Genomic DNA, 55,617 nt, shown 5'->3' with positions numbered 1-55,617 from the left:
AACATGCGCAACATTCCCGAACTCGGCGGTGGAGCTCTGCCGGATATCGGCGTTTACCCGACCATCACGACCCGCTTCGTGACGGGCGCCGAGCCTGCGCGTGTGCAGGCCGTGACGAGACGGGATCCGGAGTTCGGCACCGACATCTATTCGAGCGTCAAGGCCGACTTCGGCTCGTTCGAAATGACTTTCTATATCGCGACCCAGATGGCCGGGCGCCAGGTCATGGTTTTCCATGGAACGGACGGTTATATCGAGGTGAAGTCCCCCTTCAACGCCGATCGCTGGGGCGCGGAAGAGATTGAACTCACCAATCAGAAGCACAATGTTTCCCAGATTTTCCGTTTCCAGGACAGCCGCCAGTATCGCCGGCAGGCGGAAGCGTTCGCGCGTGCCGTCAAGGGTGAGCCGGCTGAGGTGGTGACGCTCGAAAACTCGCTCCTGAACCAGCGTTTTATCGATGCTATCTACCGCGCGAGTGAGCACGACAGCTGGGAAAAGATCTGAGGCCGACTATTGGCGGAAGACGAAGCGCGAATAGCCGAAAAAGCTGTAGAGCATGGCGGCGAGCGATGCAAAAACGATCGCCACCACGGGCTGCAGGAAGGGTACACGATAGAGCAGCAGGGAATAGACGGCGTAGTTGAGAAGCGCCGAAGTGATCCCGACCGCCCAGTAACGGAAGCCTTCGACTGCCAGTGAATGGCGGGAGCGGCCGAACGTGCGGTTGCGGTTGATGAACCAGGTCCAGGCCATGGCCGCCATGATTGCCGGAACGCGGGCAGCAAAGGGGCTGAGCCCGAGGACGGTGATGAGGACCTGGGTAAGGGCGGCATCCACGAGAAACCCGCTGCCGCCGGCAACCACGAACCAGAAGAGCCGTTTCATGCCGCACTCTTGTCGGTTCTGGTGCGTGTATCGGAAAGCGTTTTCGGCTGCGGCTCAGACGAGATCCCGCGTTGTGGCAGGTTGATGTACTGGATGCGAAGCTGTTCAGCGCGGGCCCGCGAGACAGAATCGAGGATCAGTGCTGCGGTAAATATCAACAAGGACATCAGCATCAGCACCAGGGAGAAAACCCAGGTGGGCATCCGCTCGACGAGGCCGGTCTGAAAATAGGCGATGAGTACAGGCGCCATGAAGATCATGCTCGCCGCCATGAAGGCGCTACTGATGATGCCGAAGAAAGCGAATGGCCGCGTCTCCTTCATCAGCATGGCAAACATCCAGAGAATTCTGAAGCCGTCTCCGAATGTCGAAAGCTTGGAATGCGAGCCTTCAGGACGCCGACCATAATCGAGTTCGATCTCGCAGACCGGCAACTTGAGCCGGGAGGCATGAACCGACATCTCGGTCTCGATTTCGAAGCCCCCGGAAACGGCGGGGAAGCTTTTGACGAACCGCCGCGAGAAGGCACGGTAGCCGGAAAAGATGTCGGTGAAGTCGGATCCGAAGATCGTCCGGTAGAGGAGATTGAACAGCCTGTTGCCGACTGCATGGCCCTGGCGCCCGGCATCGGCATGTACGCCCCGGCGAGTGCCGACCACCATGTCGGCGCGTTCCGTCAGCAGTGTGCGGATCAGCTCTTCGGCATCCTGCGGCGCATAGGTGCCGTCGCCGTCGGCCATCACGTAGATATCGGCCTCGATATCGGCAAACATCCGCCGCACCACATGACCCTTGCCCTGCCGTCGTTCGCGCATCACCTCTGCGCCGGCGAGCATGGCCTGCAGCGCCGTGCCGTCGGTGGAGTTGTTGTCGTAGACATAGATGCGCGCACGCGGAAGCGTTTCCCGGAAACCGCGGACAACGGACGCGATCGTCGTTGCTTCATTGTAGCAGGGCAGCAGGATGGCAATATCCGGATGGCCTGTCAGCGCGTCGTTCATGATTTTCACTCGATACACGGAAAATCCGACGCAGGGACTGCCTGCGCCGTTGGCTTTACTATTTCTTGGGAAGGTTAAGGCTAGGTTTCTGCTACCTCAACAGATGAAACTTCCCGGATGATTATGGCGGAAAACACGACGGACAGACCCGGTGGAATTGCGGCGGATCGGTTGGTCGCGCCGTTGTTCTCCAGGTTGTTGCCCTCGGTCGCAGTTTATTGGCTGACGACTGCCGCAATGAGCCTTCTCATCTTTCTTCCAAGAAGCGAGGACTATATCGGCCGCGACAACGACGATGTCATGCGGCTCGTCGAGGTGCGCGATTTCCTGGCAGGCCAGAACTGGTTCGACCTGATGCAATACCGGCTCGGGCTTGCTGAAGGCACCCTGATGCATTGGTCGCGTCTGGTCGATCTGCCGATCGCGGCGCTGATCAGGCTGTTTTCGCTGGTTCTGGAGCCGTCTCAGGCGGAGGCTGTGGCGGCGACGCTCTGGCCGATCCTGCTGATGCCTTTCCTGCTTCTCCCGCTTGGCCTAGCCTGCCGGCGGCTCGGCGGCGCGCCCGCAATGCATATCGGGCTCGGGCTTGGTGCGATTTTCATTTTCACCTGCGTGCGCTTCTCCCCCGGGGCGCTCGATCATCACAACGTCCAGCTCGTCTTGTCGATGTGGATCGCCGCCATGCTGGTTGATCCGGACAAGAGGGTTCTAAGTTATGCGGCTGCGGCCTTCGCTGGCGGCCTGGCCATGGCCATCGGTGCCGAGACCACCCCGCTCGTGGCCGTTGCCTGCATTATCGTCGCGCTGCAGTGGCTGTGGCATGGAGAGGCATTCGCCCGTCCCGCGCGTGCCTTCGGCCTTTCTCTGACCTTGTCGATTTCAGCCTTTTTCTTCCTGACGGTGCCGCCACATTCTTATGGCGTCGTCACTTGCGACAATCTCTCTTTCGGCTTTTATACGCTCTCGGCGCTGGGGGGCGCGGCACTTTTCCTCATGGCGAGCCTGCCGAGAGCGCCCACGCGAACCGGGCGCTTGCTGTTGATCGCGATAACCGGCGGTCTTGTCCTTCTGGCTGCTTTCCTCGTCGCGCCGGCCTGCCTCGGGGATCCGCTCGGATCGCTGGATCCCATGCTTGTAGAGTTATGGCTGAAGGCCGTGACCGAGGCGCGGCCGTTCCTGGCAGAGATCGCCGCCGAACCCGGCGTCGCGGCCGGCTTCTACGCGGTGGGCTTCTTTGCCATCGTGATATGTCTCTGCCGCAGCCTTAGAGGTGAAGCGCCCGAACTCCATTTCATCCTTGCAGCCCTCATCGGCGTCTCGTGGGGCGTGGCGTTGTTGCAGGTGCGCGGTGCGTTCTTTGCCAATATGCTGAGCATTCTGCCGTTGTCGCTGTTGATCGCAGACCTCAGGCAGCGTGCGGCAGCCAAACCAAAACATATTGGCCTTGCGCTCGGTTATGCGAGCACGGTTTTGGCTTCCGTGCCGATCATGTGGGCTTTTGGTGGCGTGATCGTGATCAACGGCTGGAGAGACGGCTTCGACTTCTCCGCGCTTTCCCCGCCGGGAGAGACCCATGCCGAGACGGGCGAGTGCGGCAGCGCCGCAGACATGGTCGGTCTCAATGCACTCGACACCGGTGTGATCGCCGCCCCGTCGAACAGCGGAGCGGAAATCCTGCGCTGGACGCCGCACAGGGTCCTGTCTGCCCCCTACCATCGCAACCAGAGAGGCATGCTGACGGAACTGCATATCGGTCTCGCCCCGCCAGCGGAGGCCGAGGCTTTCCTCAGAGGGGCAGGTGTGACGATCGTGGCGTTTTGCAAGACGGACCCACAGACGCAGAGCCTGATCCGCCTGAAGGCAGATGGCCTTTATGCGGGACTCGCACGCGGCGAAGTGCCGGGCTATCTGCAGCCGGCAGAGGAAACCAGCAGCGAAGGTTTCCAGCTCTATCGGGTACTGCGGGCAGGCAATTGATCTGAAGAGCGGCCTTGGATCAGGCGGTACGCAGACGCCGTACGATCAGGAAGCCTGCAAGGAAATTGATAAGGCCTGCATTATAGCCGAGCATGGCGATCAGCAGATTGAGATAGGATGCTGGGCCGGGCGAGGTGATTGTCGCGAGCGCGAAAGTCAAGACGATCAGGAAGGCGACGAAGGCAATGGAGAAGGCAGACCGCATGATGCCGGCACAGATGCCTATCGATGCAGCGGTCAAGAAGAGCACCTTGAATCTCCGTTTTGCCCTGTGTTGCCGGAAGCATATGGAGCACCTCCTAAGAAATGTTTACCCGCTTCCGTTCAAAAATTCCCTGTTTCGGGCGGAATTGGCTCGATTTGACCCACAGCAGAATCGGAAAATCGGGCTGCGAACGCATCAGGCAAGACGTGCGGCCTCAATGCGTGCGGTACCTCTCCCCTCCAGACGAGGTTGATGTGGTAGCCCGACATGGCAGATGTCAGGGCAACCACTTCACCTTCGAATGCGGCTGTTTCGCCTGTGGTTTCATGGAGCGTGCCGTCGTTGGGAATGGCATCCTCGGGAATGCCGATCGCGCTCAGCACGGAAACCGCCTGTGGCCGGTCCTGGAAGCGAAGCAACAGACGTTCAGGCTGCATGATAGGCTATCTTCGTCGTCAGAGCAGCCCGGCGATCGCCCCTGCCGTTGTTCCGGTTGCAAAGACATGGGTGACCCGGAGCGGGAGCAGGCTTCCCGATGTGACGTTCGAAAGCGTCAGGGTTTCGCCAGAAAGCATCCGCATCGAAAGACTGCCGCCTGCTCCGATATAGAGCGCCCGCGTCGTCTCCGGCAGGGCGTTGACGTCGCTGGGTGAAATGGAAAAGCCGGACGAGGCTGGTCCGGAAAGAGAGGCTTCGGAATTGGCGAAACGGTCTGGCATGAGCGAAATCTCCTTGAATGTCGTTCGTTGCCATTGTCGCTCTCCTCTGCTCCCCGGGGAAATCGCAGGCGCGAGATATCGTGTGGTCCGGAAGTGGCAGGCCGTTCTCCAGGACAAGATGTAGCCGAGGCGAAAAAAGAAAAGGAGCGCCCTCAAGCAGTTGATAGGTCCTCGCACCGAGAACGACGTTGCCGAGGTGCCGCAGGAAGTTGCCTTCGAGGCGCGCTGGTTTGGGTTTGATCGTCCACGGTTCTGTGGCGACTGCGGTGATGAATTTGCCGGGCATATCCTCTAAAAGGAAGAAATGACCAGTCTCATCTCCAACGATTCGCCGACGAACCTGACCGAATTTTCAGTGTCGGAGCTTTCGGGCTCGATCAAGCGCACAGTCGAGACTGCATTCGACCATGTTCGGGTAAGGGGCGAGATTTCCGGATACCGCGGACAGCATTCGTCGGGACATGCCTATTTCTCCCTCAAGGACGACCGGGCGCGCATCGACGCGGTGATCTGGAAGGGCACCTTCCCGCGGATCAAGTTCCGCCCGGAGGAGGGCATGGAGGTGATTGCCACGGGCAAGGTCACCACCTTCCCTGGTTCGTCGAAATACCAGATCGTCATCGAGAATCTCGAGCCGGCAGGCGCAGGCGCCCTGATGGCGCTGCTGGACGAGCGGCGCCGTAGGCTTGGCGCCGAAGGGTTGTTCGACCAGAGCCGCAAGCGGCCCTTGCCGTTCCTGCCGCATGTCATCGGCGTCGTGACGTCCCCGACGGGAGCGGTTATCCGCGATATCCTGCACCGCATTTCGGATCGTTTCCCGGTGCATGTTATTGTCTGGCCGGTGAAGGTGCAGGGCGAGGGTTCCGGTGACGAGGTGGCCGCGGCCATCCGCGGCTTTAACGCGATCGAGCCGGACGGACCTGTAAGGCGGCCGGACGTGCTGATCGTCGCGCGTGGCGGCGGCAGTCTGGAGGATCTCTGGAGCTTCAATGACGAAGCGGTTGTTCGCGCGGCGGCCGATAGCCGGATTCCGCTGATTTCCGCCGTGGGCCATGAGACGGACTGGACGCTGATCGACCATGCGGCCGATGTTCGCGCCCCGACCCCGACCGGTGCGGCTGAAATGGCGGTGCCGGTGAAGGCCGATCTGGATGCTCAGCTAGCGAACCTGACGGCCCGGCTGCGCGGCTGCGCCAGCCGGCAGATGGATCACCGGCGGCAATCGGTGCGGGCGCTCGTTCGTGCGCTCCCTTCGCTCGACCAGTTGCTGGCTTTGCCACGTCGCCGGTTCGATGAGGCCGCTGCGGGCCTCGGCCGCGGACTGGAGCGCACCACGGTCGTCAAACGGCGCAGTTTCGAGCGCGTTTCCGCCGGTCTGAGGCTGGATCTGCTCACCAACAGGCTTACCCAGCAGCGGCAATTGCTGGCGGATCGGCTCACCCGCAGCGAGCGCTGTCTGGAGCGGCAATTGCTGAAAGAGCATAATCGGCTGTCGAAAGCGGGCGCTTCGCTGTCTGCCCTGCCGCCGCGGCTGCTCGGTCAACTGGCGCGCGAACATCAGCATCTGGTCTCGCTTGGCCGTCATGCGGATACCGCCATGTCGCATACGCTCCTCCGCAGCCGCTCGGCGATCGTGGCGCAGGATCGGGTGCTGCAGTCGCTTTCCCATAAGAACGTGTTGAAGCGCGGCTTTGCGGTGGTGCGTGGCGAGGATGACAAACCACTCACTCGGGCTGCCGGGATCGGCGAAGGGCTTGCGTTGTCATTGGAATTTGCCGATGGCCGGATCTCCGCCATCACGAGCGAGGAAGGCGAGGCTGCCGGCCCGCGCGCAGGCTCTGCCCCCCAGCCGAAGAAGCGGTCGGCCAAGGCCGAACCCACAGGCAACGCGCCGAAACAGGGCAGCCTTTTCTGATGCATGTGCTTCTGGTTCTGGCTCACCCCTTGCCGGAAAGTTTCGCCGCATCGGTCGCGCTCACTGTCCGGGAAACGCTGGAGGGGAATGGCCACACGGTCGATTTTCTCGATCTTTACGCCGAGAACTTCGATCCACGGCTCACGGAGAAGGAGAGGCGCGGTTATTTCGATGTGCCTTACGATACCTCCGATGTAGCCGGTCTGGTGAAGCGGCTGCGAGAGGCCGAGGCATTGATGCTGGTCTTCCCGCAATGGTGGTTCAATCTGCCGGCGGTGCTGAAAGGCTTCTTCGACCGCGTTTTCGCACCCGGCGTGGCATTCCGGCATGACAAGGACGGCGGCAGGATCGTACCGCTTCTTACCAATATCCGTCATTTCCGGGTTTTCACGACCACCGGTTCTCCATGGTGGGTCGTGAGATTCTACATGGGCGATCCGGTGCGGCGACAGCTCAAGCGCGGCATTGCCGTGTTCTGCAACCGGAAGGTCGATTTCCGCATGCTTGCACTGCACGACATGGATCGGGCAACAGACGGTAAGCGCAGGCGACATCTGGAGCGCGTAAAGGCCGCGCTCCAGGACCTCCGGTAGATCTCAGCGAATGCGCATGCCCGCCTTGTCGTCGAAATGCAGAGGTTTGTCGAACTTCTGTAGCGGCGCTTCCGGGACCGCCCCGACTGTCACGCCATATTGCCAATCCGGCGGGCAGATCGCGATGTAGCGGGCGTAACCGCCCACTCCGCCCCCAAATTTCGGATAACCGATGGCGACAAGCGCACCCGTCTCCGGCACTTTGTCGAGATTGGCGACGCCTTCGGCCTGTGCGAAGCCGTTATGCATCAGCCAGTGCTCGCCTTCCAGTGTCGGAGTTGTATCCGTATCCAGCGGCTCATGTCCGTGGAACAGGATCTTTCGCTCCAGGTGAAGGAACTTCAGCGCGTCGAGCGAAACGCCCGGGAAGGGCCGGGTTGTGGAGAGCGAAGGGTCCGGCCATTTCTTGTACCAGCCGGAGCGCACGAAGACGACGGAGCCCTCCGGTATGCGCCCGTGCTTTTCCTCAAAACCCGTAATGTCGGCGACCTGCAGGTGATAACCCGCATCGGTTTTCACCTTGTCTTCGATGTTGATGACCACGAGCGGCCGCACCGCATAGGTCGCAGGGATTTCATCGATGGCGGCATATTCGGGGGCCCAATGGGCCGGTGGATCGAGCTGCGTGCCGAGCTGGTCGGTCGCGAGGTCGTAGGTGGAGGCGTTGAAGCCGTGCTTTTCGTATGTGAACGTGTCGCCCTTCTTCGCAAAACCTTCGAGATCGGTGCCGGCTGCTGCCTGGCCGAAACGCGATTTGCCGAAGCCGGCCCAGACCGGGATGTTCGGTGTGATTGTATGGGTGAGGTCGACATATTTGGCGCCCTTGAGCGTCTCGTTATAGACTTTCCACAGCCCGGGGTCCTCGGCAAATGCGGTGGAGATCGGGGCAATACCAAGAAGCGCCGCAGCAATAGGCGCGGCCAGACGAACAAATGAGCAAAACATGGCGACTTTCCTCTTTGGCTTTTCGTCATCGTCTGCCGGAAGCTGAAATATGCCGGCATTCTCAATCTCCGGCCGCAACGGAGGAAAAGTCAACTTGGCTCGGAGCAGTTTCTTTCGCCGTCCGGGTCCGGCCTTCCCGAGGCAGGTTGTCCGGACATGCAACTGCAACAGAAGCGTATTACCTTCTGAGGGATACAACGGGAGGGACACATGAGGTTGGCGGCATTCAACGTGGAGAACCTGTTCGATCGCGCGAAGGCGATGAACCTCGATACCTGGGCCGAAGGAAGAAAGGTGCTGGAGCAGTTTGCCGAGCTGGACAAACTTCTGGGGCAGGTAAAGTATAGTCCCGCGGACAAGGCTCGGATGGCGGTACTGGTTGTCGAGCTTGGTATGGAGAAAAGCGACACCGGCCCTTTCGTCATCCTCCGGCGCAATAGAGGCAACCTCCTCAAGCGGCCGAGGACCGGTGGTGTCGTCATCACCGCCAACGGACGGATTGACTGGGTGGGATCACTCGAATTGCGTGAAGAGCCCGTGGACGAAGAGGCCATGCGCAACACCGCCCGCGTGATGCACGACATCGAGGCGGATGTTCTGGGAGTTGTCGAAGCGGAAAGCCGACCAGTCCTCTGGGCATTCAACAACCAGATTCTTCCGGCGGTCGAAGGCAGGCCCTATCGTCAGGTGATGGTCATCGACGGCAACGACGATCGCGGGATCGATGTCGGCATCATGACCCGCGAGAACTACGCCATCGACACGATGCGCAGCCATGTTGACGATCGCGGTACAAATGGGGATCCGATCTTTTCCCGCGATTGCCCGGAATACTACATCACCACCCCAAGGGGGACGAAGCTGGTGGTTCTGGTCAACCACTTCAAGAGCAAGGGTTTTGGCAGCGCTCAGTCGTCCGATGCGCGTCGCAAGGCCCAGGCGACCCGGGTTGCGGAAATCTACGAACAATTGTTGTCGGCCGGCTTCGAATACATCGCCGTCATCGGTGACTTGAACGACACGCCTGACAGCGCGCCTCTTGCGCCCTTGATGCAGACGTCGCTCAAGGACGCCTTTGTCCATCCGCAATTCGATGACGGAGGCCATCCGGGGACTTTCGGGCTCGGCAATGCCGACAACAAGATCGACTACCTTCTGCTCTCGCCCAAACTTTTCGAGACGGTCGAGCGGGGTGGGGTGTTCCGCAAGGGCGCCTGGCCCGGATCAAGGCCGAAGCGCTGGGAGACCTACCCGCAGATCATAAGCCCGAACCAGGCGGCGTCCGATCATGCCGCCATCTGGGTTGACCTCGATATCTGACGAATAATCTGGATGGGACCGGCGACGAGAGATCGCCGGTCCGGCGCCTCAGGCCCACTCACCCTTGCGCATGACCGGAACCTTGACGCCATCGGCTTTGATGCCGTCGATGTCGACCTGGTTGGAGCCGATCATCCAGTCGATATGAATGAGGCTGGAATTGCCGCCCTGCGCCTTGATCTGATCCTGGCTGAGTGACGCACCGTCCAGGAAGCATTTCGAATAGCATTGGCCGAGCGCGATGTGGCAGGAGGCGTTTTCGTCGAAAAGGGTATTGTAGAAAAGCACGCCGCTCTTCGAGATCGGCGAGGAGTGCGGCACGAGGGCCACCTCGCCGAGCCGCCGGGCGCCCTCGTCCGTGTCGAGCACCTTGTTCAGCACTTCCTCGCCCTTTGAAGCCTTGGCGTCGACGATACGGCCGCCTTCGAACCTCACCTGGATGTTGTCGATCAGCGTGCCCTGGTGTGACAGGGGCTTGGTGCTCGAGACGTAACCCTCGACCTTGAGCGCATGCGGCGTCGTGAAGACCTCTTCGGTCGGAATGTTCGGATTGCAGGTGATGCCGTTCTTGGCGGTGGACGCTCCGCCATGCCATTCATGGCCATCGGCAAGGCCCACCGTCAGATCGGTGCCGGGGCCGGTGAAGCGGAGTGCCGAGAACCGCTCGCCATTCAGCCAGGCCGAGCGTTTCCTGAGGTTGGTGTTGTGCTCCTCCCACGCCGCCACGGGATCGGCGACATCGACGCGCGAGGCCGCGAAAATCGCCTCCGCGAGCTTGCCGACGGCAACATCGTCGGGAACTCCCGGGAAGACCTGGCGCGCCCAGGAGGGATTGGGATAGGAGACGATGTTCCAGTTGATGTCGAAATTGGCGATCTTTTCGAGTGCCGGCTTGTAGGCCATGGAATTGGCCTTGTTGGCGCGAGCCACCTTGGCGGGGTCCTGAGCTGCGAGCAGCATCGGATTGTCTCCTGAGATCGCGAGCCGTGCCGCCCCGTTCGCATAAGCCTTGGCCATGCCCTCGTAGAGCCATTCGGAGGCTTTGTCGAAGCTGGCGTCCGGAGCGTGCTCGTAGCGGGCGAGCGTCGTTTCCTCGTCGGAATAGAACGTGGTGACGAGACCGGCACCGGCCTTGTAGGCATGTTTGGTGATGAGGCGCACGAGCGGCAGGGCGGGAAGCGGTGCCGTGATCACGAGATCCTGGCCCTTTTCGAGCCTGAGACCCACCTTGACGGCCACTTCCGCCAGCTTTTCGAGTTTCTGAGGATCAACGACGGTTTGAAAATTCGGCACGATTGTCATGGATGGCCCTCTGCTTTCTCTATCCGGGTGATGAGACTTAAAGAGCTTTGAGGCGAAAATGAAGACGCGAAGCCGACAAACCGGCACCAAAGAACCATGCTGAAGGTATCGCGGCCGCCGCTAAGCTTGCCTCAGCGCGGCTTCGACCGCCGCAATGTTGCTTGCATGAACTGCCTCATAGGGCGCGAAATAGATAACCGCGCCCGAGGCGATCTCTTCCGCGACGAAGGACCGAAGTAACGGCTCCACCGGTCTGCCGGCGGCGAAAGCGCCTGCCAGGCGCTGAAGATAGGCGCGGTTGGCGTCGATCAGGCTCGGTTCATATCCGCCGGAGGCGATACGGTCCGCATCGCCATGCGCCGGCAGCACTTTTCCGATCGACCAACTCCGCATGCGCGCAAGCTCGGCGATATGCGTCCCGATCTCGGCGGCTTCCGAAATATAGGTGACCGTGTCCTCGAGCGTATCGCCGGCAAACAGCAGCTTTTCATCGGGCAGCCATAGAACGTTGCCGTCGGCACTATGGATTGCGAAGTGGTGCAGTTCCACGTTGCGATGGCCGACCGTGAACTCGAGCCGTTCTTCGAAAATGGTTGTCGGCATGACCAGTGGCAGGATCGGCGGATTTGCCCTCTCTATCTTCTCGCGGTTCTGCGCGAGTTTCTCCGCAGTCAGCTGGAGGGCGATGATCTCGCAATCAGTGAATACGGCATTTCCGGCAATGTGGTCCTTGTGCCAGTGGCTCAGCACGACGCGAATCTTGGTGACGCCAAGATCTTGTAGGTGACGCCGGATCACCTTGGCGTGCTCGATGGAGATATGCGTGTCGTAGACCAGCGCCTCGCCTTGATTGACGACGGCATAGGAGGATACGCCGAGAGAATAGGCGCCGTCGTCCAACCAGTTTGCAGCTTCCGAATATAGCCGCTTGGCGGCCACACGGCCGTCGTAATAGGCGAAGATGCCCGGATAAGGTTGAAGGATGCGAAGCGTCTCGATCATCTCAAGCATGGGGAGCCTCACGCGACCAATGGGGCGGCAATCGCCTTCAGGACATCGCGAGCCGCTTTCGGATCAAGCCGGACCTGCAAGCCGCGTTGCCCACCATTGATATACACGTGCTGCTCGTCGAGTGCAGTGATTTCGATCGCCGTGGGTACCAACTTCTTTTGGCCGAAGGGACTGATGCCGCCGACGTGATAACCGGTGGCGCGCTCGGCTTCCGCCGGCTTCATCATGGCCGCCGACTTGCCGCCGAAGGCGGCAGCCAGCTTCTTCATCGACACCTCGCGATCGGACGGTACGACGACGCAGACCGGCTTGCCGTCGACCTCTGCCATGAGCGTCTTCAGAACCCGGCAAGGATCTTCGCCGATCGCTTCCGCCGCCTGCAGGCCGATCCGATCGGCATTCGGGTCGTAGTCATAGGTCACGACAGTAAAGGCGACGTCCGCCTTCTCCAGGGTCTGTGTGGCGCGAGTTGTCTTGGACATGCTCAGTTCCCGCCGAACGCCTCCTCGTAGATCTCGGGCTTGAAGCCGACGATCAGCTTGTCGTCGGCTTCAAGCACCGGGCGCTTGATCATCGAAGGTTGAGCGAGCATCAAATCGATCGCCTTCTGGCGGTCGAGGCCAACCTTGTCGGCTTCATCGAGTTTCTTGAAGGTCGTCCCGGCACGGTTGAGCACGATCTCCCAGCCGGCGCGGCTCGTCCACGCTTCCAGAAACGTGCGATCAATGCCGGCGACCTTGTAGTCATGAAAGTCATAGGTGACACCCCTGCGGTCCAGCCACTCGCGGGCTTTCTTCATCGTATCGCAGTTCCTGATGCCGTAGATCGTGATTGCCATCGAATACCCCTTGCCATGAGGGATCGATATCAAGAGGCACCCTCTCCATGCAAGTCGTTGATCTGGCTCAACTGGCGTTATGTGACAGTTGCATGGCTCCCTTGTTCTGTTGTGCGTTGCACAAAAGACGGTCCGACCTCATATTTCAGCAGAAGGAAAGAAAAGGAGAGAATATCATGACCGTACAGAAGAAGAACCGTGGTGCGTTTGGTCGCGCCTTTGCCGTCGTCAGCGCCGCAATTGCAGTTTCGGCTGCCGTAGAAAACCATCGTCGTCCGACGAGCCGTGATCTGAACACCCTCGGCATTGACCCCAACGCTTTCGACAAGCTCGTCTAAATTGCTTCCGGTGTAACAGCCGCGAGTGTAGAGGCTTCATCCTAAAGTATAGTTTCGCGCGCATTGCGCGCGGAAACTGTCCGTTAACCATAGCTATCCTATTGTCTCCTAATATTTGGGAGGTCGAGGTGAGCGTGAGCGGACAGGTCTTTAAAATAGCCGAGCGGCCGGATTCGGAGGCGCTCGATGCAGAAGTATTGAAGCATTCCGTCGTCAAGCTGGCGGGCGAGGCTTCGGCTCTTGGTCTCCACCTCGTCGATATTGCCGGGGCTGTCCAGGATACCGCCGCTCAGTCTTCACAGCATGCTGCACTTCTGGGGCGTCTGACGCAATCCGCCCAATCGATCGCCGAAGCCAACGGCCAGATCGCTCGCTCACTGCACGAATCCGATGAACTGACCGCGAGCGCCCGCCAGGTATTGGGCGCGCAGGCCGAGCAGCTTTCCGGTTCCGTCACCGCCATCGACCATATGGTCAATGCCTCGCAGGAGATCGGAGCGGAGATCAAGCTGTTTTCCGCCGCGCTGGGTGACGTCGGGCGGTTGGCCGACGCCATCGGCACGATTGCCCGGCAGACGAACCTTTTGGCGCTCAACGCGGCGATCGAGGCCGCGCGAGCAGGCGACGCGGGCAAGGGTTTTGCGGTGGTCGCAGCCGAGGTTCGGGCGCTGTCCCTGCAGACCTCTCAAACGACCAGTTCCATTCAGGCAACGCTCGACCAGCTGAACAGCCGTATCGACCGGCTTGTGGCGGCCGGCGAGGGTGCAAGCCGTTCCGCCGAAGGTGTAAAGACGACCGCGGTGAAAGTGCAGGGGTCCTTCAAGGGCGTCGAAGACGTCATGACACGGATTCTCGACAATGCATCCGCCCTAGCCGGCACCACCGAAACCGTCGACCGGCAGTGCGGTGAATTCGCTTCCTCGATTGCCTCCGCTGCCAGCGCCATCCTGAAATCCAACGATCAGCTTCAGCAGACCTCTGCTCGCGTCGGCGATATGGTGACGATTTCCGAGCGGATGATACAGGCGACGGCGAATGCCGGCGTGGAGACGCCGGACAGTCCCTACATCCGACAGGTGATAACGCTTGCCGCGGATGTCTCAGCCGCTTTCGAAGCGGGCGTCAAATCCGGCCGTATCGACATGGCCTCGCTCTTCGACCGGCAATATGCGGCGATCCCCGGCTCTGACCCCGTTCAGTACATGACCCGCTTTACCGAATTCACAGACACTGTCCTGCCGCCGATCCAGGAAGCGTCGCCGGAAAGCGACGAGCGTATCGCCTTCTGCGCGGCGGTGGACGAAAATGGCTACCTGCCGACCCATAACCGCAAATTCTCGCAGCGCCAGCGCCCCGGTGATCCGACCTGGAACACTGCCAATTGCCGCAATCGGCGCATCTTCAACGATCGCGTCGGGCTCGCCGCAGGCCGTAACACGGAACCCTTCCTTCTGCAGACCTATCGCCGCGACATGGGTGGCGGTCAGTTCGTGCTGATGAAGGATATTTCCGCCCCGATCACCGTCAACGGCCGCCATTGGGGTGGCCTGCGCCTGGCGATCCGGGTCTAGGCTCGCGCGGCTTCCAAGGTAGTACTTTCTTCATAGGCTGCATCCAGTGTGGCGATGTCGATCTTTTTCATCGACAGCATCGCCTCCATCACGCGGTTGGCCCGGAGAGCATCGCTGTCCGTCAGCATTTTCGGCAGCTTGGCGTAGTTGACCTGCCAGACGAGACCGAACCGATCCGTCAGCCAGCCGCAGGGCTGTTCCTGCCCGCCTTCGGCCAGCTTTTCATAATATCCGTCGATCTCCTTCTGCGTCTCGCAATGGATGAGGAACGAGACCGCGCCGTTGAATTTTGCCCACGGTCCTCCGTTGATCGCTGCAAAGCTCTGGCCTTCAAGCTCGAAGCCCATGGCCATTACCTGGCCCTTGGGGCCGGGTCCGACATCGCCATAACGGGAAACGTCGGTGATGCGCGAGTTTTTAAACACCGATATATAAAAATTGACGGCTTCTTCCGCATTGTTCTCGAACCAGAGATGCGGGACGATCTTGTGCTTCTGGATGGCCATTTTGCTCTCCTCTATCGTGTGACCGTTCTTAGAACGTGGCGGAGCCGACCGATCCGACATGGCTCCGAAAAATATTCCTTCATTCAGACCGCCAGCTTCAATTGTTCGAAATTCGACGGGTAGGGCACGGCCTTCGGATCGAAAGCCCATCGTCCAAGCTCTTCGTGGCGGGCTTGGCCGTGGTAGCTATAGACGAGCATGAATTCGCCGGAGATCCACGCGTAGTTGCGTGCGAGGGGCAGGGGCTCGATATCTCTGCAGTCGTAAGCCAGCGTCACATGCGGCATGAATGCATTCGCTTGAAAGCCCGGAAGATTGTTTTGAGCCAAGGCACGGCCAAGCATCCCCACGAACTGGTTCACCAACCCATTGCCCTTCGGACGATAGAGAGCAAGATGTCGGCTGTTGCCGAACAGGCCGGCGCTATCGAGGGTTATCGGAATTGGCCGCGCCTGTATTCCGGCTGCGATCGCTCTCGTTCTCTCGATGAGCCGCGTCGGAGGTTTGTCGAACTGGCCCATGCAAAGCAGGCTCATATGCAGCAGATGTGGCGGGTAGGCGTCCCGTCCGCGCTGAACTGCCAAATGAGTCGTGGCATCCTCATGCATCCGCAAGGCCACCGGATTTGTCGGTCGAAGAACGAACATCAGCTTGCTCTTGGGTCCGGTAACGGCAGTCGGCGTGGACGGCCATTCGTCCTTGTCGAACAGCAGGAGCTGGTCGGCAGCGACTTTCCGATTGGTCCCCCTGCTTCCCATCCCCGTGCTCCAATTTGTGTTGCGCGCAGAGTAATCGGATCGGCGCCGGGAGTAAAGAACAAAAGAGGAACATGCGCCTCGCCGGCCGGGCGACTTTTTGCGCGGTCCGGCGCCCCTGCGGCAAGAAACGGGTTGAATATCCTGGCAAGAAGCACGATTCTTGACACATCGACATGTGGAGGTTTGCCCATGGCTACGCATCAATATCTCGTCTTTGAAACGGCTGGCGGTTTCTGTGGAATTGCCTGGAACGACAAGGGGATCGCGCGTTTTCAGCTCCCTACCAAGGCCGCGGAGTCGACGGAACGGTTGCTTCTTCGCCGCCTGCCGACGGCCAGCCCGGGAATGCCGACCGCGAAAATTCAGGAAGCCGTCGAGGCGGTGAAGCGCTACTTTGCCGGCGAGCCGGTGGATTTTTCGGGCTTCCCGTTGGACCTCGATGATCAGGACGATTTCTTCAGGGAGATTTATTCTGCCGCTCGACAGGTTGGCTGGGGCCATACGACCACCTATGGCGCCATTGCCAAGGAGCTGGGTGCAGGTCCGCAGGCGGCCCGGGATGTCGGCCAGGCGATGGCAAAGAACCCCGTGGCGCTGCTCATTCCTTGTCATCGGGTACTTGCCGCCGGCGGCAAGCTGGGCGGCTTTTCGGCACCCGGCGGCGCCGTGTCCAAGGCCCGGATGCTCGAACTGGAAGGCGTCAGGCTCGACCCGCCGGAACCGGCGCAGCAATCGCTCGGCTTCTAGGCCGGGGACCCGTGTGGTGCTGAGATGGCAGGCCTGCCTGGCGTCACCTCCGCTTAGTTGCGCGGCGCGAAAAGGCCGCTTGGAGAAGAGCGACCTTTTCGTTTGGGGCCAATTCAGTCAATCCGTCGTGAAAAGTTTGAGTACCAATTCCATTCCCACGTTGTGCCTGCATCAGCGGAGAACGCACGGCTATAAATCGGTGTTTTCGGGTTGCGCTTGTCCCAGTGGAACTTCACGATAACGTCCTTGCCGGCGACGACCTCACGGCCGAAGAATTCGCCTTCGTCGCCATCGAACGAGCCCACCTTTCCGCTGTCGAGTTTGACCGTGCGGGTGTCGGCCCAGTAGATCGTCCACAGACGTGTCTGCGGATCGAACAACCGCACGGTGAGGCCCTCGAATGGCTTTCCGCCAAACTCCGTATGAAAAATATCGAAATTGCCCAAGCCCAGCAAGATCGGGCGGAACTCCTGGGTCGCGTCAAATTCCTCCCACTCGTCGTTGCCGACCAGCTGTTCTTTCAATGTACGATTTCTGATGTTCCAGTTGCCCACCAAATAGTCGAAATCATTTTTGGACGAGGTCTCGCTCGCCCTTATCGCAAGTTTCCCGTCCGATGAAAGAGAGAAGGCACTCATGTACTTTCCTTTGGAGCGGCGACGCCAGCACCCCATTGCCGCGGACATGGCGAGTGTATGGTCGTTTCTTCGACGACTGCGGCGCTTCGCATATTCCCGATCGCGGCAACAATTGGACTGGGCGCCTCGCGGCGCATTGTGATGCATGCACGCTCGCCGCCGTCTCTATCCTCCAAACGCGCGACCCGACGACCCGTTCCGGGTCGAAGCAATTCAAGGCAGATCAGCTAGAGACACCGTCGCATTAGTACGGCGGCGAAAAGGCCGATCCGACAACGCGGTTTCCCTCTACTCCCACTCGATTATTTCCTGCACCTACAACCAATTGATTTTGCTTGTCAAAAAAATTCTCGCGCGGCCCTATACCGTCAGGCACACCGTCGAAAAACCGGGCTTTTGAAATCATTGGATTTTTTCGCCGAAAGGCGAAAAGCGTGGTTTCGCCATCTATCGCGGAGCACGGCCGATCGCCTCCGCTTCGCGAACGAGTTTCGCCGCGTCAGGACCCACACAGCGAACGAGTGTGTCCTGATCGAGAGCGTATGCCGCTTCGACCGTCCCTACACCAGCCGCAAACAGTCCGAGATACTGCCCGCGAGACAGTGCAACAGGCAGATCGATCAGCTTGAGCGCGCCTTTCGGCAGCCCGAACTCGAGCCTTCGTAGCAATTCATCGAGGGCGTCCAAGAACGCTGGCTGGTCGGGAAATAGCGCCGACAGGATCTGATGCGCGGATCGTAGGTGGAAGCGCGCACCGTCAGCGATCCGAATGATATCCCCGTACCCAACCGCACCCTGGAACGGAGTGGTCGAATAGCGACGCTCCAGCTCATCAACCGATGTACCCTCGACCCAGTCGAACAGGATCGATGCACGCTTGCATCGTGCCCAGAACTCAAACTCGTCACGGCAGTACCTCTGAAGCCCTTGCGCCATCGCATGTCCGAAGCATTGTGCGACGTCACCTGCGCGCACGCTCTCGGACCGCCCGCGCTTCATCACCGGCGTGTAAATGCCGTCCATCTCGGCCAAGACCTGAATGGTGCCGAGCACCTGGACCGGATCGGTCTGCGCCACGTTGAGCTGCCGCATCAGTTCGATAAGGCGCAGGCTCGATTCAAAAGACAGCGACGAGGCGCCACAGGCTCTTCCAAGCAGCGTCAGATGCACCAGCTCGCCATCGAGTTCGGCAAGGCCGGCCTGCAGCAGTCGCGCCACCAGCGCTGACACGTCTCCTTCTACAATGCGGATCCATTGCGGATTGGCGCGAGAGGCAGAGTATCCGCCAAACGTATTCACAAGAAGGCCAGGGATTTCTTCGGGGCGCACCCCACGCACCTGGCTCAACAACCGCAGCGTCCACGTTGGCAGGTCGCGTTGCTGGAACGACGACCTCACGTCCTCCGGCGTTCCCAAGACATATTTCTGGAAGAGTTGGGCGCGCTCGATCGGCGTGTCAGCCAGGATAATCGCCTTCCCGATCTCATTGTAGCCGAGGCGACCCGCCCGGCCTGCCATGTTCTTGTATTCTGCAATGGTGAACGGCCGGCCATCCTCACCAACAAATTCGTTCTCCGCCAAAACGACGGTCGAGGCTGGCGTGTTGATTCCCGCAGCAAGCGTCGTCGTAGCCGCCAAGACGTGAATGCCTCCGTTGGCGTTGCGATAGCCTCGTTCGATCGCTTCGCGCTCTGCTCGAAGCAGGTTTGTGTTGTGGAAGGCCGTACCGCCCTGCAAGCATTCACGCAGGTCCTGCGAAGCCGCAGTCAGATCCAGAGTCGGCAAGGCGGCGATGACGCCCGTGGCAGGCGCGAGACCGAGTTCTCTCGAAAGATATCGGGCGCAGCCCTGAGCTGGGCCGCGCATGTTCCGAAAAACAAGAAGCTTCTCACCTTTGGCCACCAACTGCTTGGCTAGGGGAACAATGACGTCTTGCGACGACGGCTTGTCTCTGCGCTGCACGATTTGATGTGATGGCAGCAGCGCTTCCGTTTTGGTCGTCCCGTCGACATCGACAAACTGAAAGACGCCTCGCCGATCGAGGACGCCTTCGATCAGAGGGACTGGTCGTTCCCGCGAAGTCAGTAGCGGCAGGTCCAGCCAACGGTCGAAGCTGTTGAGATTGCCGATTACAGCCGACAATACGACGAGTTGGGGCTCGACGCCGCGCTCTCGAGCCCGAAGCAACAATGCAAAAATCAGCTCGACGGTGATGCCGCGCGTCGGGTCGGTAATGAACTGGCCTTCGTCAAGGACCACCAACCCAAGCTGATTCAAAAGACGCGGCGATGCGAGCGCCAGATTGAGGAACATCTCGTAAGTGAAGAAGGCGAGGTCATATCGGCCGCTCATGACCGGACCAACGCCATCCGACGCGTCGCCGCTGCATCGCATGACCCGCAGCCCGGCGGGCGCGAAGCGCGCACTGAAGTCCTCGAATTTCTCATTCACGAGGGCTCGGTACGGCAAAAGGAAGACGGCCTTCTTCCCCGCCGTGACCGCGCGGATCGCGGCCACTTCGCCGATCAGGGTCTTACCCGAACTGGTCGGCGCCACGACGAGCAACGACTTGCCCTCAAGAACGCCATGTTCATTGACGGCCTTGAGTTGCAGCGGATTCAACCCCTGCGGAAAATGCTCCTCCCACTGCTGGACAATCTCCTGCGGGAAGCCGTGTTCGGCCAATTCAGCGAAGGAGCCCGACATTTGCCGAACGGCGACCGTCGGGAATGCCGCCGCAAAATTGTCGCCGCGTTTGAGGACCGGAAAAACAAGGCCACCCTGAACGGTGCCGAGGAACACCGGCGTCTGGGTCACACAAATTTTCTCGGCTTCGACGCGGGCAAGGCGAATGATCTCGCCGGCCACCTCTGGGAAGCTGACCGTTTCGCCCGCAGCCTTGGTCAGGGCTTGGATGGTGGCGTAGGTCAGAAGGCCGTGTCCCGTCCCGGGCTGCTCCCATGCGGCTTCATTCGTCCCGCAGGCTGCAAGGAGGATGCGGCCTTCGCCGTAAACCTCCGCCAGGGCGAAGGCATTGCGTGGGCGGGCCTCTGTTTCGAGGACGCGCGCCGGCGCCTGGCCGCTGAAGCAGCAGTCCAAGATGCACAGCACCGCCCTGGCCTTGGTTCGCTTAAAGGCCTCCGCCAAGGAAGCCATCGGAAGCGCGGTCCCCGACAGGTCCGCAGCATCTGTGTCAAAGAGCACCAGGCTGCCATCCGGCGACCCATGGCCGGCGAAGCCTAAGATAACGACGTCGTCCTCTTGCGCCGAGTCAAGCGCGCCGAGGATGGCGCCAGATACATCCGCATGGGTCGCCCGCTCGTCGACAAGGAGATGTGCCGAAAGCCCCTCTATCGTGTCGGTGAACAGAGCCCAGAGAGCTGTGGCGTCCCGTCGCGCACCGCCGAGCTCTGGAATCGCAGGGTCCCGATGCTTGTTCACGCCGACAAAGATCGCTCTCGTCGCCATATCGCCTCTCAAGCCGATGCTGCGTGTGGGCTGATCGAAGATGAGGATTGGACGGACCACTCCACACCATCCTTGCCAAGCCCTAGCAAGTTCAACGTCGTGCAGGGGATGCGGCGCGAACGGAACTTGCGCTGCAGAAACTCGGCTTGGGCGACGTCATGGGTCGAGAGAAGAATTTGATATCCCTCCGCGCTGACCAGGTTGCCCATCAGATCTGCGAACGCCGCTGCATGAATCGAGTCATTGTGCTGTAAAGGATCGTCAAGAACGAGCGCCTTCCATCGCGACCAGGGGAAAGTCAGGCTTGCGGCGCACAGCATACTGACCGCAAGAGCAGCCATTTGACCTTCGCTGTGAACGAGCACCGGATCGATCTCTCCGACCGCCTTCGGAACTTCACCTCCCTTAACAGCGCTCTGCTCAATCTTCTTCTTTTTGACGTGCAGATCGATCCCAACACGTGGGTCACACAGAATCGCTTGGTTAATCCGCGACATCAAGAACCCAAGGGGCTTGATGTATTCCGAATTGAAGTCCTCCAATTCGGCGCTGATATCGGCGCTCGCACCCTTAGCAATCTCTTTGACTTGGCGGACTGCCTCGGCGTCAGCCTCTTTTCGGGCACGAAGCGATGTAGCGCTCGTTAGCAACTCGTCGCGTGTCCCGTTTGGCGGCCCATCAACCTGCTCCCGGATTTGCTCGAGCACGGCGCGATGGCTGAGCTGCCGGGCCCAAGCGAGACGCCCTTCGCGCAGACGCGAAAGTTGCGCCGTCGCTTCCTTGACCGCCAGTCTCGAGCTGGCAATGTGACGTTCGAGGGTCTGCACAGGTGCAAGATCCGGAGCGGAGCCGAACCTCTGCAGGGCGAGCCAGTCGTCACCGATCCTCCGCTGCGTCTGATCAAGATTGGTCTTTCGGGAATCGATTTCTACCAGACGCGCTCTCAAACCGGCCTGATCCGCTTCGAGCGCAGCGACAGCGGTGTCGGCGTCTGCTAGCGCCCGCGTTGCGGCAGCGGAGGCCTCCTCAGCACGGCGTGACGTTGCCTCTGCTTCCTGAAGCATCCGCGAGAGGTCATTGGGACCAATTTCGCGATCCAAGCTCACTGCGGAATTTGCGTTAGCCTCATCCATCCTCGCCCTTTCGAGAGCGGCTGCGAGGTCTGCGGACGTGCGGGTGGCGGCGTCCAGCGTCCGTTGCGCTGCGTCGCGTGTGCGGATGGCGCGCGAGTGTTCGACGTTCGATGCCTGACCACCCAAGGCTGGGTGTGTTTGCCAACGGGCCTTTCGGTGGCGTCTCGCGCTAATTGCGGCGATGGCATCAGCCAAACGCGCTCGTCTCGCGCTTAGGTCGGCGGGGCCGTCCGTTGGGTCACCTTCAAGGCGGGAGAGCAGTCGGACTCGTTGCTCTCGCTCAACGTCTAGCGCCGCCCGGGCTGAACGGATGGCCGACTGTACGCCTCGCAGTTGCTGGAGTTCGGCTGCACGGGCGTCACGAGCGGCCGACAGGGTCTTAAGCGTTTCCTCCTGGGCGACGAGGGCAGGTGCGAGGCGCTGTGCAGCGGTCGAAACCCGAGCCCGCAAAGCCGATGCACTGTCAAAGGGGGTCGCGCAGAGCGGGCAGTCGCATGCATCTGCGGGCAAGTGCGTCGCGATCGATGCGATTGCGTTAGACATCGTGTCGACGGTGTCGCGAAGGCCCTCGACAACTGCGGTCTGTGCGGTGACGCTGTCGGCCGCGGCCGTTGCGACTTCTTCGCCACTTTCCACGGCCCGATCGATGTTCGGATTGTCGGCTTCGAGTTGAGCAAGCCCGTTCGATTGGTCCAGAATGCGAGCCTCGCACGCGATCGCCTGATCGACCATCGTCACGCTGTCACGCAGGCCATCGATCTCCTGATCACATTGGCGAATTTCGCCGTTTAGTCGCTGTAAGATTTGCCGCCTGCGCTCGGCTAGCGTGACATCGCGCTCCGCTACGATCTTTGCCTGATCGGCAGCCGCCCTCGCAGCGGCACCCTCGCGATGTTCGGTCACCAGTCTAGCGACCAAAGCGCGCGCGTCGCGCAACTCCCGCAGACGCGAAACGGCCGTAGACGCGCCAACCGCTTCCTCCTGATGGGTCGCAACGTCCCTACGCCGACCACTCTGAAGCTTCTGAGCCTGCTCAAGCTCGCCGGCGAGCGCGTCCAGTCGCGTCTGTGTAGCGGTGCGCGACGCTCCCACTTCGGCGATGTCCGTTAGAACGCGCTGCCGTTCGCCGTGGAGACGCCGCGCGTCTCCCAATTGGGCTTCGGCGGAAAGACATTCGCGCTCAATCCGATCTGCCGTGGCCTGCAGCCGATCGATCGTTGGCTCGGTTTCGACAGCCGGCGTATCAGAGGCTTCCAGATCGCCGAGCCGCGCGCGCGACAACTGCTCCGCAATCCGGCGGGCCTCGGCATCCGCGCTGGCCTCATCGATTGCGCCCGAGATTTGCGCTTCAGCCCATAGTGCAGCCTCCTGCTCCAGAAGGTCACCCAAGCTCTTGGCATCTCGCTCAAAGGCTTCGATTTGCCGGGCGTAGGCGCGAACGACCGTGGTGTTACCCTGACCATGGAGAGCGTTGGCAATTGCCTCAATAGCCGTGCTCTGAGCAGCTTCCTTAAGAATATCGAACCGCTCGGTAGACTTTCGGTAGGTTAACCGCGAGAGGGTCGACTGCCCCAAGAAGTGGGTCAGCAAGAGATAGCGCTGTAATTCCGAAATGCGCTGCTGCCATGCCGGCGCACGCAGAAATGCGGTAATATCAGGAACGTTGCCGCCGAGCTGCGACTTGGTCGACCTAGCGGACAATAAACTTCGTTCGACGGTGCTCTCATCCGAGAATACCATTGTCGTGCTGGTCGGCCCGGGCTCTCCCTCCCGCCAGCGGCACAGGTAGGTTCCAGGCTTATTAACGCCGTTTGCGTCGCGGAAATGGTCGATCCGGTCGGATAGCGCCCATTCAAGCGCATCGAACAGAGAGGATTTGCCCAACCCATTGCTGCCGTGGACAATAAGCACGCCAGGCTGTGCCGGCAGATCTACGTCGAGCTTGGCAAAGCTTCGAAACTGTCTAAGTGCAACGCGCTTCAGATACAGCGGTGTCATTTGGATTGCTCCCGGGCGGCGACCAACTGCGGGATCAATCCGTCTGGGTCATCCTTGTAGGTCTCTGCAAGCGCAACCCACCGCGTGGCCGTAGGTTCGGACAGCCCGTGCTTGACGAGGATGCGCTCAGCGAGTCCCTGGTTATGATCGAGTGGCGCGTTAAGAACCGCTTCTAGCGAACGCCAAGGTTGAGCCAGAAATGTTCGCGCTAGGAAAAGGTCATAGGATACATCCAAGGCATCCGAGTCCGGCATCCAGACCACTTTCCGGCAAACGGTCTCGTCCCTTTCGGCAAGATCAATAATACCCCGCCAGTCGGCCTGGGAATCCGTCGCCGTCACACAAAGCATGATGTGGGCGTTGATCACCTCTTCAGCGCGCATATACGAGCGGGCGATCACCATCTGGTTATGCAGCGCTTTGAGCGACGTTTGCATTGCCTCGCTGCTATTCAAGGGAATGGGTGCCACCAAGAGAGGGTATGCGCCAAGACGCAGGCCGATTGCAGTTTCAGGCAGCGACGCGGCAGACGCGTCCTGGCGCCCCCTGAATTTTGGCGATGCAAAGTCTGGCTCAATCGTCGCTGGCCATCCTAGCGAATTGGCTGACGCTATGAGCTTGTCTCTAAGGATTTCGGGAGTCATTTGGAAAGCTCCTCTAGTTCCTTGTCCTGCCGCGCACGCAAGGCTGCAAATTCCGCTTCTACGGCGGCCCTCCAGACAGCGAGATCACCTATAAGGCGTGCACGCCATTGCTTGTCGTTGCGGATCACCACGGGACGTACCCGTCTCGCTGCCGCCATTCCCATGGCGAGCTTGCCGCCATCGAGAACCCGGCCAGGCGGATCCAAGACTTCGACTTCTGACGAGCCCGATAAGATCAGCGCATCGACACCCCACTGGTCAGGCTGGTCCCAAATTGCGATGGGTTGTTGGCCGACCATCTGGCATCCCGAGCCCAGAGCTACCGCATTATGGCTGAATTTGAGATTGCCGCGGTCGGCAAATGCCGGCTCGAGCGGTTCGCCGTGATGCGTCGCCAGCATCATCACAAGTGCCGTCGCGAGATGCGGGATGCTGGCATGATCGCCGTTCCAAGGCGAACGTTCATCCTGCTCGACATCGGCAAGCCAACGCAGAAAGGCGCTGAGCAGCGCTTTGTCGGCTTTCAGCGAGGCATGCCACGCCGTCCACGTCGGTTCGACAGCCCCGGCGATCGATCCGTTGAGCGGACCAAGTGTATCGCAGTGACAGCTAGCCAAGGCTGATCGGACCCGTTGATCCAAAAGGCGAAGCAGGCAAGCATCGATCGCCTCACCCAATCCGGTCATGTCCAGCGCGAGTGCAGGATAGTGTGAGACCGCAGCCGGCACTCCATCAATCGTCGGCACGAGCTTCTGCCAGTCGGACACGCCATCAGGCCCGGCGACGAGCACGATGCGACCACCACTGGCCCGCGCCAAACGAACAATGTCAGCCGACCCGGCTATCTTCGCGGGAGCGACAGCGAGGTGGAGAACGATGTTGCCGGTCAGCCGCTCGCATTTGTCGGCGATGTCCAAAAGGCGCCGGCTTCCCCGTTCGACCGGAACATGGGCTGCCGGATCAATCCCCATGACCAGCGTTGCCCTCGCGGTGGCCACACTGATCTGAGACGCTTGTTGCGACGCATGGTCTTCTAGCTTCTCAATCCGGTACGCTTCAAAGAAATCATAGGTCTCGCTATCAAGGACAGGCGGCACGTTGAGGTCGGGCCGCGCCGCAAGGAGCGCAGTCACATGCGCTCTATAGGCTTCGAAGTGGGCGCCGGCGGGCGAATAGCGAAGCGCGCGGTCAGGGCCGTGCCGCAGGATGACATGTTCGAGCGTCTCGGTCAGAGGTGCGCCCTCGACATTCAGGCCGCTGACCTGGAAGCCACCGGCGCTTGCGACGACGTCCGTTACGTACCCCGAACTTCGCTGGACCGGGCGGTCGACCTGTTTCGCTGCCTCAAGAACCGCGAAGACCATCACCTGGTTGAGCTGTGCTGCCTTTGCCGCGGCAAACAAGGGACCGAAGCTGTTGATGGTGACCTTTCGGTCGGATCGTAGGAGTTGGCTGAGCCGATCGAGTACGCCCCACTCGCCGAACAGCGGCAAAAGATGTGTGATGAATGCTGTTTCGAGATCATCTCCGACAGCTACGCCAGCGCACGCGGCTTCAGTTGTTACGCGAAGCGCATCATCAGAAAAGTAGTTCAGGAAGCGCCGCGTAAATCCGACGTGATCGAAATCCTGGATCAGCAGGTTTAGTAGGTCGGTGAGCCCACCGTCGCCATTGCCGCTGACGATATAGGTCGCCGGGCTGTGCGGTTCAGCCGCGGCCGATCCTGTGGAATTTTGCTTCCAATAATGAACAGGGATGGCGGCCCCACAGGAAATTTCATCGCCGAATCCGATCGCGAGCACGACGTGGTCAAATTGACGATGAGTGATCGCGCCGTTCGTTGTGAGCCCAAGCCGCCACCGCGCCCCAGCCCGATCGAGTGACGTCAAGGTATGCGCCGGTTTGAAGGTAAGATTTTGCAGGCGCGCCTCCGCAGCGTCGAAGTCCGCCTTGAGCTGGGTGCAAACCACGCCACCGTGGTTCGCAGACCAATCCAAGACCGGTAATCCCGCGCGGTCATCCAGAGATCCTAACCCCGGCCACTCGTAGATATGAGGGTGCAACAGTCGGGGTGACGCGCTCTGCAACTGCAAGATCGACGCGGCTGGATCGTATAGCGTCACGTCGTTACCGAGCAACGCTAGCCCAAGCGCGGCCGTGACACCTGCCGCCCCCGCACCGACCACTGCGATGTTATCGTTTGGTTTCAGTTTGCCGGGGCGACTCAGGGCGTGAGCGAGCCGCAGCGCGCGGACCTGCTGCGAATAAAATGTGATCCGTCGATCAAATGCACCGATGAAATGAAGTCCGCTGTCAGCAGGATTTCCTGCAACCAGAAGCCAATCATCAAAAGGAAGCCCCACCGTCATATAAGATCAGCAAGGTAAAACTTGCGCTCACAGCGAATGTTCTGGTCAGGCAAAGCAACAACGGACAACGGAACACCACTTATCCCGCTCTGGCGTACACATCGCCTCATTAATTCGAGCGCTAACCGCGTGGTGCGTGTTAAATTCTTACTCATCAACATCCCCCCAAAAAAAGTCCTTATTTGGCTGTGCCATTTGCTCGAACTGCAATGTCCGCGCAACGCTCCATGAGCGCCCCGAAAGGTTCGGCGTCTTCCAACAGAAGCCCATCGTCGACCATGCGGGCATAGTCCTCCTCCAACGCCTTCAGGCCCTCTCCTGCGGGCACAAGCCGCAGGCCACCATCAACCGCCGCCGCGTAATCGATAGGTGTTCGATCGGACGCCTTCTCGGCGAAGAACATGGTTTTGTGGCGCGCGACAGCGTTCGCCAGCTCGCGATCCGCGAAAGCCGCCTCCGCCAGACCGGCTTCATCCAACCGCACGACATCGTGCCAGTGACGTGCGAAGCGATCTCCGCGGAGCCGCTCCTGCAGGCAGAAGACGTGGATCGCCGTCGCCTTTTCCCAGAAGGTTCGCTCGGCGTGCATCACGCGGGGCCGGGCCGTTGGAAACACCACGCCTTCGACCAGGCCCGATGCGTCGCAGGCGATATCCCGCAGACTTGCCGGCTCGCCCGTCGATCGCGCCCCGAACTCTAGCATCACGCTCGGCGCTACGTAACCGGAGCCTGCCGCAGTGGGTTCGTAGTCGATGAACAGCTTCTCGCCCTCGACGCGGATCGTGGCGGCCAACGTCTCCGCGGCCAATGCGTCCGCGATGACCGGCTGTGCAGTCCCCGCCACCCACTCCGGCAAGCGCTTACGCACCTCGCTCGACCAGCGCTTCTCCTCGCTTCGTGTTTTCGGCAACGCCTCACCGTCGCCGTCCACGAGGTCGGGCGCGATCGCCCGGATGTCGTAGGTCAGGTCGACGTCCTCGGAAAACCGCCGGATGACCCCATAGGCCTTCGACAGAGACGTGCCGCCCTTGAACACTAGATGCTCGCCGAGCGCCGATCCGTAGAGAGTGGCGAGCGCCCACACCACCCATACATCCTTCTCGAGAAGGTGCGCTGGTCGTCCGGACTTGTCGGCCGCAACGCTCAGCGCCTCGCGGCGATCGACGACCGGAAGGCGGAGAAAGGTGTCAGCCATGCGCCGCCTTTCCCACGCTGCGCGCGAGCCAGGTCGGAAGCTGCGGCGCCGCCGCCACGAGTTCGCTGAAGGTGGCCGGCGGGAGCTTCCGCTTCAATGTTTTCAGGGCGGCTTCCGCCTTGTCCGGCCCAAGCCAGGCAAGCGCTCGCACCGCCTGGCCAGCCGGCTTATGAGCCAGGGCAAGTTGCCAGCGCGGAGCGTGACGAAGTTCGACGACCTGCTTGCCGAGGTTCATCGTTCGGCTGCGGCCGGAGGTCAGATAGACCGACCGAACCGGCACCTGTGTCGTGAGGCCGAGGGTGTTGGCCGCCGCCGCCCCGCTCGGAACAATGACTTCACCGCGCTGGCTGGCGAGGGCCTCGACCGCCTGTTCAACGGAGGGAGCCCTCGTACCGAACCGGTTCGTGATGGGACGCAGATAGACGCCGCGACCGGCCCGGATCAGCTGCCCCCGTTCGGTCAAGCGCGACAAGGCCTGATCCACCGCAGCGCGATTACCGAGGTGCAGCAAGCTCTTAGCCGCCACGGGCGTACCTTCCGGCAACCCTTCGGCATGCGCAAGAATCTGTTCGGTTAACCGTTGCATGGCTATTCTCCTGTCAGAAATATACGCGGTTTTCTGACAGTTTTCAAGGTGGGCCGACCAGGACGAGGGGTGTCAAACCCACGGCTCCGGGCCTGTTCAGGCCATGGGCAAGGCCCCCCAGTCCGACGACGAAGTCGACCGACGTGAAGCTCAACCCTTCAGCTTCTGTTTTCCTTCTTCGAGAAAGCCCGACAGCAATGTCTCCATCGCCCCCATAAAGTCGTCTGGCTTCTCTTCGCGGAGCTTTTCCGCCTGTTCGACGAAACCCGAGAGCAGGCCTTTCATTGCATCCGGCGCCTTTTCCAGCCGCCTGAGCATCTTCAGTCCGTTGTGGGCATAGCCGAGAAATTCGGCATTTCGCTCCGTAATCTCGACCAGCATCTCATTGGTAATGCGCTCGCTTGGCGCGACGAATTCGCCGTCGACCCAATCCACGTACAGCGAGGCGTTTTTGGCGCGGTTTGATGTCTCGTGAAATTCGTTCTGGGTCTGCCGGAATGCTTCCATGGCAGCGTCCCAATCGCCGCGGGCTTTCGCATCTGTTTCTGCCTCAGAGCCCTTCAGCATGTACGCATTGGATTTGTTCTTGGCGGCGTGACGCCCGAAGGCGGCAAGGACCTTCTTTTGATCGACTTCAAACCCCAGAACCAGGCTGACCGCCCAGGCGCCCAAGTTGTTGACCTTCGAGCATTCCTCAAGGGAGATCTGGTGGAGGCAAAGTGCACGTGCCATCGCGCCGCCCTTCGCCAGAAGCTCCGCCTCATGAAAGAGGCGCTCCGCGTTATCAAATGTCTTCTCGGCTCCGCGGACGAGAACCTCCAAAGGCGCCTGATCGGGCTTCGCAGCCATCTCTCCCCTGCCTTCTCGTTCGATATCGTTCATTGTTGTTCCAGCATATTGTAAGCAGAAATACTTCAACCACTGCAGACGCTTGCCCGTCGAAACAGGAATAGCACATGACTGTCGATTGGACGCCGGTATTCGTCCTGCCGAATATTCCGTTGGAAGCTGCGATCGGCTGCGACATCGCGGCGCTCGCGCCCGCGCACGACCGCCGCGTTGCGGCCCTCAAGCGGACGCATCCGACGTTTAGGCGCTTCCTCAACCGTTTCGCCGACAATTTCGGACAGAAGTTCGAACCCTCGGTCCTGATCCTGGACACGGGCGCGCCACCGATCTTTCGCGACGTCACGGCGCTGGCGAGTTTCCGCGACCTCATCGCGCTCTCCGCGGTCACGCACAGCCGGGCGCTGGAGCTCCGGCATCCGCGCGGACATCGTGTGCTTTTCGGCGAGGCATTCGCGATCTACCCCTGGATGCTCGACCGACACTACGAGGATGTGATCGGCAGCACGCCGGCGATTCTCGGCACGCATGAGCTCTCTCGCTTCAAGGGCCAATCGACGCCGGCCCTGTTCCGCACCTCGCTCGGCGAGAGCGACATCGACCAGCCGCTCCTTTCCGCGCTTATGTTGCGCTGGCGTCGACGCTATGAAGCTGCAGAGCCCGCCTGGGAGGACGTTGCGCTGATGCGCTCGCTCAACATGGCGTATAACGCCTCGCTCCTGCCGGCCGGGACGGACACGACCTTCTACGACGTCGGGCGGGTCGTCTCGCTCTGGGTCAGCGCTTTCGAAATTCTCGTACATCCTGGCGGAAGCGGTCAGGCTAACCGGGACAAGGTGTTCGAGATGATCGAGCGGACGCTTTGGGCAAACTCGGAAATCGGCCAGCTCGCGCACGACACGGGCGGCAAGACCAAGGTAAAGCGCACCTTGGCATCTTGGCTCTATCAGGTGCTTTACGAATGCAGAAACGACTTTCTGCACGGCAATCCTGTCGAGCGCAGCAATCTATTCCTCACCACGCCGCAGCGGACGATTTTCGAATATGCCGCGCCGCTCTACCGTATCGCGCTGACAGCATTCCTTCCGCTCACATACGGCGTCACGATGCCATCGGCCAAAGACGCTCCCGCGTTCGGTGCCTATATCGCCGATCGCATGGACTTCATGGGAGCGCAGAAATCCGCGGAGGAAGCGCTCCTGACCGCGACGCGCCCACCAGCGGGCCGCGCCGCGCGACGCGCACGCGTCACTCGCCCTGCTCCCTAGTCGACGGGGCCAGCGTCGGGCTCCGCGATCAACTCTTCCGCCAGCTCCGAAAGCCACGGCGATACGTCCTCGATCTGGACCGCGCCGGCATGGACGGCGTAATACTCCCCGACCGTCCGAAACGCCTCGCCGAAGCGGTCCGCGAATATCTTCTGCAACTTGTCATTCCGGCTCAACACGCTCGATAGGGCGCGACCGCCCCGCAGGAATTTGAGCGCGTGTTCGGTGCCGAGCAGATAGAGATATTTTCGCTTCGCCGTCAGATGCTCCGCCAGCAGCAGATAATCCTTGAAGACGGAATTCTGCCGGATCGATTCCGCGCCGCCCCGCCATCGAATGAATTTGAACTCAGCGACCCGCAGGTTGGTCTCCAGGTCGAACTCGCGCCCGGTATTGCCGGCACCGAGCGACACACATTCGACCCGCTCCTCTGGTTCGAGGATGTGCGGAAGGCACAGCAGGATGCCGAGCGCATGGATCGTCACATTGATCTGCCCGGCCAGGCGCTTCATTTCGGCCGCCGCGGCCAACGCCTCCCGACCCACGCCAGCGCCCTCAAGAAAGCTTGCGCAATCCTTCGCCGCCACGCCGCGCACCGCGCTCTCGATCCGCGCAAGCGTCTGCGTCAGGTCGGGGCCCGTGAACCGCAAGAGCAGATCGCGAATATCCGCAGGATTGGTCACGCGCCCGCCTGGCCGGCGAAACGAAGCCGATCGATCTGATTATAGTTGATCACCGCCGGGTCGGCGCCGATCACCGGAAATCGGCTGACCACGTAATGCACCACCTTGTCCATCCCTAGTTCCTGCTTGAGCAGATGCTCGCGACCCCGCTCCTTCTTCAGCGCGCGCGCATAGTAGTTCGTCAGGGATCGGTTATATCGGACGAACAGCGCGCGCTCAGCCTCAATCTTGGAAAGATCAATCCAGTTATTCTTGCACTGGATATTGAAGATGACACCGCCGCGCGTGGCGACGACGTCGAACTCCTTTCGATTGATCCGTTTGATGTTTGTGACGGTGAATCCCATGCGCTCAAGATCGCGTTTCACCATGTCTTCGAAAATGAAGCCCGCGTGGATCTGAAAGCGCCGGCGGCTGCCGAGGTGGACATTCTTGAACGCGTAGAGAAAGCGCGACAGAAGGTTGACGTTCGAGACGACCCGATCCCCCAGGTCGAGGAATGGCTGGTAGGCATTGGTGTTCGTCGCGTAGTCCGAGGGCTTGTTGACGAGGAGCGTCTCAAGCTCGGCGGGGTCCAGCTCGGACTGCGCACGCAGCATCGAGCGAAATTTCTCTTTCTCGATCTCGACGTAATAGTCGTCGCGGCAATGGCGCGCGAAGGCGATCACCAGCAGGCCCATAGCGGAAAAGTCGGAGTCCTTGAGGCCGAATGCCTCGTAGGTCGCACCGATCAGCCTCACTCCGTTCCGCAGTTCGGCCGCTGAAAAAATCTTCGTTCGATCCAGCTCCTCCATGGCAGGCATCATGAATTGATCACCGCGCAGCTCAGCCATCACATGGATCGACGCACGCTCCGGTTCGAGAAAATAGTCGTCCAAGGTCTCGAAGCCGTGGCTCGCCATCGCGCCGATGCTGTCAATCTCCAAATGGAAATCCGGCAGCGTATCGAGAAGCGCGAGTTTCTGGTGAAAGCCGGTGATCGCGACGCAGCTATGCTCGACCTGCGGCAACAACACCGCGAGCGCGTCGTGTCGCTCAAGAACCCCCGAACCGGAGCATGCATAGGGCATGGTGTAGAGCAGCGAGACGAAGTGCCGTCGCCGCGACTGAAAATAGTCGACTGCGCCGCCGATCGTGTCGAGCGTGATCTGAGCGCTGCGGGCGTCTTGGCCATGCATGGCGAAGGCCACACCCATCGCGCCCGCGTACAGCATGGTCCGCGTGAACCGAGCAATCACCGACGGCTCGAGATGGGGCGCGAGCGCCCGACGCACCGCCAGCCATGTCGGACCCGGATTCGAAACGAACGGACCATCCAATCGTATCGCGCACAACCAGATCCGAAGCTGATCATCCGCAATCCCGAATTTCGGCAGGTTGATGAACTCCTCAACCGCTCGGATCGTCTCATGCCACGCAGCCACCGCGTCCTCGCGCCGATACTGCGCAAGGACGGAGAGCACGCCGTTGCCGTGCGCGGCCAACTGGCTCTCAATAAGGGCCTTCGCCTCAGCTCCCGATATCGTGCGCGTGGCGCCGCCAGCACCACCGCTAACCATTGCGGCCCGGCCTGATGGTTTCGACCAGCGTTCCGTCAGTGACGAAGCGCGAAAATTCGCCCCGCTGTGTCTGCACGCCAAGCTCCAGGGCTTGCAGCACCTCGCAGTATTCTTCCCACCTGACATGTAACTGATAGTCGTTGCACATGCGCTGTAAGGTACGTTGGGCCAGGCTGAAATTCGAGACCGCTGCGGACCGATTTCACGGGAGGGGAACGCCTTCCCCTGCGCCCGAGCCTTTCGTCTCGGTCGACCCCTTCTGCGGGGAGACCCCCGCAACGCCCCCTCTCCTAGCGAGAACGCGGCGATCAGGATGCTACTGGCTCAAGCCTTCTGGGGCTCCATATCCTGATCGTTACGCCCGGCCGCCGCTTCGCTTTGACCGGGCCGGTTGCTTGGGGGCTCTGCCCCCTGGCGCGGCGCAAGGGATCGCTGGCGCTCGACCGGGACGGTCTCCCCAGCCTTCCGCGCGGATGCGTGCTTCTCACTCTCGCCCATGGCTTTGATCTGCTTGTGCAGGCCGGGTGATCCCCCTCCGTCCCGGCCGCCCTTGCACCTTGCACCCCCCGGTCTCGGCGACGGCCAGGGTTGCAGCGCAGCGCTGCGCTCCAACCCAAGCCCATAGGAGAAAGACCATGACCACGACCGAAACCAACGCCCCGACCGTCGAAAACGGCACGACCGTCTTCATCCCGCTCAACAAGCTCAAGAAGCACCCGAAGAATGCCCGCAAGACCCCGCACAGCGAGGTGTCTATCGAGGCGAAGGCCGCGAGCATCGCCGCCAAGGGCATCCTGCAAAATCTGGTGGTGGAGCCGGAAGCGGACGCGGACGGCGTGCCGACCGGCTTCTATCTCGTCAGCATCGGGGAAGGCCGCAGGCAGGCGCAGATGCTGCGTGTGAAGCGCAAGGAGATCAAAAAGACCGAACCCATCCGCTGCGTCATCGACACGGCGAACGACGCGGCGGAAATCAGCCTCGACGAGAACGTGACCCGCGAAGACCTGCACCCTGCCGACCAGTTCGAGCGCTTCCGCGAGCTTTCGGAGGATCGTGGATGGGGCGCGGAGGGAATCGCCGCCCGGTTCGGCGTGACCACCCATGTCGTGAAGCAGCGGATGCGGCTCGGCGCTGTCAGCCCGAAACTGTTGCAGGTCTATCGCGACGGCGACCTGACCTTGGACCAGTTGATGGCCTTCGCCATCACCGACGATCACGCGCGGCAGGAACACGTTTATGAGAACCTGTCCTATAACCGCGATCCGTCCATCATCCGGCGCGACCTGACCAAGATGAGCGTCGCGGCGACGGATCGCTGCGCGGTCTTCGTCGGCGCGCAAGCCTATACCGAAGCGGGCGGCAACATCATCCGCGACCTGTTCACCGACGATCGCGGCGGGTTCTTTGAAGACCCCGCCTTGCTGGACCGGCTTGCCGTCGAGAAGCTGGAACGGATCGCCGCCGAGGTGCGGGAGGCCGAAGGGTGGAAGTGGACCGCCGCCTATTTGGACTTTCCCCATGCGCACGGGATGCGCCGCGTCTATTCGCATTCGGTAGAGCTTTCGGCGGAAGATGCCGCCGCGTACGACGCCGCGCAGGACGAGCTTGAGCGCCTGACGGCGGAATGGGAGGACGCCGATATCGACCTCCCGCCCGAGGTGGATGCGCGCCTTGCGGAGCTTGAAGCCGAGATCGAGCGGATCGACGCCAAGCGCCATGCCTACGATCCCGACGAGATCGCGCGCGGCGGTGCGTTCGTCGTCGTCGGCCATAATGGCGATGTTCGGATCGAACGCGGCTTCATCCGTGCCGAGGACGAGGCACCGGAGCCGGAAGCGGAAACCGTCGAGGACGGCGAAACCGTCATCGACGGCGTGCGCGTCAACGCGGACGGCGAAATCCTCGACAGGGACGGCGAAGGCGGCGACCTGCCCGAAACCGCGCCGGAGCTGGAAAAGGATGCCGGCGATGCAGGCAAGCCGCTGTCGGACGCGCTCATCCGCGACCTGACCGCGCATCGCACCCTTGGCCTGCGCCTTGCTCTTGGCGAGCAGCCGGATATGGCGCTCATCGCCGTCATCCATACGCTGGCCGCGCAGACCTTCTATCGCGGCGGCGTGGATGTGCATTGCCTCGAAATCCGTCCGACCAGCAACTATCTCGCGGCCCACGCGGACGGCATCGAGGACACGGCGGCGGCGAAGATGCTGGATGACCGTCATGCGGGATGGGCAGCGGACATGCCGCGCGATGTGGCCGACCTCTGGGGCTTCGTCGCCGGTCTGGATCATGCGAGCTTGATGGTCTTGCTCGCTCATTGCGCCTCGCTCACCGTCAACGCGGTGAAGCTGCCATGGGAAAGCAATAAGCGCCGCGCTCATGAAACAGCCGAGAAGCTGGCGACGGCGGTGACGCTCGACATGACGGCACACTGGACGCCCACCGTGCGGACCTATCTCGGGCGCGTCACCAAGGCGCATATCTTCGCCGCCGTCCGCGAGGCCCTTGGCGAAGAGGCGGCGGAGCGGATCGCGGACAAGAAAAAGGTGGAGATGGCGGAAGCCGCCGAACAGCTTCTGGCTGGAACCGGCTGGCTTCCGCCCGTGCTGCGCACCGAGCGCCCGGCATGGCTCGACCAGCAGGTCGAGACCTTCGCCGCCGATACTGTCGAGCCCGCCCCCTCGCAGGAAACCCACGATGACCATTTCGCCATCGCTGCGGAATGAGGAAAGCAGGCCGGGGTCGCATCAGCAATCCCGGTTATTTTTCCATCCCGAAAAATCGCGGGCCGCGCGACTGCGCGGCCCGATCACCTCGACCATCGCCACGGTCGCAACGACCGTGAAGGAGGAACGCCTTGATTGCCGTCATGCTGATGAGCGGTGTGCTAATCGCCGGACTTTGCGTCCTGGCCTATACGCTCGCCGTCTATGCCTTGCCGTTCATGCTCGGCGTCACCGCCGCGCAGTTCGCCTATCAGACCGGCTCCGGCTTCATCGGCGCGGGCCTTGTCGGCTTCGCCGCCGCCGTCGCCGCCGTCGGCATTCTGGCGCTGTTGTTCGAAACGCTGCGCTCGCCGATCCTGCGCCTGATCGTGGTACTGGTCTTCGCAGCGCCCGCAGCCCTCGCCGGATATGCGCTTGTCCACGGCGTCACCAAGGGAGCCATGCCGTCCGAAACCCGGCGGCAAATCTGCTGCATCATCGGCGGGGCGTTCGCCTTCGTCTCAGCACTGATGCGGTTGGCGACGCCAACCGCCTGATGCTGGCGCTGGCCAACAAAAAAAATGTGTGATGTCGCAAAGTCGGTCGGGAAACTCCGATTTTCGCAAGGGAGTTTTGCGGCAGGAATTGCCAAGCAATTTCAACCGGCCGCCGCACTTGCTAAAAAATCAGGATTTTCGCGACAGTAGGGCGTCTGGCGTCAGTCACGTTACTCCCATAAGGCGATACCTTCTTGGGAAAGTGCGGCTTGAACGGCTTTCCTGTCAGCCAGCCGCTTCGCGTGGTCTGTCCAGGCTGGATAGTCCCGCTGCATATCAATCTTCATCCGGTTTCCCCATCGATTGAAAACCAGCAAATACGGATCGACCACCGAATATCGGCTTCCCAACGTCCAAGGCCGGTCTTTCATCTTGGCTTCGATGAGGGAAAAAGCTGCCATAAGGTGCTCGTGGCCCTTGGCCACAATCGCGGGGTGATATGAAGCATCGTCAAGAAAATACTCAGACCTCCAGATCATTCTCACAGCCACGGCATGTACAGTGCCGGACAGCCAGTTGAACCACTCTACAGCTCTAATAAAACTCTCCTGGCCCGACTCTAACAAGTTTGATGTAGGGCTTGTTTGGGCAAGATGGAGCAGGATGGCAGGCGCTTCCGTGAGGAAGAAGTTTTTCCCCGTCAAGACCGGAATCCTACCTTTTGGATTGAACCTCCGAAACTCCTCCGTTCGCGCGTCACCCTTGTCCGTTGAGATTAGAGCGAGGTGATAGGGCACACCGATTTCTTCGAGCACGATATGAGGAGCTAAGGAGCACGATCCGGGCGCGGCATGGAGGGTATAGATCATGGTGGATATACCTTATCTGAAATTCACCTTTTCGCAGAAGTCCCAAAACATGCAACATAGCGGGCTTCAGGAGCTGCGCGACTGCCTACGGATGCGGCAAAGGAAAACCATGCCGCTCTGACAAAGCAGCGAGAATCTTGTCCTTCTCCGAAATGACCCCCCGGCCCTGATACGTGCCCGTTTGATGGGGTGACGTTACCCCATTCGCCAGCACCAACAACGGGAGAGACTGGTTTTCTTCCCCTACAAGCGCAATGATCGGAAGCCTCGGCCGGGGCCACTCGATTCGTTCTACGTCGAGCCGACTTGCCAGCGCCGGAAATGAGGCTAGTACGCCTTCCATGAGAGCACAGTGCCAGCAATAGAACCGCTGGCCCGGATAGGCCGGGTCTTCAAAATCCGGACGCAATAAAAAGAGCTTGTCGCGGGTCATCTTTCATCCCTGATTGGTATATTGGGATAGAAATACCAAAAATGCGCATAAAAGTCAGACAGATCGTCCCAAAACCCTTAGCGTGGTTCCTGATGGGAGTTTTCAGACGATCTGTGGGATTTGCGCGACAGCTATTCCACGATGATCGCGGTGACTTCGATCTCAACTCGCGCCTCAGCAGGCGTAAGACCTGAAACCTCTACGATGGTGCTCGCTGGCCTGACACTATCGAAGCTCTCGGAATGGGCGCGGGCAATTAGGGACGCATCGGCCATATCGCGCACATAGGCCACCGTCCGCACCACATGGCGAAGGTCTGCGCCAGCCTCGGAAAGAGCGTGCGCTATCGTCTCTAGTACTGCCCGCGCCTGCACATAGGCGTTCCCGTCGAGATGGGGCGGGCGGGCCGTCGTGCCGGAAACGAACACCTGATCGCCAACCCTGACCGCGCGGGAGTAGCCGTAAGTATCCTCGTAGGAATAGCCTGATGATATGTTTTTTCTCATGCTCTCTCGGCCCTGTTGTCGCGAATTCCAAATTAAATCGAGACTTTCGCGTCTGATTTATGCTGCGTCGCAGAATACCAATTTTTGCGACGGCTCATAGGCGCAAGATTCTCGCAGAAAACATTGTGGCGTCCCCTTCGGGCCGCGCTTTTGGCTGCGCCGGAACCACGCCAATGGCGCGTTTCCACCATACGGCTTCAATCGCTGACGCGAGATGCGGCGGCGGCCATTTCGGGAACGGCCCACAGCGGCGAGGATTCCGAGGGGCCGGTCCCAATCGTCAACGCATTGACGCCAACAAGAGTCGGGCTGCTGCGCTCGAACCCTGCCCGGTGACAAAGAAAGGCCGGAAGGCGCGGAGCGCCCATTCGAGCTGGGACCATCCAGGCGGCGGTGTGCGGGGAAATTCGGCAGCGTCGTCCGTGGATCGTCGCGCGATGGTGCGGGAACAGGACCGCGTGTCCATCTCTCTCGCCCAGGCCCGGAGCATGGCCGTGGCGGCGAGGATCAGGTTGCCGGCGCCATCGACCTTGCTGAGCCGCGCCGTTTCCGCTCTCGAGCGCCGATGTGCGAGAGGCCGCCACCAGTGCCGTATTCCGCCGATCTCCTGAAACGGGCGCTCCATCCGCGATCTCGATTGGCATGGGTCTGACCGAAGACTGGCTTCGCCTCGCTCGTCTCCCGCAACGTCCGTCACCAGCTTTTTTCCGCCGCCTTCGGCTTGCATCGCGAAGCAAAAAAGCCGTCGCCGGCCGCCTTCCACTTCGTTCCAGCCCTGTGAGTGCGGGCCGATCGTCCCCGGTCTCACGCCCCCCATCGAGGTCGTAATGTTGCGGCCCGACAGGAAAAGGAACACGACAATGGCGACCATCGGCACCTTTACCAAGAACGAAAACGGCGCGGGCTTCACCGGCGCGGTCAAGACCCTGACCCTCAACGTCAAGGCCAAGTTCGTCCCCTCGGAGGGCGAAAGCGAGCGCGGCCCGGACTTTCGCATCTTCGCCGGCGCGACCGAGTTCGGCGCGGCCTGGAAGAAGACCGCCCGCGAAACGCAACGCGAATACCTCTCCGTCAAGCTGGACGATCCGAGCTTCCCGGCCCCGATCTACGCCAGCCTGGTCGAAGCCGAGGACGGCAGCGGTCACAACCTCATCTGGTCCCGCCGCAACGGCGACTGAGGCCAGCGTTTCAGAAGCCCCGCCGAGAGCGGGGCTTCTCTATGCTCATGCTCGCCGCCTTCAAGGAACAAGGAGATCGGCATCCCGATCGGATCTTCTCCCCGGCTTGCGCCTGCGCTTCAGCCGACAGTCTGGCTAAGGGCGCTGCCCTCGCGCGGCGCAAGGGATCGCTGACGCTCGACCGGGCCGGTCTCCCCAGCCTTCCTCCACGTCGTTCCTCCGTTCCGTGCAGGCCGGGTGATCCCCCTCCGGCCCGGCCGCCCTTGCACCTTTCTACCCCGGTCTCGGCGACGGCCAGGGTTGCAGCGCAGCGCTGCGCTCCAACCCAGACCCACGGAAGGAAAGACCATGTATCACCAGCTCGCCACCCGGTTCGGCCGCAATGCCCATCAGATCACCGGACGCGAACCGCTCGATAACGAAGCCCTGTTCCGGCACGTCCCGTCCATCTTCGCCCGCGAGGCGCATGACAGCCGCTCCGAGCGTTACGTCTATGTCCCCACCATTGACATCGTGGAGGGCTTGCGCCGGGAAGGATGGTTTCCGTTCTTCGCCGTGCAGTCTGTTCCCCGCGATGGAAGCCGCCACGGCCACACCAAGCATATGCTGCGCCTGCGCCGGGATGGCGGGATCGGCAAGCCGGAGGCGGCGGAAGTCATCATCGTCAACAGCCATGACGGGACGAGCGCTTATCAGATGTTCGCGGGGTTGCTGCGTTTCGTCTGCACCAACAGCATGATCGCGGGCGAGCGCTTCGAGGAAATCCGCGTTCCCCACAAGGGCGGCATTCAGGATCAGATCATCGAGGGCGTCTATACCGTCGCCGAGGATTTCCCGCGCCTCATCGACGCCGCCGAGACCATGAAGGAAACGCGGCTTTCGCGAGACGAGCAGCGGGTTTTGGCCGAGGCCAGCCTTGTCGCCCGCTATGGCGAAGAGGAAAGCCCGGTTCAGCCGGACCAGATCATCATGCCCCGCCGGCACGAGGATGCGGGGCAAAGCGTCTGGAGCACGTTCAACGTCATTCAGGAAAATCTCATCCGGGGCGGATTGCGGGGACGCCGCCAGACGTCAGACGGCCGCATTCGTCGCACCCAGACCCGCGCCATCAACGGCATCGACCAGAATGTCGGCCTCAATCGCGCGCTCTGGACGCTGGCGGAGGGTATGCAGCGCTTGAAGGGGCTTTGACCCCGAACCCGACAGGGCCGCCGTCCCGGCGGCTCTGCCTCGCCCGGCGATCACAGGGGCGGAAAAAATCGCGCCGATCCGGCGTTGCGGATCGGCGGGGCGACCACGCCCGAGAACATGTCCGCGCTCGCCGGGCTGCGCCCGGCTCGCAGAAACACATAAGCACTGTTAAGAAGAAAATAACCAAGAGATTGATCGTGTTAGCCGATCTACTTATCGCGAAAGCGCGGCTACAGTTGTTTCAACCGATGCTCGAAGGTCTCTATCCGGGCGTTGCTTTACGCGTGTCCGGTGTAGAGAGGTAGCGCCATGCTAAGCATCGACTGGCGTTCTCCGGCGGCATACAGATTTGCCAAGAGCATCCCCGCCGCCGGTTTCGCCTGGGAATATCTTCGCCGCGATGACGAGTATCGTCGCGAGTTTCAAACCATAACCGCGTCGCACGAGCCAGACCCGGAGCGGTTGGAAGCCTTCATGCAACGCTGGGGGCTGCGATTTTCCGACCGATCCTGAAACCCCATCGGATCGGCAGTCCCTGTTCTGGAGCCCAAGCCTTCAACCGCAAGCCATATGGCTCTCTCCCGTGCAGCATCACGACAGCGAAACGGAGCCGATGATCACGCTGGCGCATCTAGACGGCCTCGATCTGCGCCAAGCTGCAGATGGCTGGCATGGCATCTGGCTGGTCGACGGCGTAACGCATCAATTCTGGTTGCCCCACGCCGTTCCTGACGCCGCGACTTTCTATGGAACAGTCCTGCCGATGGATGACCTCTACGACCTGCGGGCTCACGCCGCCAGGAGGCTTTGGCGCTCCCTCAAAGGCCGACCGCCCGGTCCCGATTTTCGCGCGCTGCCGGAGCAACTTCGGCAATGGCACATTCTATCCCTGCGTGCGCTGGACGCGCGCTTGCGCGGCGAAAGCTACCGCACCGTCGCCGAAGTCTTGCTTGGTTTCAGCGGCACTAAAGAGGATTTCGAGGGCGACCCGCGCAAGAATAAGGCCCGTCGCCTCGTCGCTCACGGGATCAAGATGATGCGCGGCGGCTATCGGCTGCTCCTGCAATATCCCATCAAGGCTGTGAGCAAATAAGCCTACGCCTGCCTGCCACCGCGCGCAGCCAGTGCGACCGCCTGTTCCAGAATGCGCCGATAGCCTGAGCCTGAGAGCCACTGCGCGCGGGCAAGATGGGTTTCCCAGCAACGGCGGCTGCGCGCTTCCTCAGCAATGGGGTCGCGGTGCAGGACGATGCGCGCGACCTCCTGCCAGTCCGCGCCGTCTCGGCAGGCATCCAACAGCCGCAGATAGGTGACGTAGTGCTGTTCGTCATAGGTCGTGATATCTGGCCCACTGGGAGCCTCATCTTCAACATCTGGATCAAGCTGAGGCCGTCCACGCATTGTTTCTGTCCTTTTGCATCGAGGACACGGACGCAACGAAGAGTCCGGCAATCTCAACGACTAACATGCCGCGATACGAATAGGAATGATCGTTCCTAGAATGATCGTTCCTATGCTGGTTCCCCTCCTACCATGGATCTCAAGGAGGTCATGGCGAGGAATCTGCGTCGGGCACGTCATGATAAGAAACTGACGCAAGAAGAACTCGCCGACCGGGCGGGCCTGAGTATGCGCTATGTCGGCGCGATCGAGCGTGGCGACGTATCCGCCAGCGTCACCGTCCTTGGCCAGATTGCCGATGCCCTTGAGATCGAGCCCGGTGAATTACTGAAGAAGGTCGGCGCGCCAAAATAGCAGGCCGATCAGAGGGCCGAACGTCGCTGGCTAGGTCCGCCGAGCGACCGTAACGACAATCCCAGCCACAACAGCCGGAGGGGTGCCGCCAGCGCATGAGCGCAAATGCGGCACGCTACCTGCCGCCGATCCCTCGCCATGGTTCGCCGTAGCCCGCCGCTTTGCCTGCGGCGCGCATCAACGACGAACTCCAGAGGTGATCCCATGGCCAACCCCTTGGCGGGCCTGCCGCCACGACTCTTGCGTACGCAGGAAGCCGCCCGCTTCCTCGGCATTTCCATCCGTACCCTTGAGAAGCATCGAACTTATGGCACCGGCCCGACTTACCGCAAGATCGGTGGCCGCGTCCTCTACACCGTCCAAGACCTCGAATCCTGGTCGGAGATCGGCAGCCGCAAATCCACCCGCGAGACGACGGCCGGCACGGTTTTCCCCGCGCGTCCGCTGACGCCCGAAGAGCGGGGCAAACGCTGAATGCTGCGCGACGACGATCATAGACCCGCGCAGCCGACCGATGCGAGCGAGCGCAGCCATCTCAACCCTTTCGTGGTCGCGACCGGCGATGCCGCCCCGCGCGACCAGCGCGATTTGATGGAGCGGCCCTTCTTCTCGCTGGCGAAGACGCCGCGCACCAAGCCGATTCTCTACAAGGCCGCCGATGTCGAGGTGCAGGTGCTCGCCATGCCTGAACACGGCATGGCGACCATCTGGGATGCCGACGTGCTGATATGGGCCGCCTCGCAGATCGTGGCGGCCGAGAATGACGGCCTGCGCACCTCGCGCTTCTTCCGCTTCACGCCCTATCACCTGCTGCGTGCCATCGGGCGGCCAACCGGCAACCGCCAATACGTGCTGCTGAAGGCCGCGCTCGCGCGCCTGCAATCGACTGTCATCGCCACCACGATTCGCAACGGCCCGCATTGGCGGCGTCGGCAATTCTCCTGGATCAACGAATGGGAAGAGATGACGACGCACACCGGCCGCGTCGAGGGCATGGAATTCGTCCTGCCCGAATGGTTCTACAACAGCGTCGTCGATCGCTCGCTAGTCCTTACCATCGACCCGGCCTATTTCCGGCTAACCGGCGGCATCGAACGCTGGCTCTATCGTGTCGCCCGCAAGCACGCCGGCCACCAGCGCCACGGCTGGCTGTTCGAGGTCGCGCATCTCCATGTGAAGTCCGGCAGTCTCGCCCGCGTCTCCGACTTCGCGCTCGACCTGCGCCGTATCGCGGCTCGCCAGCCTCTCCCCGGCTATCGCCTTGAGATCGAGCGGGAGCATGGCCGCGAACTGCTGCGCATCCGCCCCGAAATCCTGTCCACAGTGCCTGTTGAAAAGGGTGTGAATACCATCGGCACATCAGGCGCACGCGGTATCGGCACATCGGGCGCAGCCATATCGGCACATCAGGCGCGCGGACCGCAGTTAAGCCTATGGCCCGAAACGCGGAATCCGACTGCTAACTTAGAGTCTAACAGAGAATCTAACTCTTCTTCTTTGACGCACGCGCACGCGAGGCGTGGTGCCGGTGCCGCCCGATCCATCGCCGACGTGCTGCGCGACATGCTCGCCGCTGATGATCGCCATGGAGGCCGGTCATGAGCGGCAGAGCCTCCCACCGCGCGCACGGCCGTCCGCTGACGGACGGGCCAGCGCCGTTCACTACCTTGGTCGAGCTGACCTTCGAGAAACGCAAGGTCGAGCACTGGATCAGGTTCGGACGCAAGAGCTACGAACAGATCCTCGACCGCCGCCGCAGCGTCGTCGGCTTCGCGCCCGACAGCATCTTCGCCTTCGTCCGCTGGGCCGCAGGCGAGCATGGCACGATCATCTCGCGCATCGACGTCGTGCGCGCCATCCGCCGCGGCGAGCCGTTCCAGACGCTTCCCTTTGTCCGGCCTGGCGGCGACATCCTCTTGCGCCTCGACGGCTGGCCGAAGGTCCAGCGCGCGCTTGTCGCCATTGACGCCGTAGAAGCGCTCGGCCTCGATCCAGCCGACGCTTCGCCCGATCACTGGCGGTACGTCCATAACCGGCTCTCCGCCGGTCTGGAGCCGAGCGCCTACACGCCCGAGCGCCATGCGGCGTGGATCGGTCGCCGGAGGATCGACCCATGAGCCGCCGCCGCATTCTCGCGGCGGCGCTGCTCGCCGTCATCGGCATCGCCGTCACCAGCGCCGCCGATATGCCATTGATGCTCGTCTGGAACGCCACGGCAAGCGCGCCGGTCGGCTTCTACACCATCGAACCTGCCAACCGGATCGAAGTGCCGGAGTTGGTTGCCGTCAGGCCGCCGGAACCGCTCGCCGGCTTCATGGTGGAGCGACGCTATGTCGGTCGCGGCGTGCCGCTGTTGAAGCGCGCCGTCGGTCTTCCTGGGCAGCAGGTCTGCCGCATCGGTCGCGACATTCTGATCGACGGAACCGCCATCGGCTCGGCGCTCGCCCGCGACCGTCTCGGGCGAGAGCTGCCCGTCTGGCAGGGATGCCGCGTCATCGCCGACGGCCAGCTCTTCTTCATGAATTGGGACGCCCCCGACAGTCTCGACGGCCGCTACTTCGGACCCATCCCCGCTAGCTCCGTCATCGGCCGCGCGCTGCCGCTCTGGACCGATGAGGACGGCGACGGCCGCTTCGTCTGGCGCGCGCCGACGCATTGAACTCCCCCACCACAACCACCATCGAAGGAGACTACCCATGCCGCAGATCGGTCTATTCACGCGCGAAGAATCCGGCTTCACCGGGCGCGTTCACACCCTCACGCTCTACCGCGAGATCACCATCGTCCCCGCCGAACATTCGGACGCGGAGAACGCGCCGGACTACCGCGTCCATCACGGAGCCGACGATGGCCCGGAGATCGGCGCGGCATGGAAGCGCACTGGCGAGAAGGCCGGCGAATATCTCTCCGTCCTGCTGGACGATCCGGCCTTGCCGCAGCCGATCCGCGCGAACCTGTTCCGCGACGACGAGGCCGGATCGTCATGGTCGCTGCACTGGACGCGCCCGAAGCCGCGCGAAGAGCGGGACTGAAGCCATGCGGTCCCGTGTCATCATCGCGCTCAAAGCCTCGATTCCTTTGTTCGCGGGAAAGCCGTCTCATTCCTTCGTCCCGCTCGACCATACGTCGGCCGGCGCGCGCAGCGAAGGTCAAGGGCGGCCTTTGGCCGGCGCTTCGCGCGCACCCTTGACCGCAGCGAGCACGCTGGCAGGCTGGCGGTTCGGTGGAGAAAGGTCGACTCGACGCTATGCCGTTCTCCTGTTCGTTTGCGGGCTTCTGTTGGGCGCGGGACCGGCGATGACGCTGGCACAGTCCGCACCGGTCGCGCGCACGGTCGCCGCCGATCCGCATGGCGGTCATATCGCGGAGGCGTCGCAGCGCTTCGGCATTCCCGAGCACTGGATTCGCGCCGTGCTGCGCGCCGAGAGCGCGGGCGGCGTGCGCGCGATCTCGTCGGCCGGCGCGATCGGGCTCATGCAGGTCATGCCAGATACCTGGGCGGGCCTGCGCGCCCGCTATCGCCTCGGCCGCGATCCCTACGATCCGCGCGACAATATTCTCGCAGGCACGGCCTATCTGCGCGAGATGTGGGACCGCTACGGCAATGTCGCGGCGATGCTCGCCGCCTACAATGCCGGTCCCGGCCGCTATGACGAGCACCGCGCGACGGGCCGTCCGCTACCGGCCGAAACCCGCGCCTATGTCGACGCGCTCGCTCCGGCGCTGGGCGGCGCGGTTGCGGCCGGGACACCCGAGAAGCAGGCCGGATCGCCTCCCGATTGGCGCGATGCAGCGCTCTTCGTCATGCGCCCGAGCGACAAACGAACCGCCGATCCGGTGCAGACTATCGGTACATCAGGCGACGCTCGCTCAACCGTTCCGGTGCGCGAGCGCCGTGATGCGGAGCCGCGTGACGGCAGCATATTCGTCGCGCGCGCCGATGATGGGAGAGCGCCATGAGGATGGCGTTCCCCCGTCCGCTTGCGCTGGTTCCGGTGTGCAGTCAGGTAGGGTCGCGCCTGGCTGCATTCCCGGCAGGAAGGGCGGAAAGGTCAGAAAAGGCGGAGGGCAAGATAAAGGAAACCGGCACCACGAGGCGGCGGTTTCAGGGCAAGCCTTTGTCTGCACACTGTTTTGGAGCGCCGTTTCCGGCACCTTGCTTCTGGAGCCCGCGTGCCGCGCCTCGGCGCAAAACCTTGGCTTTGCAGGGTTTCGACCGGCACCATTGCCCGAAATCGGGCGTTCTCCTGCGTTTTGGGCCGGAGGCGCATCCTTGAGCGCCGACGACGAATTCCGCTTCCGGCCGAAGCCCGGCCGCATCCGCGCCGACACGCCGAAGCTCGGCAAGGCCAAGAGCTTTCTCACCCAGGCGAAGAAGATTGCGCGCCAGCAGAGCAACAGCCCGTCGCGATCATCGGCGTCACACTCCCGATCGCAGGTAACCACCAAGGGCGGCAAGGCTTCGCAGACGAGCGGCACGCCGGGCTTGAAGCGCGGGCGCGGCGCCGCCTTCGTGCGCGCCCGCACCTTGTCGGGCGGCTGGAAGCACAGCACGCCCGGCCAACGCCGTGTCGTCGTCAAAACCCGCTACGTCCAGGGCGCGGGCAAGAACGGGAAGTCCGCCGCCCATCTGCGCTATATCCAGCGCGACGGCACCTCGCGCGACGGCGAGCGCGGCCAGCTCTACTCGGCGACCGAGGACCGCGTCGACGGCGCGGCCTTCGTCGAGCGCGGCGCGGACGATCGCCACCAGTTCCGCTTCATCGTCTCGCCCGAGGATGGCGCGGACCTCTCCGACCTCAAGGCCTATACCCGCGACCTCATGAGCCAGGTCGAAACCGATCTCGGCACCCGGCTCGATTGGGTTGCGGTCAATCACCACAACACCGGCCATCCGCATGTCCATGTCATCGTGCGCGGCAAGGACGAGCTGGGCGAAAACCTTGTCATCAATGGCGACTACCTCGCCAACGGCATCCGCGAACGGGCGAGCGAGCTGACCACGCTGGAGCTTGGCCCCGTCACCGAGATCGAGCAGAGCCGCAAGCTCTCGGCCGAAATAGACCAGGACCGTTTCACCCGCATCGACCGCGCGATGACTGAGGAAGCCCAAGACCGCTTCCTTGACCTGCGCCATGAAGCCGCCGATCCGAAGCGCCAGTTCAACCGGACGCTCCGCCTGCGCCGTCTCGCCAAGCTGGAGAAGATGGGCCTCGCCACCGAGCACGCGCCGGGCGTCTGGCAATTGGGCGAGCGCATGGAACCGGCGCTGCGCGAGCTGGGCGAGCGCGGCGACATCATCCGCAACATGCACAAGGCACTGAAGGCCGACGGGCTGGCGCGCGACCCCATGACCTTCCAGATTCACGTTGCCGCGCCGGAAGTCCCGATCGTCGGTCGCGTCGTCGACAAATATCTGACCGACGAGCTAGGCGAGAACCTGACCGTCGTGGTCGACGGCATCGACGGCCGCACGCACCATGTCGCCGGCATCGATCCGGCCCGTATCGCGGACGCCCGGATCGGCAGCGTCGTCGAGATCGGCCCGGCCGACACTGCGAACCGTCCTTCCGACCGCACCATTGCGACCATCGCCGAGGGCGGCGTCTATCGGCCGAGCCGCCATCTCGAACGAGTGAGGTTCGAGGGCCGCGTGCCGGGCGGCGACTACGAGGCTTATGTCGATGCCCATGTCCGCCGGCTGGAGGCGTTGCGTCGCGCCGGCATCGCCGAGCGGATCGACGCCGACCAGTGGCGCATCCGCGAGGACTTTGAGAGCCGCGCCGCCGCCTATGACGCCGGCCGCAACCGGCAGGCCAATATCCGCATCCTCGCCACCGCGCGCCTCGAACAGCAGATCGGCGCGGACGGTGCGACCTGGTTGGACCGGCGGCTGGTCTCGGCCGAGACATCGGATCTCGCGCCCACCGGCTTCGGCCGCGAGGTGCGCGACGCGATGGACCGGCGCCGCGAGCATCATATCGACCGGGGCGACGCCGCCCGTCAGCCGAATGGCGGCATCGCCTATCGGCGCAACCTTCTCGCCACGCTGCGCGAGCGCGAGGTTGCCCGCGTCGGCGGCGAGTTGGCCGCGACGAAGGGCCTGCTGTTCCGCGCCGCCGCTGACGGCGAGATCGTCTCCGGCAAGTTCACCGGGACCGTGCAGCTATCGAGCGGCAAGTTCGCGATCGTTGAGCAGAGCCACGAGTTCACTCTTGTCCCGTGGCGGCCGGTCATTGACCGCCGGCTCGGCCGCGAGGTCAGCGGCGTCGTGCAAGGTGGATCGGTGTCGTGGCAGTTGGGGCGGCAGAGGGGATTGGGATTATAAAGGTATATGAAATCTCTTTTCTTGCAAAACTTATCAATATTATAGATTTCTAAAGGCATCGGCCAACAACTTTGTCCCCAAATCAGCCTCCTTTTCGGACAAGCCTGAAAAGCCAAGCATCAACCTTTTTGTGTCTGAACTTGCGACATTCATGCGCGATAAAGGCATGACGACAACACCTCTCTTCAACGCAGCGGACGATACAGCGTTATCGCTACTCCACGTCCCCGTGCTGTGAGCAGTCAGATTGATCCCCTGATCCGGAAGTACGACAGAGAGATGTTCGCTGATGCGGTCCTTCAGCAGACTCGTGAGCAAGTCTCTAGAAGCGCGCAGCCGCTCCCTGAGCCGGCGCAGGTGTGCCGGAAAATATCCCTCAATGAGAAAGTCAGCTATGACACGTTGCTGGAACGTTGGGGGGCAGCGATCGAGCGCAGGGCGTACCGCGCGAAACACCGGCACCAGATCGGTCGGAACGACGAGATAGCCAAGGCGCAGGCTGGGCAACAGGGCCTTGCTGAATGTGCCCGTGTAGAGGACGCGATTGGACTGATCGAGACCCTGCAGCGACGCGATCGGATGCCCGTCATAGCGAAATTCGCTGTCGTAGTCGTCTTCGACAATCCAGCAGCCATGTTCGCGCGCGTAGGAAAGAAGCTCCAGCCGCCGGGGCAGGGAAAGAACGGAGCCCACCGGATACTGGTTTGAAGGCGTCACGTAGAATAGCGCCGGTGGTTCCAGATCATCGGCGGCCAGCTTCTCCGTCACGACGCCTTCGTGATCCACAGGCAGACCTACGATCTTCGCACCATTGAGCGCGAGGCATTGTCGGGCGGGTGGATAGCAGGGGTCTTCGACAATGACGGTATCGCCGGGAGATGCCAGAACACGGAAAGCGAGATCGAGCGCCTGCTGTGTTCCGGCCGTGATAAACAACTGGTCGGCCGTACACCGCACCCCGCGCGAAACCGCCAGATGGGCAACGATCGCAGCCCGCAGGTCGTATTCCCCCTGGATATCGCCGTAGCCTTCGAAGGCGTAATTCATGTGCCGGCCGGCAATGCGGTTCAACAACCCTGCCGTCCGGTCGTCATGCGCGATCCGGCCCGTTACAAACGGCAGCATTTTTTGCGGTTCAAGGCTCGGCCCCGAAGTCAGAACCCTGGTGACTGCCACCGAAATGCTGCGGCTGGTCGAGCAGGTTGCAGCCTCCTTGCGCTCGTCAGCTTTTAGGAGCCCATCGCGAGAGCCTGACGAGATGTAGGTGCCGGAGCCATGGCGAGCAACGGCATAGCCTTCGGCAATCAGGATTTCATACGCCTCGGCAACCGTGCCGCGCGACAGCTTCCATTCCTGCGATGCCAGACGGGTGGAGGGTAGCCGCTGCCCCGCATCCAGGCGGCCATCGGCAATCGCCTGGCGCAACGCAAGGTAGAGCCGCCGGGCCAAAGATGCCGAAGAGGATGGATCGACATTCGGCTGGAAGCCGGCCGATGGGCTCTCTCTTCGCCTCTTCAGGTTCATCGTCACTACTTCCAAGTGGCTCACAGCGCGTACTTATAGTGGCTCTTTAAATTGAAGCCATATTGCATTTCTATTGATCCACTTTCAAGTCGTTACCGCCGCCGTTCGGCGAGGAATCAGGGATCGAAATGCAGACAACCAAAGTGCCGTACTTCAGCCAGTGGGAAACGCCCGAGATGACGCTGCCTGTCATCGCGGAAGGGGCTGCCGCCTTGCTGAGCGATCCGCTTTGGTCTCAATCCGGGGCCAAGTCGGTCGAGGAATACGCGCGCTGGGCGGTCAATCTTTGCGGTATGGCGTGCCTGAAAATGATTCTCGCGGCGCGCGGTGAGTTTTACCCCACGCTTGAGCTTGCCCGCGCCTGCACGCAGTACGGCGGTTATGTCGTTAGTGACGACAGCACTTCCATCAAGGGGTTGATCTACGCGCCCTTCGTTAGGCTGGTTTCCGAGCGTTTCGGGCTGAAAGCCGAAACTGTGACAGGTGTTGAGGCGACCGCCATCCCGCAGCTTCTGTCAGGTTGGCAGTTCTTCATGGCCTCGGTGCATCACTCGATCCGCTGGCCTGACCAAGTTCCGGCGTCGAAGGGTGGGCATCTGGTGCTGATAACCGCGGCCTCTCCGCAAGCTGTCCGGTTCCACAATCCATCCGGCCACGATCGGGCCAGCCAGGCTGATGCCGTGCTGCCGATCACTGTCTTCGATCGGTTCTTCGCCAACCGCGGGATCGCGGTGAGTTTGTAATCCTGCTTTCAAAGCATTCATTTGGAGTTCCTATGCCTGTTTCTTCAACCAGATTGAGGATCGCCGTGCTTTTCGGCGGACGCTCTGCCGAACATGACGTTTCCGTCCTTTCCGCAACCAATGTCATGGATGCTCTGACGCCCGAAAAATACGACGCGATTCCAATATTCGTGACGCGCGAAGGGCAATGGCTGTTGAGCAGCTTTGAGAACGGAGTGCTGGCCAAACCTGAAAACGGTACAGAGGTCTCTCTTATCCCCGGTGAACGGGGGCGAATGATCGCGATCGGGACCGGTGGCAGGATTACCGAGGCTGGCAAGATCGACATTCTGTTTCCAGTTCTGCATGGGCTCTATGGCGAAGACGGCTCCGTGCAGGGCCTTGCAGAGGTGGCGCGAGTGCCGCTTGTCGGGTGTGGGATTCTCGGCTCTGCAACAGCGCTGGACAAGATTATCGCCAAGCGTCTGTTTCAAGCTGCCGGCCTTCCTGTTGCCCGAGCTGTGACCATCAGAGAGGGCGTAGAGCCTGACCTTGCGGCGCTAGAAAACGAACTTGGCCTTCCACTCTTCATCAAGCCGGCCCGACAGGGTTCTTCGGTTGGCATCAGAAAAGTCTCCGGAAGCCAGGAGTTCATGCCGGCGCTAGCCGAAGCCTTCCGGTATGACCGAAACCTGCTAGCCGAGGAGTTCATACGGGGACGCGAGATAGAGTTCAGCGTGCTGGAATATCCGTCGGGCGAATTGTTCGTCTCCCGCCCCGGTGAGATCATGCCTGCCGAGAGCCACGGCTTTTATAGCTACGACGCAAAATACATCGACGAGGACGGAGCCGCGCTGAGGGTGCCGGCTGAGCTACCGCCCGAGGTGGAAGTGGCCATGCGGGAGATGGCTGCCAAGGCATTCAGGATCCTTGGCTGTGACGGTATGGCGCGTGTTGATTTCTTTCTGACGGCGGACATGCGGTTCCTCGTGAACGAGGTGAATACCATTCCGGGCTTCACCAATATCAGCATGTACTCCAAGGCGATGGCGGCGAGTGGCGTCAGCTATCCTGAACTCATCGACCGCCTCGTCGCACATGGCTTGGCTCGGGCCGGCCAGGTAGCCTGAAAATGACGGTGCCCAAGATCGATGCAACCGAGATCGCCAGCGGTTGGATCAATGGATTCATTGGCGTCGTCATCTTCAGCGGATCATTGCCGGCAACCCGAATAGCTGTGCAGCAATTCGATCCCGTTTTCCTCACTGTAACGCGGGCCGCAATCGCAGGCATATTCGGACTTGGTATGCTGCTTCTGTTTCGGGAGAAACGCCCAAAAAGCCGTGATCTCGTGTCCCTGATCGTTGTCGCCTTGGGCGTCGTTGTCGGCTTCCCGTTGCTGACTGCGCTTGCATTGCAGCATGTGACATCGGCGCATTCGATCGTCTTCATCGGTCTGCTCCCGCTATCGACGGCCATTTTCGGTGTGTTGCGGGGTGGAGAGCGCCCGAGACCTGCATTCTGGGTATTTTCCGCGCTTGGAAGTGCGCTCGTGGTTGGCTTCGCATTGGCGCAGGGGCTGACGGCCTCGCCAACTGGTGACCTGTTGATGCTGGCCGCCATTGTCGTATGCGGACTCGGTTACGCCGAGGGGGCGAAGTTGTCCCGAGTTCTTGGAGGGTGGCAAGTCATTTCATGGGCGCTCGTGGCTTCGCTGCCCGCTATGGTCGCGCTTTCGCTACTCACCATGCCATTATCCTTTGAAGCGATCACGCTGCCGACGTGGATCAGTCTGGCCTACGTGTCGCTATTCAGCATGTTGATCGGGTTCATCTTCTGGTATCGCGGTCTCGCCCAAGGCGGCATTGCCGCAGTCGGCCAATTGCAACTGCTTCAACCGTTCTTCGGCTTGGCGCTTGCTGCAACCATCCTTCATGAATCGGTTACTTGGGTGATGTTGTTGATCACGGCGGCGGTGATCATGTGCGTCTTCGGCGCGCGGCGGTTTGCGAAGTAGTGGCGCAATGCGAAGGAGGCCGAAGAGCACCAAAATTTCAGAAGGAGCCTCTCAACCCAAGCTCGGACGAATTCCTCTTGTCGCGCTGCGCCACGTAGTGGCTGTCGCGGAGCATCTGAACTTCCGTCATGCAGCCGATGCGCTCGGCACTAGCCAGTCGAGTGTCAGTGCGAGAATACAGGCGTTGGAGGAAGAGCTTGGCATTCTGCTATTCGAGCGCAACACCCGCGGTGTCCGCTTGACAGAACCCGGCAGGCATTTCGTGGAGCGCATCGCGGCCGGCATCGACCAACTCGACCATGCCGTGAAGATCGCCGGCATGGCGGCAACAGGGGAATGCGGTCGCCTGCGCATCGGCATCCATGCTCTCATTCCGCGCAGCTTCCTAGCAGAGTTGATTGGACAATATCGCGAAGATCATCCCGGCATTGAGGTCGAGATTGCCGAAGGCACCGCCCGCGATGCCGTCATGCAGCTTCGCGCCGACCGGCTGGACGTAGTGTTTGTCGTCGGCACGCCCGATCTGCCCGATTGCCATAGCCGTCCGATCTGGACGGAGCCACTGCTGGCCGTCCTGCCGGAACAGCATCCGCTCGCCGCGCAGTCGTCCGTCACCTGGGCCGATCTGGCAGACGAGACCTTCCTTGTTCGCCACGGCGGCACCGGCCCACAGGTCTACGACCATATCGCGCTGCGCCTCGCCGGGCGCTGGTCCGCCCCGTCGATCCTGCGCTTCGACGTGGGACGCGGCACGCTGCTGTCCATGGTCGGACAGGGTTTCGGCGTCACCATCGTCGGGGCTGCCACGTCGCTCTTGCCGACGACCGGCGTCGTGTTCCCGCCGATTGCCGACGAGCCGGAGCCGGTCGCCTTCTCGGCCGTATGGTCGCCGTCCAATCGGAGCGCGGCGCTGCGAAATCTCTTCGACCTTGCGAATAAAATGACGGGATTGATCTGCCCCCGCTCATAAGCGCGCGCATCGCTTTCACGCGAACCCATCCTATTCACCGCCGATACTATCCGGCAGCCCACTGGACGCGCTTTGGCTATTGCGCCTTCCGTACCCCCCCATTCTCTGATCGGCTCCGACATTTTTGCCGATTGGAGCCTGTATGCGTGGTGGCCGAATTCTCTGGGGTCAGATCGCCGTCGTCCTGACCATCGTTCTCATGACGACATGGGCGGCGACGGAGTGGACCGCATGGCGTCTCGGTTTCCAGCCGCGGCTTGGACACCCATGGTTCGAGCTGGCGGGCAGGCAGATCTACTATCCGCCGGCCTTCTTCTGGTGGTGGTTTTCCTACGACGCCTATGCTCCGTCGATCTTCAACGAAGGCGCGATCATCGCCGCATCCGGTGGCTTCATCGCCATCACCGCCGCGATTCTCATGTCCCTCATCCGGGCGCGCGAAGCCCGCAACGTCGCGACCTACGGTTCGGCGCGATGGGCCGAGAAGGAAGAGGTGCTGGTCGCGGGGCTACTTAGCCCCGATGGCGTCGTGCTCGGAAAATACGAGCGCGACTATCTGCGCCACGACGGCCCCGAGCATGTCCTATGCTTCGCGCCGACCCGCTCAGGCAAGGGCGTCGGCCTCGTCGTGCCGACTCTGCTGACCTGGCCGGGAAGCTGCATCGTCCATGACATCAAAGGTGAAAACTGGACGCTGACGGCGGGCTTCCGCGCCAAGCACGGCCGCGTGCTATTGTTCGATCCGACCAACGTCCGATCGTCAGCCTATAATCCGCTGCTCGAAGTCCGCCAGGGTGAATGGGAAGTCCGCGACGTGCAGAACATCGCGGATATTCTGGTCGATCCCGAAGGGTCGCTCGACAAGCGCAATCACTGGGAAAAAACCAGCCACAGCTTGCTTGTCGGCGCGATCCTCCACGTCCTCTACGCCGAGAAGGACAAGACGCTGGCTGGCGTCGCCAACTTCCTGTCCGATCCGCGCCGCCCCGTGGAAGCCACTTTGCGCGCGATGATGGACACGCTGCATCTCGGCGAAGCCGGCGTCCATCCCGTCATCGCATCGTCGGCACGCGAGCTGCTGAACAAGTCCGATAATGAGCGGTCGGGCGTCCTCTCCACGGCTATGAGCTTTCTCGGCCTCTACCGCGATCCCGTCGTGGCCCGCGTCACGGCGCGCTGCGACTGGCGCATCGCCGATCTCGTCGGCAGCCGAAAGCCCGTCAGCCTCTACCTCGTCGTGCCGCCATCCGACATCAACCGCACCAAGCCGCTCATCCGTCTCATCCTCAACCAGATCGGCCGCCGGCTGACCGAGGAGTTGACCGCGACCGCGAAGCGCCACCGGCTGCTCCTGATGCTCGACGAGTTTCCGGCGCTGGGGCGCCTCGACTTCTTTGAATCGGCGCTCGCCTTCATGGCGGGCTACGGCCTCAAGGGCTTCCTGATCGCCCAATCGCTCAACCAGATCGAACGTGCCTATGGGCCGAACAACGCCATCCTCGACAATTGCCATGTGCGCGTCAGCTTCGCGACCAACGACGAGCGCACCGCCAAGCGCGTGTCCGATGCGCTCGGCACGGCGACCGAACTGCGCGATTCCACCAACTATGCCGGCCATCGTCTCTCGCCCTGGCTCGGCCATCTGATGGTCTCGCGGCAGGAAACGGCCCGGCCGCTGATGACGCCCGGAGAAATCATGCAGCTCCCGCCGTCCGAGGAAATCGTCATGGTCGCCGGCACGCCGCCGATCCGCGCCACCAAGGCCCGCTATTTCGAGGACGCGCGTTTGCAGGAGCGCATCATCACGCCGCCCGAGCTGGGGGCGGCTCCCGCCAACGCCGCCACGTCCGACGACTGGTCGGGCCGTGTCGTCGGCGCCGCAGGCCAGACGGGCGCGATCG

The 55,617-nt window shown here is 61.6% G+C and carries 56 protein-coding genes (2 of these 56 cut by a window edge); 28 read left to right on the top strand and 28 right to left on the bottom strand.

The window, feature by feature from the left end:
• A protein-coding gene (locus C5L13_RS12865; protein ID WP_105383692.1) for a Gfo/Idh/MocA family protein crosses the window boundary here: on the top strand, positions 1–507 show its 3' portion. The gene continues 480 nt to the left of window position 1, outside the view; only the last 507 of its 987 coding nucleotides appear in the window; its start codon lies off the left edge, out of view; the stop codon is at positions 505–507.
• Between the two features lie 6 nt (positions 508–513).
• Here the strand turns inward: C5L13_RS12865 and C5L13_RS12860 are convergent, their stop codons facing one another.
• Together C5L13_RS12860 and C5L13_RS12855 are read right to left on the bottom strand one after the other, a co-directional pair.
• Positions 514–888, bottom strand: a complete 375-nt coding sequence (locus C5L13_RS12860; protein ID WP_105383691.1) for a GtrA family protein — start codon at positions 886–888, stop codon at positions 514–516.
• Entirely contained in the window at positions 885–1,889 is a 1,005-nt protein-coding gene (locus tag C5L13_RS12855; RefSeq protein ID WP_105383690.1) for a glycosyltransferase, read from the bottom strand. The genes C5L13_RS12860 and C5L13_RS12855 overlap by 4 nt, the downstream gene beginning before the upstream one ends.
• A 117-nt stretch (positions 1,890–2,006) precedes the next feature.
• Here C5L13_RS12855 and C5L13_RS12850 point away from each other — a divergent pair, with 117 nt between their 5' ends.
• Entirely contained in the window at positions 2,007–3,866 is a 1,860-nt protein-coding gene (locus C5L13_RS12850) for a hypothetical protein (RefSeq protein WP_105383689.1), read from the top strand.
• Positions 3,867–3,885: 19 nt separating this feature from the next.
• On the opposite strand, the gene C5L13_RS12845 is transcribed toward C5L13_RS12850, so the two are convergent.
• The 3 genes from C5L13_RS12845 to C5L13_RS12835 all read right to left on the bottom strand — a co-directional run bounded on the left by C5L13_RS12845 (position 3,886) and on the right by C5L13_RS12835 (position 4,790).
• Positions 3,886–4,116 (bottom strand): hypothetical protein, encoded by a 231-nt coding sequence (locus C5L13_RS12845; protein WP_105383688.1) that lies wholly within the window; start codon positions 4,114–4,116, stop codon positions 3,886–3,888.
• Positions 4,117–4,190: 74 nt separating this feature from the next.
• Positions 4,191–4,508 (bottom strand): hypothetical protein, encoded by a 318-nt coding sequence (locus C5L13_RS12840; RefSeq protein WP_105383687.1) that lies wholly within the window; start codon positions 4,506–4,508, stop codon positions 4,191–4,193.
• Between the two features lie 18 nt (positions 4,509–4,526).
• Positions 4,527–4,790, bottom strand: coding sequence for a spike base protein, RCAP_Rcc01079 family (locus C5L13_RS12835; RefSeq protein WP_105383686.1), 264 nt, complete (start codon positions 4,788–4,790; stop codon positions 4,527–4,529).
• 304 nt (positions 4,791–5,094) lie between these two features.
• On the opposite strand from C5L13_RS12835, the gene xseA reads away from it, so the two are divergent.
• Both xseA and C5L13_RS12825 read left to right on the top strand, forming a co-directional pair.
• Complete coding sequence (gene xseA / locus C5L13_RS12830) at positions 5,095–6,705, top strand: exodeoxyribonuclease VII large subunit (protein WP_105383685.1); 1,611 nt, start codon at positions 5,095–5,097, stop codon at positions 6,703–6,705.
• Positions 6,705–7,298, top strand: a complete 594-nt coding sequence (locus C5L13_RS12825) for an NAD(P)H-dependent oxidoreductase (RefSeq protein WP_105383684.1) — start codon at positions 6,705–6,707, stop codon at positions 7,296–7,298. The genes xseA and C5L13_RS12825 overlap by 1 nt, the downstream gene beginning before the upstream one ends.
• Positions 7,299–7,301: 3 nt before the next feature.
• Here C5L13_RS12825 and C5L13_RS12820 read toward each other — a convergent pair whose 3' ends face one another.
• Entirely contained in the window at positions 7,302–8,243 is a 942-nt protein-coding gene (locus tag C5L13_RS12820; protein WP_105383943.1) for a cyclase family protein, read from the bottom strand.
• Positions 8,244–8,453: 210 nt separating this feature from the next.
• On the opposite strand from C5L13_RS12820, the gene C5L13_RS12815 reads away from it, so the two are divergent.
• A complete protein-coding gene (locus tag C5L13_RS12815) occupies positions 8,454–9,563 on the top strand; it encodes an endonuclease/exonuclease/phosphatase family protein (protein WP_105383683.1) in 1,110 nt (369 codons plus the stop codon).
• Positions 9,564–9,611: 48 nt separating this feature from the next.
• On the opposite strand, the gene C5L13_RS12810 is transcribed toward C5L13_RS12815, so the two are convergent.
• From C5L13_RS12810 to C5L13_RS12795, 4 genes are all read right to left on the bottom strand, one after another.
• On the bottom strand, positions 9,612–10,865 hold the full coding sequence (locus tag C5L13_RS12810) for an aminopeptidase (RefSeq protein WP_105383682.1): 1,254 nt from the start codon (positions 10,863–10,865) through the stop codon (positions 9,612–9,614).
• Positions 10,866–10,985: 120 nt separating this feature from the next.
• Entirely contained in the window at positions 10,986–11,876 is an 891-nt protein-coding gene (locus C5L13_RS12805; protein WP_105383681.1) for an MBL fold metallo-hydrolase, read from the bottom strand.
• An 8-nt stretch (positions 11,877–11,884) separates the two neighbouring features.
• Positions 11,885–12,358: a Cys-tRNA(Pro) deacylase gene (ybaK, locus tag C5L13_RS12800; RefSeq protein WP_105383680.1), complete on the bottom strand. Its 474-nt coding sequence runs from the start codon at positions 12,356–12,358 to the stop codon at positions 11,885–11,887.
• A 2-nt stretch (positions 12,359–12,360) separates the two neighbouring features.
• A complete protein-coding gene (locus C5L13_RS12795; protein ID WP_105383679.1) occupies positions 12,361–12,714 on the bottom strand; it encodes an ArsC family reductase in 354 nt (117 codons plus the stop codon).
• A 176-nt stretch (positions 12,715–12,890) separates the two neighbouring features.
• On the opposite strand from C5L13_RS12795, the gene C5L13_RS28995 reads away from it, so the two are divergent.
• Complete coding sequence (locus C5L13_RS28995) at positions 12,891–13,052, top strand: hypothetical protein (RefSeq protein WP_170117260.1); 162 nt, start codon at positions 12,891–12,893, stop codon at positions 13,050–13,052.
• 128 nt (positions 13,053–13,180) lie between these two features.
• The gene (locus tag C5L13_RS12790) at positions 13,181–14,623 is read left to right on the top strand and encodes a methyl-accepting chemotaxis protein (RefSeq protein ID WP_105383678.1); all 1,443 of its coding nucleotides are present in this window, start codon (positions 13,181–13,183) and stop codon (positions 14,621–14,623) included.
• On the opposite strand, the gene C5L13_RS12785 is transcribed toward C5L13_RS12790, so the two are convergent.
• Together C5L13_RS12785 and C5L13_RS12780 are read right to left on the bottom strand one after the other, a co-directional pair.
• The gene (locus C5L13_RS12785; RefSeq protein WP_105383677.1) at positions 14,620–15,129 is read right to left on the bottom strand and encodes a VOC family protein; all 510 of its coding nucleotides are present in this window, start codon (positions 15,127–15,129) and stop codon (positions 14,620–14,622) included. The two genes, C5L13_RS12790 and C5L13_RS12785, sit on opposite strands and share 4 nt — an antisense overlap.
• An 83-nt stretch (positions 15,130–15,212) precedes the next feature.
• Positions 15,213–15,887: a 2'-5' RNA ligase family protein gene (locus tag C5L13_RS12780; protein ID WP_105383676.1), complete on the bottom strand. Its 675-nt coding sequence runs from the start codon at positions 15,885–15,887 to the stop codon at positions 15,213–15,215.
• Positions 15,888–16,076: 189 nt separating this feature from the next.
• On the opposite strand from C5L13_RS12780, the gene C5L13_RS12775 reads away from it, so the two are divergent.
• Complete coding sequence (locus C5L13_RS12775; RefSeq protein ID WP_105383675.1) at positions 16,077–16,634, top strand: methylated-DNA--[protein]-cysteine S-methyltransferase; 558 nt, start codon at positions 16,077–16,079, stop codon at positions 16,632–16,634.
• Between the two features lie 113 nt (positions 16,635–16,747).
• Here the strand turns inward: C5L13_RS12775 and C5L13_RS12770 are convergent, their stop codons facing one another.
• The 8 genes from C5L13_RS12770 to C5L13_RS12735 all read right to left on the bottom strand — a co-directional run bounded on the left by C5L13_RS12770 (position 16,748) and on the right by C5L13_RS12735 (position 29,547).
• Complete coding sequence (locus C5L13_RS12770; RefSeq protein WP_245571246.1) at positions 16,748–17,272, bottom strand: hypothetical protein; 525 nt, start codon at positions 17,270–17,272, stop codon at positions 16,748–16,750.
• 447 nt (positions 17,273–17,719) lie between these two features.
• Positions 17,720–20,800: a DEAD/DEAH box helicase gene (locus C5L13_RS12765; protein ID WP_245571244.1), complete on the bottom strand. Its 3,081-nt coding sequence runs from the start codon at positions 20,798–20,800 to the stop codon at positions 17,720–17,722.
• Positions 20,749–23,871 (bottom strand): AAA family ATPase, encoded by a 3,123-nt coding sequence (locus C5L13_RS12760; protein WP_105383673.1) that lies wholly within the window; start codon positions 23,869–23,871, stop codon positions 20,749–20,751. The genes C5L13_RS12765 and C5L13_RS12760 overlap by 52 nt, the downstream gene beginning before the upstream one ends.
• A complete protein-coding gene (locus C5L13_RS12755; protein ID WP_025091229.1) occupies positions 23,868–24,515 on the bottom strand; it encodes an ABC-three component system middle component 1 in 648 nt (215 codons plus the stop codon). The genes C5L13_RS12760 and C5L13_RS12755 overlap by 4 nt, the downstream gene beginning before the upstream one ends.
• Positions 24,512–26,884, bottom strand: coding sequence for an ABC-three component system protein (locus C5L13_RS12750; RefSeq protein WP_105383672.1), 2,373 nt, complete (start codon positions 26,882–26,884; stop codon positions 24,512–24,514). Before C5L13_RS12750 ends, C5L13_RS12755 begins: the two co-directional genes overlap by 4 nt.
• Positions 26,885–27,062: 178 nt before the next feature.
• Entirely contained in the window at positions 27,063–28,079 is a 1,017-nt protein-coding gene (locus tag C5L13_RS12745) for a nucleotidyl transferase AbiEii/AbiGii toxin family protein (RefSeq protein ID WP_105383671.1), read from the bottom strand.
• Positions 28,072–28,665: a DUF6088 family protein gene (locus tag C5L13_RS12740; RefSeq protein WP_105383670.1), complete on the bottom strand. Its 594-nt coding sequence runs from the start codon at positions 28,663–28,665 to the stop codon at positions 28,072–28,074. Before C5L13_RS12740 ends, C5L13_RS12745 begins: the two co-directional genes overlap by 8 nt.
• Before the next feature lie 150 nt (positions 28,666–28,815).
• Positions 28,816–29,547: an AbiV family abortive infection protein gene (locus C5L13_RS12735; RefSeq protein ID WP_245571243.1), complete on the bottom strand. Its 732-nt coding sequence runs from the start codon at positions 29,545–29,547 to the stop codon at positions 28,816–28,818.
• Positions 29,548–29,621: 74 nt separating this feature from the next.
• Here C5L13_RS12735 and C5L13_RS12730 point away from each other — a divergent pair, with 74 nt between their 5' ends.
• Positions 29,622–30,779, top strand: a complete 1,158-nt coding sequence (locus C5L13_RS12730) for a hypothetical protein (protein ID WP_105383669.1) — start codon at positions 29,622–29,624, stop codon at positions 30,777–30,779.
• Here the strand turns inward: C5L13_RS12730 and C5L13_RS12725 are convergent.
• The gene (locus C5L13_RS12725; RefSeq protein WP_105383668.1) at positions 30,776–31,462 is read right to left on the bottom strand and encodes a hypothetical protein; all 687 of its coding nucleotides are present in this window, start codon (positions 31,460–31,462) and stop codon (positions 30,776–30,778) included. The two genes, C5L13_RS12730 and C5L13_RS12725, sit on opposite strands and share 4 nt — an antisense overlap.
• Positions 31,459–32,946 (bottom strand): PDDEXK family nuclease, encoded by a 1,488-nt coding sequence (locus tag C5L13_RS12720; RefSeq protein ID WP_105383667.1) that lies wholly within the window; start codon positions 32,944–32,946, stop codon positions 31,459–31,461. Before C5L13_RS12720 ends, C5L13_RS12725 begins: the two co-directional genes overlap by 4 nt.
• Before the next feature lie 710 nt (positions 32,947–33,656).
• Here C5L13_RS12720 and C5L13_RS12715 point away from each other — a divergent pair.
• Both C5L13_RS12715 and C5L13_RS12710 read left to right on the top strand, forming a co-directional pair.
• Positions 33,657–35,747: a ParB/RepB/Spo0J family partition protein gene (locus tag C5L13_RS12715; protein WP_105383666.1), complete on the top strand. Its 2,091-nt coding sequence runs from the start codon at positions 33,657–33,659 to the stop codon at positions 35,745–35,747.
• A gap of 131 nt (positions 35,748–35,878) precedes the next feature.
• The gene (locus C5L13_RS12710; RefSeq protein WP_105383665.1) at positions 35,879–36,283 is read left to right on the top strand and encodes a hypothetical protein; all 405 of its coding nucleotides are present in this window, start codon (positions 35,879–35,881) and stop codon (positions 36,281–36,283) included.
• 170 nt (positions 36,284–36,453) lie between these two features.
• On the opposite strand, the gene C5L13_RS12705 is transcribed toward C5L13_RS12710, so the two are convergent.
• The 4 genes from C5L13_RS12705 to C5L13_RS12690 form a co-directional block, all read right to left on the bottom strand.
• Positions 36,454–37,092 carry a glutathione S-transferase family protein gene (locus tag C5L13_RS12705; protein WP_105383664.1) on the bottom strand — a complete coding sequence of 213 codons (639 nt, stop codon included), beginning with the start codon at positions 37,090–37,092 and terminating at the stop codon, positions 36,454–36,456.
• An 85-nt stretch (positions 37,093–37,177) separates the two neighbouring features.
• A complete protein-coding gene (locus tag C5L13_RS12700) occupies positions 37,178–37,525 on the bottom strand; it encodes a DUF3088 domain-containing protein (RefSeq protein WP_105383663.1) in 348 nt (115 codons plus the stop codon).
• 131 nt (positions 37,526–37,656) lie between these two features.
• Complete coding sequence (locus tag C5L13_RS12695; protein WP_105383662.1) at positions 37,657–38,031, bottom strand: Rid family hydrolase; 375 nt, start codon at positions 38,029–38,031, stop codon at positions 37,657–37,659.
• A gap of 280 nt (positions 38,032–38,311) precedes the next feature.
• On the bottom strand, positions 38,312–38,902 hold the full coding sequence (locus tag C5L13_RS12690) for a hypothetical protein (protein ID WP_105383661.1): 591 nt from the start codon (positions 38,900–38,902) through the stop codon (positions 38,312–38,314).
• On the opposite strand from C5L13_RS12690, the gene C5L13_RS12685 reads away from it, so the two are divergent.
• The 4 genes from C5L13_RS12685 (at position 38,892) to C5L13_RS12670 (ending at position 41,493) form a co-directional block, all read left to right on the top strand.
• The gene (locus C5L13_RS12685) at positions 38,892–39,209 is read left to right on the top strand and encodes a DUF736 domain-containing protein (RefSeq protein WP_020011524.1); all 318 of its coding nucleotides are present in this window, start codon (positions 38,892–38,894) and stop codon (positions 39,207–39,209) included. The genes C5L13_RS12690 and C5L13_RS12685 overlap by 11 nt on opposite strands.
• A 348-nt stretch (positions 39,210–39,557) precedes the next feature.
• Positions 39,558–40,400: a DUF932 domain-containing protein gene (locus C5L13_RS12680; protein WP_105383660.1), complete on the top strand. Its 843-nt coding sequence runs from the start codon at positions 39,558–39,560 to the stop codon at positions 40,398–40,400.
• Between the two features lie 309 nt (positions 40,401–40,709).
• On the top strand, positions 40,710–40,913 hold the full coding sequence (locus C5L13_RS12675; RefSeq protein WP_105383659.1) for a transcriptional regulator domain-containing protein: 204 nt from the start codon (positions 40,710–40,712) through the stop codon (positions 40,911–40,913).
• Between the two features lie 100 nt (positions 40,914–41,013).
• Positions 41,014–41,493 (top strand): DUF2285 domain-containing protein, encoded by a 480-nt coding sequence (locus tag C5L13_RS12670; RefSeq protein WP_105383658.1) that lies wholly within the window; start codon positions 41,014–41,016, stop codon positions 41,491–41,493.
• Between the two features lie 2 nt (positions 41,494–41,495).
• On the opposite strand, the gene C5L13_RS12665 is transcribed toward C5L13_RS12670, so the two are convergent.
• The gene (locus C5L13_RS12665; protein ID WP_105383657.1) at positions 41,496–41,801 is read right to left on the bottom strand and encodes a DNA -binding domain-containing protein; all 306 of its coding nucleotides are present in this window, start codon (positions 41,799–41,801) and stop codon (positions 41,496–41,498) included.
• Between the two features lie 132 nt (positions 41,802–41,933).
• Between C5L13_RS12665 and C5L13_RS12660 the strand changes: the two genes are divergently transcribed.
• From C5L13_RS12660 to C5L13_RS29560, 8 genes are all read left to right on the top strand, one after another.
• On the top strand, positions 41,934–42,155 hold the full coding sequence (locus C5L13_RS12660; RefSeq protein ID WP_092715099.1) for a helix-turn-helix domain-containing protein: 222 nt from the start codon (positions 41,934–41,936) through the stop codon (positions 42,153–42,155).
• Between the two features lie 204 nt (positions 42,156–42,359).
• Positions 42,360–42,629, top strand: a complete 270-nt coding sequence (locus tag C5L13_RS12655) for a helix-turn-helix transcriptional regulator (RefSeq protein ID WP_105383656.1) — start codon at positions 42,360–42,362, stop codon at positions 42,627–42,629.
• Complete coding sequence (locus tag C5L13_RS12650) at positions 42,630–43,757, top strand: replication initiator protein A (protein ID WP_105383655.1); 1,128 nt, start codon at positions 42,630–42,632, stop codon at positions 43,755–43,757.
• Complete coding sequence (locus tag C5L13_RS12645; RefSeq protein ID WP_105383654.1) at positions 43,754–44,272, top strand: DUF2840 domain-containing protein; 519 nt, start codon at positions 43,754–43,756, stop codon at positions 44,270–44,272. The genes C5L13_RS12650 and C5L13_RS12645 overlap by 4 nt, the downstream gene beginning before the upstream one ends.
• The gene (locus C5L13_RS12640) at positions 44,269–44,814 is read left to right on the top strand and encodes a S26 family signal peptidase (protein ID WP_105383653.1); all 546 of its coding nucleotides are present in this window, start codon (positions 44,269–44,271) and stop codon (positions 44,812–44,814) included. Before C5L13_RS12645 ends, C5L13_RS12640 begins: the two co-directional genes overlap by 4 nt.
• Before the next feature lie 37 nt (positions 44,815–44,851).
• Positions 44,852–45,187, top strand: coding sequence for a DUF736 domain-containing protein (locus C5L13_RS12635; RefSeq protein WP_105383652.1), 336 nt, complete (start codon positions 44,852–44,854; stop codon positions 45,185–45,187).
• Positions 45,188–45,191: 4 nt separating this feature from the next.
• Complete coding sequence (locus C5L13_RS12630) at positions 45,192–46,115, top strand: lytic transglycosylase domain-containing protein (RefSeq protein ID WP_105383651.1); 924 nt, start codon at positions 45,192–45,194, stop codon at positions 46,113–46,115.
• A complete protein-coding gene (locus C5L13_RS29560) occupies positions 46,054–48,483 on the top strand; it encodes a relaxase/mobilization nuclease domain-containing protein (protein WP_342588173.1) in 2,430 nt (809 codons plus the stop codon). Before C5L13_RS12630 ends, C5L13_RS29560 begins: the two co-directional genes overlap by 62 nt.
• 39 nt (positions 48,484–48,522) lie before the next feature.
• On the opposite strand, the gene pdxR is transcribed toward C5L13_RS29560, so the two are convergent.
• The gene (gene pdxR, locus C5L13_RS12620; protein WP_105383649.1) at positions 48,523–50,007 is read right to left on the bottom strand and encodes a MocR-like pyridoxine biosynthesis transcription factor PdxR; all 1,485 of its coding nucleotides are present in this window, start codon (positions 50,005–50,007) and stop codon (positions 48,523–48,525) included.
• Positions 50,008–50,135: 128 nt separating this feature from the next.
• On the opposite strand from pdxR, the gene C5L13_RS12615 reads away from it, so the two are divergent.
• From C5L13_RS12615 to C5L13_RS12595, 5 genes are all read left to right on the top strand, one after another.
• Positions 50,136–50,750, top strand: a complete 615-nt coding sequence (locus tag C5L13_RS12615; RefSeq protein ID WP_105383648.1) for a C39 family peptidase — start codon at positions 50,136–50,138, stop codon at positions 50,748–50,750.
• A 32-nt stretch (positions 50,751–50,782) separates the two neighbouring features.
• Positions 50,783–51,859 (top strand): D-alanine--D-alanine ligase family protein, encoded by a 1,077-nt coding sequence (locus C5L13_RS12610; protein ID WP_105383647.1) that lies wholly within the window; start codon positions 50,783–50,785, stop codon positions 51,857–51,859.
• A gap of 2 nt (positions 51,860–51,861) precedes the next feature.
• Positions 51,862–52,746 carry a DMT family transporter gene (locus C5L13_RS12605; RefSeq protein WP_105383646.1) on the top strand — a complete coding sequence of 295 codons (885 nt, stop codon included), beginning with the start codon at positions 51,862–51,864 and terminating at the stop codon, positions 52,744–52,746.
• A 7-nt stretch (positions 52,747–52,753) separates the two neighbouring features.
• Positions 52,754–53,716, top strand: coding sequence for a LysR family transcriptional regulator (locus C5L13_RS12600; RefSeq protein ID WP_105383645.1), 963 nt, complete (start codon positions 52,754–52,756; stop codon positions 53,714–53,716).
• Positions 53,717–53,858: 142 nt separating this feature from the next.
• Positions 53,859–55,617, top strand: partial view of a conjugal transfer protein TraG gene (locus C5L13_RS12595; protein WP_105383644.1) — the 5' portion only. The gene runs 224 nt beyond the window's last position; only the first 1,759 of its 1,983 coding nucleotides appear in the window; its start codon is at positions 53,859–53,861; its stop codon lies beyond the right edge, outside the window.

Origin of the sequence: Neorhizobium alkalisoli (genome assembly GCF_002968635.1) — a bacterium.
GTDB lineage: Bacteria > Pseudomonadota > Alphaproteobacteria > Rhizobiales > Rhizobiaceae > Neorhizobium > Neorhizobium alkalisoli.
The sequence above is the reverse complement of the archived record's forward strand: the minus strand, read 5'-3'. Positions and strand labels throughout refer to the sequence as shown.

Bases quoted from the DNA above. Each gene is read 5' to 3' on its own strand.
- C5L13_RS12630 (WP_105383651.1), top strand. From the start codon at position 45,192: ATGCGGTCCCGTGTCATCATCGCGCTCAAAGCCTCGATTCCTTTGTTC.
- C5L13_RS12730 (WP_105383669.1), top strand. From the start codon at position 29,622: ATGACTGTCGATTGGACGCCGGTATTCGTCCTGCCGAATATTCCGTTG.
- C5L13_RS12795 (WP_105383679.1), bottom strand. From the start codon at position 12,714: ATGGCAATCACGATCTACGGCATCAGGAACTGCGATACGATGAAGAAA.
- C5L13_RS12750 (WP_105383672.1), bottom strand. From the start codon at position 26,884: ATGACGGTGGGGCTTCCTTTTGATGATTGGCTTCTGGTTGCAGGAAAT.
- C5L13_RS12825 (WP_105383684.1), top strand. From the start codon at position 6,705: ATGCATGTGCTTCTGGTTCTGGCTCACCCCTTGCCGGAAAGTTTCGCC.
- C5L13_RS12665 (WP_105383657.1), bottom strand. From the start codon at position 41,801: ATGCGTGGACGGCCTCAGCTTGATCCAGATGTTGAAGATGAGGCTCCC.
- C5L13_RS28995 (WP_170117260.1), top strand. From the start codon at position 12,891: ATGACCGTACAGAAGAAGAACCGTGGTGCGTTTGGTCGCGCCTTTGCC.
- C5L13_RS12660 (WP_092715099.1), top strand. From the start codon at position 41,934: ATGGATCTCAAGGAGGTCATGGCGAGGAATCTGCGTCGGGCACGTCAT.
- C5L13_RS12675 (WP_105383659.1), top strand. From the start codon at position 40,710: ATGCTAAGCATCGACTGGCGTTCTCCGGCGGCATACAGATTTGCCAAG.
- C5L13_RS12605 (WP_105383646.1), top strand. From the start codon at position 51,862: ATGACGGTGCCCAAGATCGATGCAACCGAGATCGCCAGCGGTTGGATC.
- C5L13_RS12735 (WP_245571243.1), bottom strand. From the start codon at position 29,547: ATGAACGATATCGAACGAGAAGGCAGGGGAGAGATGGCTGCGAAGCCC.
- C5L13_RS12635 (WP_105383652.1), top strand. From the start codon at position 44,852: ATGCCGCAGATCGGTCTATTCACGCGCGAAGAATCCGGCTTCACCGGG.
- C5L13_RS12785 (WP_105383677.1), bottom strand. From the start codon at position 15,129: ATGGCCATCCAGAAGCACAAGATCGTCCCGCATCTCTGGTTCGAGAAC.
- C5L13_RS12695 (WP_105383662.1), bottom strand. From the start codon at position 38,031: ATGAGAAAAAACATATCATCAGGCTATTCCTACGAGGATACTTACGGC.
- C5L13_RS12770 (WP_245571246.1), bottom strand. From the start codon at position 17,272: ATGAGTGCCTTCTCTCTTTCATCGGACGGGAAACTTGCGATAAGGGCG.
- C5L13_RS12615 (WP_105383648.1), top strand. From the start codon at position 50,136: ATGCAGACAACCAAAGTGCCGTACTTCAGCCAGTGGGAAACGCCCGAG.
- C5L13_RS12745 (WP_105383671.1), bottom strand. From the start codon at position 28,079: ATGGCTGACACCTTTCTCCGCCTTCCGGTCGTCGATCGCCGCGAGGCG.
- C5L13_RS12700 (WP_105383663.1), bottom strand. From the start codon at position 37,525: ATGACCCGCGACAAGCTCTTTTTATTGCGTCCGGATTTTGAAGACCCG.
- C5L13_RS12640 (WP_105383653.1), top strand. From the start codon at position 44,269: ATGAGCCGCCGCCGCATTCTCGCGGCGGCGCTGCTCGCCGTCATCGGC.
- C5L13_RS12705 (WP_105383664.1), bottom strand. From the start codon at position 37,092: ATGATCTATACCCTCCATGCCGCGCCCGGATCGTGCTCCTTAGCTCCT.
- C5L13_RS12850 (WP_105383689.1), top strand. From the start codon at position 2,007: ATGATTATGGCGGAAAACACGACGGACAGACCCGGTGGAATTGCGGCG.
- C5L13_RS12680 (WP_105383660.1), top strand. From the start codon at position 39,558: ATGTATCACCAGCTCGCCACCCGGTTCGGCCGCAATGCCCATCAGATC.
- C5L13_RS12690 (WP_105383661.1), bottom strand. From the start codon at position 38,902: ATGGTCGCCATTGTCGTGTTCCTTTTCCTGTCGGGCCGCAACATTACG.
- C5L13_RS12780 (WP_105383676.1), bottom strand. From the start codon at position 15,887: ATGGGAAGCAGGGGGACCAATCGGAAAGTCGCTGCCGACCAGCTCCTG.
- C5L13_RS12855 (WP_105383690.1), bottom strand. From the start codon at position 1,889: ATGAACGACGCGCTGACAGGCCATCCGGATATTGCCATCCTGCTGCCC.
- C5L13_RS12840 (WP_105383687.1), bottom strand. From the start codon at position 4,508: ATGCAGCCTGAACGTCTGTTGCTTCGCTTCCAGGACCGGCCACAGGCG.
- C5L13_RS12835 (WP_105383686.1), bottom strand. From the start codon at position 4,790: ATGCCAGACCGTTTCGCCAATTCCGAAGCCTCTCTTTCCGGACCAGCC.
- C5L13_RS12600 (WP_105383645.1), top strand. From the start codon at position 52,754: ATGCGAAGGAGGCCGAAGAGCACCAAAATTTCAGAAGGAGCCTCTCAA.
- ybaK (WP_105383680.1), bottom strand. From the start codon at position 12,358: ATGTCCAAGACAACTCGCGCCACACAGACCCTGGAGAAGGCGGACGTC.
- C5L13_RS12775 (WP_105383675.1), top strand. From the start codon at position 16,077: ATGGCTACGCATCAATATCTCGTCTTTGAAACGGCTGGCGGTTTCTGT.
- C5L13_RS12670 (WP_105383658.1), top strand. From the start codon at position 41,014: ATGATCACGCTGGCGCATCTAGACGGCCTCGATCTGCGCCAAGCTGCA.
- C5L13_RS12740 (WP_105383670.1), bottom strand. From the start codon at position 28,665: ATGCAACGGTTAACCGAACAGATTCTTGCGCATGCCGAAGGGTTGCCG.
- C5L13_RS12860 (WP_105383691.1), bottom strand. From the start codon at position 888: ATGAAACGGCTCTTCTGGTTCGTGGTTGCCGGCGGCAGCGGGTTTCTC.
- C5L13_RS12760 (WP_105383673.1), bottom strand. From the start codon at position 23,871: ATGACACCGCTGTATCTGAAGCGCGTTGCACTTAGACAGTTTCGAAGC.
- C5L13_RS12805 (WP_105383681.1), bottom strand. From the start codon at position 11,876: ATGCTTGAGATGATCGAGACGCTTCGCATCCTTCAACCTTATCCGGGC.
- xseA (WP_105383685.1), top strand. From the start codon at position 5,095: ATGACCAGTCTCATCTCCAACGATTCGCCGACGAACCTGACCGAATTT.
- C5L13_RS29560 (WP_342588173.1), top strand. From the start codon at position 46,054: ATGCGGAGCCGCGTGACGGCAGCATATTCGTCGCGCGCGCCGATGATG.
- C5L13_RS12685 (WP_020011524.1), top strand. From the start codon at position 38,892: ATGGCGACCATCGGCACCTTTACCAAGAACGAAAACGGCGCGGGCTTC.
- pdxR (WP_105383649.1), bottom strand. From the start codon at position 50,007: ATGAACCTGAAGAGGCGAAGAGAGAGCCCATCGGCCGGCTTCCAGCCG.
- C5L13_RS12650 (WP_105383655.1), top strand. From the start codon at position 42,630: ATGCTGCGCGACGACGATCATAGACCCGCGCAGCCGACCGATGCGAGC.
- C5L13_RS12755 (WP_025091229.1), bottom strand. From the start codon at position 24,515: ATGACTCCCGAAATCCTTAGAGACAAGCTCATAGCGTCAGCCAATTCG.
- C5L13_RS12815 (WP_105383683.1), top strand. From the start codon at position 8,454: ATGAGGTTGGCGGCATTCAACGTGGAGAACCTGTTCGATCGCGCGAAG.
- C5L13_RS12715 (WP_105383666.1), top strand. From the start codon at position 33,657: ATGACCACGACCGAAACCAACGCCCCGACCGTCGAAAACGGCACGACC.
- C5L13_RS12655 (WP_105383656.1), top strand. From the start codon at position 42,360: ATGGCCAACCCCTTGGCGGGCCTGCCGCCACGACTCTTGCGTACGCAG.
- C5L13_RS12645 (WP_105383654.1), top strand. From the start codon at position 43,754: ATGAGCGGCAGAGCCTCCCACCGCGCGCACGGCCGTCCGCTGACGGAC.
- C5L13_RS12820 (WP_105383943.1), bottom strand. From the start codon at position 8,243: ATGTTTTGCTCATTTGTTCGTCTGGCCGCGCCTATTGCTGCGGCGCTT.
- C5L13_RS12810 (WP_105383682.1), bottom strand. From the start codon at position 10,865: ATGACAATCGTGCCGAATTTTCAAACCGTCGTTGATCCTCAGAAACTC.
- C5L13_RS12610 (WP_105383647.1), top strand. From the start codon at position 50,783: ATGCCTGTTTCTTCAACCAGATTGAGGATCGCCGTGCTTTTCGGCGGA.